This window comes from Allobosea lathyri, from assembly GCF_900108245.1.
GTDB lineage: Bacteria > Pseudomonadota > Alphaproteobacteria > Rhizobiales > Beijerinckiaceae > Allobosea > Allobosea lathyri.
On the sequence record NZ_FNUY01000002.1, the window covers coordinates 623,910 to 666,374 of the forward strand.

General features: G+C 64.0%; 38 protein-coding genes and 3 pseudogenes (1 of these 41 cut by a window edge). 18 read left to right on the forward strand and 23 right to left on the reverse strand.

All coding sequences use genetic code 11. From position 1 onward, the window contains the following. Nucleotides 1–91, reverse strand: the 5' end (the start) of a protein-coding gene (locus C4S73_RS07285) for a winged helix-turn-helix transcriptional regulator (protein WP_244595475.1). The gene continues 173 nt to the left of window position 1, outside the view; 91 of the gene's 264 nt are visible here — the first part of the coding sequence; the start codon lies at nt 89–91; its stop codon lies beyond the left edge, outside the window. A 171-nt stretch (nt 92–262) separates the two neighbouring features. Between C4S73_RS07285 and C4S73_RS07290 the strand changes: the two genes are divergently transcribed. The 8 genes from C4S73_RS07290 to C4S73_RS07325 are packed head-to-tail and all read left to right on the forward strand — an operon-like array spanning nt 263 to nt 7,675. Next, complete coding sequence (locus C4S73_RS07290) at nt 263–916, forward strand: hydrolase (protein WP_103871775.1); 654 nt, start codon at nt 263–265, stop codon at nt 914–916. Between the two features lie 2 nt (nt 917–918). Further along, nucleotides 919–1,755, forward strand: coding sequence for an alpha/beta fold hydrolase (locus tag C4S73_RS07295; RefSeq protein WP_103871776.1), 837 nt, complete (start codon nt 919–921; stop codon nt 1,753–1,755). A gap of 53 nt (nt 1,756–1,808) precedes the next feature. Further along, nucleotides 1,809–2,081 (forward strand): DUF1427 family protein, encoded by a 273-nt coding sequence (locus C4S73_RS07300; RefSeq protein ID WP_103871777.1) that lies wholly within the window; start codon nt 1,809–1,811, stop codon nt 2,079–2,081. Then, complete coding sequence (locus tag C4S73_RS07305) at nt 2,081–4,057, forward strand: amidohydrolase (RefSeq protein WP_103871778.1); 1,977 nt, start codon at nt 2,081–2,083, stop codon at nt 4,055–4,057. The genes C4S73_RS07300 and C4S73_RS07305 overlap by 1 nt, the downstream gene beginning before the upstream one ends. After that, nucleotides 4,054–4,248 carry a hypothetical protein gene (locus tag C4S73_RS07310; protein ID WP_103871779.1) on the forward strand — a complete coding sequence of 65 codons (195 nt, stop codon included), beginning with the start codon at nt 4,054–4,056 and terminating at the stop codon, nt 4,246–4,248. The genes C4S73_RS07305 and C4S73_RS07310 overlap by 4 nt, the downstream gene beginning before the upstream one ends. 9 nt (nt 4,249–4,257) lie before the next feature. Then, nucleotides 4,258–4,674 (forward strand): DoxX family protein, encoded by a 417-nt coding sequence (locus C4S73_RS07315; protein WP_103871780.1) that lies wholly within the window; start codon nt 4,258–4,260, stop codon nt 4,672–4,674. Then, nucleotides 4,671–6,302 (forward strand): MFS transporter, encoded by a 1,632-nt coding sequence (locus C4S73_RS07320; RefSeq protein ID WP_103871781.1) that lies wholly within the window; start codon nt 4,671–4,673, stop codon nt 6,300–6,302. Before C4S73_RS07315 ends, C4S73_RS07320 begins: the two co-directional genes overlap by 4 nt. Continuing rightward, complete coding sequence (locus tag C4S73_RS07325; protein WP_103871782.1) at nt 6,299–7,675, forward strand: alginate export family protein; 1,377 nt, start codon at nt 6,299–6,301, stop codon at nt 7,673–7,675. The genes C4S73_RS07320 and C4S73_RS07325 overlap by 4 nt, the downstream gene beginning before the upstream one ends. Nucleotides 7,676–7,848: 173 nt before the next feature. Here the strand turns inward: C4S73_RS07325 and C4S73_RS07330 are convergent, their stop codons facing one another. The 15 genes and pseudogenes from C4S73_RS07330 to paoA all read right to left on the reverse strand — a co-directional run bounded on the left by C4S73_RS07330 (nt 7,849) and on the right by paoA (nt 21,734). Beyond that, a complete protein-coding gene (locus C4S73_RS07330; protein WP_103871783.1) occupies nt 7,849–8,076 on the reverse strand; it encodes a hypothetical protein in 228 nt (75 codons plus the stop codon). A gap of 11 nt (nt 8,077–8,087) precedes the next feature. Further along, the gene (locus C4S73_RS07335; protein WP_103871888.1) at nt 8,088–8,267 is read right to left on the reverse strand and encodes a hypothetical protein; all 180 of its coding nucleotides are present in this window, start codon (nt 8,265–8,267) and stop codon (nt 8,088–8,090) included. A gap of 64 nt (nt 8,268–8,331) precedes the next feature. After that, nucleotides 8,332–8,503 (reverse strand): annotated as a pseudogene (locus C4S73_RS07340) (DUF3008 family protein). Nucleotides 8,504–8,689: 186 nt separating this feature from the next. After that, nucleotides 8,690–10,234: a SpoVR family protein gene (locus tag C4S73_RS07345; RefSeq protein ID WP_103871784.1), complete on the reverse strand. Its 1,545-nt coding sequence runs from the start codon at nt 10,232–10,234 to the stop codon at nt 8,690–8,692. 11 nt (nt 10,235–10,245) lie between these two features. Beyond that, nucleotides 10,246–11,556, reverse strand: coding sequence for a YeaH/YhbH family protein (locus C4S73_RS07350; protein ID WP_103871785.1), 1,311 nt, complete (start codon nt 11,554–11,556; stop codon nt 10,246–10,248). Between the two features lie 18 nt (nt 11,557–11,574). After that, complete coding sequence (locus tag C4S73_RS07355; protein WP_103871889.1) at nt 11,575–13,524, reverse strand: PrkA family serine protein kinase; 1,950 nt, start codon at nt 13,522–13,524, stop codon at nt 11,575–11,577. Between the two features lie 269 nt (nt 13,525–13,793). Beyond that, entirely contained in the window at nt 13,794–14,006 is a 213-nt protein-coding gene (locus C4S73_RS07365; RefSeq protein ID WP_103871786.1) for a hypothetical protein, read from the reverse strand. Nucleotides 14,007–14,120: 114 nt separating this feature from the next. Continuing rightward, a complete protein-coding gene (locus C4S73_RS28885; RefSeq protein ID WP_280177577.1) occupies nt 14,121–14,255 on the reverse strand; it encodes a hypothetical protein in 135 nt (44 codons plus the stop codon). Next, nucleotides 14,255–14,509 (reverse strand): hypothetical protein, encoded by a 255-nt coding sequence (locus C4S73_RS07370; RefSeq protein ID WP_103871787.1) that lies wholly within the window; start codon nt 14,507–14,509, stop codon nt 14,255–14,257. The genes C4S73_RS28885 and C4S73_RS07370 overlap by 1 nt, the downstream gene beginning before the upstream one ends. Before the next feature lie 336 nt (nt 14,510–14,845). Then, nucleotides 14,846–15,187, reverse strand: coding sequence for a DUF982 domain-containing protein (locus C4S73_RS07375; RefSeq protein WP_342210566.1), 342 nt, complete (start codon nt 15,185–15,187; stop codon nt 14,846–14,848). Nucleotides 15,188–15,250: 63 nt separating this feature from the next. After that, nucleotides 15,251–15,724 (reverse strand): Hsp20 family protein, encoded by a 474-nt coding sequence (locus C4S73_RS07380; RefSeq protein WP_103871789.1) that lies wholly within the window; start codon nt 15,722–15,724, stop codon nt 15,251–15,253. 381 nt (nt 15,725–16,105) lie between these two features. Continuing rightward, a complete protein-coding gene (locus tag C4S73_RS07385; RefSeq protein ID WP_103871790.1) occupies nt 16,106–17,557 on the reverse strand; it encodes a DUF1236 domain-containing protein in 1,452 nt (483 codons plus the stop codon). A gap of 365 nt (nt 17,558–17,922) precedes the next feature. Further along, complete coding sequence (gene paoC / locus C4S73_RS07390; protein ID WP_103871791.1) at nt 17,923–20,130, reverse strand: aldehyde oxidoreductase molybdenum-binding subunit PaoC; 2,208 nt, start codon at nt 20,128–20,130, stop codon at nt 17,923–17,925. A 3-nt stretch (nt 20,131–20,133) separates the two neighbouring features. After that, entirely contained in the window at nt 20,134–21,084 is a 951-nt protein-coding gene (locus C4S73_RS07395; RefSeq protein ID WP_103871792.1) for an FAD binding domain-containing protein, read from the reverse strand. Beyond that, complete coding sequence (gene paoA / locus C4S73_RS07400) at nt 21,081–21,734, reverse strand: aldehyde dehydrogenase iron-sulfur subunit PaoA (protein WP_103871793.1); 654 nt, start codon at nt 21,732–21,734, stop codon at nt 21,081–21,083. Before paoA ends, C4S73_RS07395 begins: the two co-directional genes overlap by 4 nt. A 914-nt stretch (nt 21,735–22,648) precedes the next feature. Here paoA and C4S73_RS07405 point away from each other — a divergent pair. Continuing rightward, complete coding sequence (locus C4S73_RS07405; protein ID WP_103871794.1) at nt 22,649–23,020, forward strand: helix-turn-helix transcriptional regulator; 372 nt, start codon at nt 22,649–22,651, stop codon at nt 23,018–23,020. A gap of 316 nt (nt 23,021–23,336) precedes the next feature. Here C4S73_RS07405 and C4S73_RS07410 read toward each other — a convergent pair whose 3' ends face one another. The 3 genes from C4S73_RS07410 to C4S73_RS07420 all read right to left on the reverse strand — a co-directional run bounded on the left by C4S73_RS07410 (nt 23,337) and on the right by C4S73_RS07420 (nt 26,231). Beyond that, nucleotides 23,337–24,641: a TRAP transporter large permease gene (locus tag C4S73_RS07410; protein WP_103871795.1), complete on the reverse strand. Its 1,305-nt coding sequence runs from the start codon at nt 24,639–24,641 to the stop codon at nt 23,337–23,339. Nucleotides 24,642–24,651: 10 nt separating this feature from the next. Then, nucleotides 24,652–25,173: a TRAP transporter small permease gene (locus C4S73_RS07415; RefSeq protein WP_103871796.1), complete on the reverse strand. Its 522-nt coding sequence runs from the start codon at nt 25,171–25,173 to the stop codon at nt 24,652–24,654. Nucleotides 25,174–25,244: 71 nt separating this feature from the next. Further along, the gene (locus C4S73_RS07420; RefSeq protein WP_103871797.1) at nt 25,245–26,231 is read right to left on the reverse strand and encodes a TRAP transporter substrate-binding protein; all 987 of its coding nucleotides are present in this window, start codon (nt 26,229–26,231) and stop codon (nt 25,245–25,247) included. A gap of 210 nt (nt 26,232–26,441) precedes the next feature. Here C4S73_RS07420 and C4S73_RS07425 point away from each other — a divergent pair, with 210 nt between their 5' ends. The 7 genes and pseudogenes from C4S73_RS07425 (at nt 26,442) to C4S73_RS07455 (ending at nt 36,025) form a co-directional block, all read left to right on the forward strand. Beyond that, nucleotides 26,442–27,359 (forward strand): LysR family transcriptional regulator, encoded by a 918-nt coding sequence (locus tag C4S73_RS07425; RefSeq protein ID WP_103871798.1) that lies wholly within the window; start codon nt 26,442–26,444, stop codon nt 27,357–27,359. A gap of 129 nt (nt 27,360–27,488) precedes the next feature. After that, complete coding sequence (locus C4S73_RS07430; RefSeq protein ID WP_103871799.1) at nt 27,489–29,615, forward strand: hydantoinase/oxoprolinase family protein; 2,127 nt, start codon at nt 27,489–27,491, stop codon at nt 29,613–29,615. Further along, nucleotides 29,608–31,317: a hydantoinase B/oxoprolinase family protein gene (locus C4S73_RS07435; protein ID WP_200827946.1), complete on the forward strand. Its 1,710-nt coding sequence runs from the start codon at nt 29,608–29,610 to the stop codon at nt 31,315–31,317. The genes C4S73_RS07430 and C4S73_RS07435 overlap by 8 nt, the downstream gene beginning before the upstream one ends. Nucleotides 31,318–31,357: 40 nt before the next feature. Then, nucleotides 31,358–32,122 carry an HpcH/HpaI aldolase family protein gene (locus C4S73_RS07440; RefSeq protein ID WP_103871800.1) on the forward strand — a complete coding sequence of 255 codons (765 nt, stop codon included), beginning with the start codon at nt 31,358–31,360 and terminating at the stop codon, nt 32,120–32,122. A 116-nt stretch (nt 32,123–32,238) separates the two neighbouring features. After that, nucleotides 32,239–33,054: an NAD-dependent epimerase/dehydratase family protein gene (locus C4S73_RS07445; protein WP_103871801.1), complete on the forward strand. Its 816-nt coding sequence runs from the start codon at nt 32,239–32,241 to the stop codon at nt 33,052–33,054. A gap of 95 nt (nt 33,055–33,149) precedes the next feature. Then, nucleotides 33,150–33,900: pseudogene (locus C4S73_RS28605) on the forward strand (NAD(P)/FAD-dependent oxidoreductase). Between the two features lie 747 nt (nt 33,901–34,647). After that, nucleotides 34,648–36,025, forward strand: a pseudogene (locus C4S73_RS07455) (transposase). Between the two features lie 323 nt (nt 36,026–36,348). Here C4S73_RS07455 and guaA read toward each other — a convergent pair. Together guaA and C4S73_RS07465 are read right to left on the reverse strand one after the other, a co-directional pair. Then, the gene (guaA, locus tag C4S73_RS07460) at nt 36,349–37,914 is read right to left on the reverse strand and encodes a glutamine-hydrolyzing GMP synthase (protein ID WP_103871802.1); all 1,566 of its coding nucleotides are present in this window, start codon (nt 37,912–37,914) and stop codon (nt 36,349–36,351) included. 50 nt (nt 37,915–37,964) lie between these two features. Then, nucleotides 37,965–39,263: an RsmB/NOP family class I SAM-dependent RNA methyltransferase gene (locus C4S73_RS07465; RefSeq protein ID WP_103871803.1), complete on the reverse strand. Its 1,299-nt coding sequence runs from the start codon at nt 39,261–39,263 to the stop codon at nt 37,965–37,967. Nucleotides 39,264–39,446: 183 nt separating this feature from the next. Between C4S73_RS07465 and C4S73_RS28445 the strand changes: the two genes are divergently transcribed. Beyond that, a complete protein-coding gene (locus C4S73_RS28445; protein ID WP_200827947.1) occupies nt 39,447–39,587 on the forward strand; it encodes a hypothetical protein in 141 nt (46 codons plus the stop codon). 219 nt (nt 39,588–39,806) lie between these two features. After that, complete coding sequence (locus tag C4S73_RS07470; protein ID WP_103871804.1) at nt 39,807–40,979, forward strand: glycerophosphodiester phosphodiesterase; 1,173 nt, start codon at nt 39,807–39,809, stop codon at nt 40,977–40,979. 103 nt (nt 40,980–41,082) lie between these two features. Here C4S73_RS07470 and C4S73_RS07475 read toward each other — a convergent pair whose 3' ends face one another. Continuing rightward, a complete protein-coding gene (locus C4S73_RS07475; protein WP_200827948.1) occupies nt 41,083–41,367 on the reverse strand; it encodes a hypothetical protein in 285 nt (94 codons plus the stop codon). A 212-nt stretch (nt 41,368–41,579) separates the two neighbouring features. Beyond that, nucleotides 41,580–42,296, reverse strand: coding sequence for an amino acid ABC transporter ATP-binding protein (locus C4S73_RS07480; RefSeq protein ID WP_103871891.1), 717 nt, complete (start codon nt 42,294–42,296; stop codon nt 41,580–41,582). Between the last annotated feature and the right edge of the window lie 169 nt (nt 42,297–42,465).

Sequence of the window (42,465 nt, forward strand, 5' to 3'; positions counted from 1 at the left end):
GGCGGGCGGAGATGCCTGGCGGCATATGGCGGCGCAGGGCCCCAAAGCGCAGCGTTCCATGGCGCGCGAGCGTAAAGACGACATGGCTCATCCATTCCTGCGCGAAAAACTTGAGAAGCGGATCTGCAAGACATCGTTCTTCTTGCATTTCTTGACTCTGAACTGTGTCTCTCATGGCTGAGGTAGTATCCCATCGGTAACTAATGGTCATTGCCGCGATGCGGCATTAGCTTCCCGGTGATTCTAACCGGAGACCTCAACCTTGTCCCTCGCCAAAGCAATTCCCGGCAAGCTCCTGCTGACGCCGCAGGACCACACGCTCATCCTGATCGACTTCCAATCACAAATGTCGTTTGCGACGAAGTCCATCGACGCAGTCACGCTCCGCAACAACGCAGCCCTGATCTCGCATGCCGCTGCGGGTTTCGGCGTCTCGACGATCCTGACGACGGTCGCCGAGAAGAGCTTCTCCGGCCCGATGTTCGGCGAGATCACCGAGGCTTTCCCCGACCAGGCACTTCTCGACCGCACTTCGATGAACACCTGGGAAGACGAGGCCGTCATCGCGAAGGTCAACGAGATCGGCAAGGCGCGTATTGTGCTGGCCGGCCTTTGGACCGGCGTTTGCATCGTCGGCCCGGCGCTTTCGGCGCTGGAGCAGGGCTTCGAGGTCTATGTCATCTCCGACGCCTGCGGCGACGTCTCGGACGAGGCGCATGAGCGGGCGATGGAGCGGATGATCCAGGCCGGCGCACGGCCGATGACCGCGCTTCAGTACCTGCTCGAGCTGCAACGCGACTGGGCCCGCACCGAGACCTACGAGCTCACCACCGGCATCGCCAAGAAGTTCGGAGGCGCCTACGGGCTCGGCATCATCTACGCCAAGTCCATGTTCGGCGCGCAGGAAGGTCACTGACCATGCCGACGATCACCACCAAGGACGGTGTCGCGATTTTCTACAAGGACTGGGGTCCCAAGGATGCCCAGCCGATCATGTTCCACCACGGCTGGCCGCTCAGCTCGGACGATTGGGACGCGCAGATGCTGTTCTTCCTGTCGAAGGGCTACCGCGTCGTCGCCCATGACCGCCGCGGCCATGGCCGCTCGGCCCAGCTGAGCGAAGGCCACGACATGGATCATTACGCCGCCGATGCCGCGGCAGTGGTCGAGCAGCTCGACTTGAGGAATGCCGTCCATATCGGCCATTCCACCGGCGGCGGCGAGGTCGCCCGCTATGTCGCCAGGCATGGCGAGCTTCAGGGCCGCGTCGCCAAGGCGATACTGGTCAGCGCTGTGCCGCCGCTGATGCTGAAGACCGAGAGCAATCCTGACGGTCTGCCGATCGAGGTCTTCGACGGCCTGCGCACGGCGCTCGCCGACAACCGCGCCCAGTTCTTCCTCGACCTGCCGAGCGGGCCCTTCTACGGTTTCAACCGGCTGGGAGCGAAGGTCTCTCAGGGCACGGTTCAGAACTGGTGGCGCCAGGGCATGAGCGGCGGATCCAAGGCCCATTACGACGGCATCAAGGCCTTCTCGGAGACCGATCAGACCGAGGACCTCAAAGCGATCACCGTGCCGACTCTGGTGCTGCACGGCGAGGACGACCAGATCGTGCCGATCAAGGCTTCGGCCCGGCTCTCGGTCAAGCTGCTCAAGAACGGCACGCTCAAGACCTATCCGGGCTATCCCCACGGCATGCTGACCACCCATGCCGACGTGATCAACCCCGACCTGCTCGCCTTCATCGAAGGCTGATCTGGCGCGGTGCGGCCCCGCCGCGCCGCCCTCCGCGACCATTGGGAGATCGCATGAAGCTCTACCTTGCTTCGCTCGCCGCCGGTCTTTTGATCGGCGCCATCTATGCCCTGATCAATGTCCGTTCGCCGGCGCCGCCGGTCGTGGCGCTGATCGGACTGCTCGGCATCCTGATCGGCGAGCAGTTACCTCCTTTGGTGCGCGGGCTCTGGAGCCGCGAACCATCCACGCAGTCCTGGGAGCTGCAGGTCAAGCCGCACATGTTCGGCCATCTGCCAAAGGGTGCCCCCCGCTCGCCGGTCCGGGACGACAAGGGAGCCGCGTGATGCCGACGCGCCGCGCTGTTCTCGGTGGCCTGGCTTTACCTGGCCTCGCTTCCTCAGCCCTGGCTGCAGGCCTCAATTCGACGACTGGAGACAAGCCCATGACCGCCGATCTCATCTTTCATAGCGGGCTGATCACCACGCTCGACCGCTCGAACCCAACGGCGAGCGCAGTCGCCATCAAGGACGGCCGATTCCTCGCCGTCGGCGGAGAGGCGGAGGTCATGGCGCATGCCGGGCCGGACACCAAGCTCGTCGACCTCAAGGGCAAGCGGGCCCTGCCCGGCCTGATCGACAACCATCTCCACATCATCCGCGGCGGCCTGAACTTCAACATGGAGCTGCGCTGGGACGGCGTGCGCTCGCTCGCGGACGCGATGAACATGCTCAAGCGCCAGGTCGCGGTGACGCCAGCGCCGCAATGGGTGCGCGTCGTCGGCGGCTTCACCGAGCACCAGTTCACGGAGAAGCGCCTGCCGACGATCGACGAGATCAACGCGGTGGCGCCCGACACGCCGGTCTTCCTGCTGCATCTCTATGACCGCGCCTTGCTCAACGGCGCGGCGCTGCGTGCCGTCGGCTACACGAAGGATACCCCCAATCCGCCGGGCGGCGAGATCACCCGCGATGCCAATGGCAACCCGACAGGGCTGCTGCTCGCCAGGCCCAATGCCGGCATCCTCTACTCCACGCTTTCGAAGGGGCCGAAGCTGCCCTTCGACTATCAGGTCAACTCGACGCGCCATTTCATGCGCGAACTGAATCGGCTCGGGGTCACCGGCGCGATCGATGCCGGCGGCGGCTTCCAGAACTATCCCGACGACTATGCCGTCATCCAGAAGCTCGCCGACGAGAACCAGCTCACCGTCCGCCTCGCCTACAACCTGTTCACGCAGAAGCCGAAGCAGGAGAAGGAGGACTTCCTCAACTGGACCAAGACCTCGAAGTACAAGCAGGGCGACGACTATTTCCGGCATAACGGCGCCGGCGAGATGCTGGTGTTCTCGGCGGCCGATTTCGAGGATTTCCGCGAGCCGCGCCCCGACATGCCGGCCGAGATGGAGGACGATCTCGAAGGTGTGGTTCGGATCCTCGCCGAGAACCGCTGGCCCTGGCGCATGCACGCGACCTATGACGAGACGATCTCGCGCTCACTCGACGTCTTCGAGAAGGTCAATCAAGACATTCCGCTCGAGGGGCTGAACTGGTTCTTCGACCATGCCGAGACGATCTCGGAACGCTCGATCGACCGGATCGCGGCGCTGGGCGGCGGCGTCGCCGTGCAGCACCGCATGGCCTTCCAGGGCGAGTATTTCGTCGAACGCTACGGACTGGGCGCCGCCGAGGCGACGCCGCCGGTCGCGCGCATGCTGGAGAAGGGCATCAAAACCTCCGCCGGCACCGACGCCACCCGCGTCGCCTCCTACAACCCCTGGGTCTCGCTCTCCTGGCTGATCACCGGCCGCACGGTCGGGGGCCTGCGCCTGACGCCCGAGCGCAACTGCCTCGACCGCGAGACGGCGCTGCGGATGTGGACCGAGAACGTCACCTGGTTCTCAAACGAGGAAGGCAAGAAGGGCCGCGTCGCCGTCGGCCAGCTCGCCGACCTGATCGTGCCCGACCGTGACTTCTTCTCCTGCCCGGACGACGAGATCTCCTACATCTCGGCCGATCTGACGGTCGTCGGCGGCAAGATCGTCTATGGCGCCGGCGATTTCGCCAAGCTCGACGAGAGCGCTCCGCCGCCCGCCATGCCCGATTGGTCGCCAGTCAGGACGTTCAAGGGCTACGCTGCCTGGGGCGAGCCGGAAGGCGCCGGCAAGAACTCGCTGCGTCGCACCGCGATGAGCTCCTGCGGCTGCGCCAGTAACTGCGGCGTCCATGGCCACGACCATGCCGGTGCCTGGGCGAGCAAGCTGCCGATCGCCGACCTCAAGAGCTTCTGGGGCGCGCTCGGCTGCGCCTGCTGGGCCGTATGACGATGCAGGATGCAACGCTGCTCATAGGCCGGCTATTGCTGGTGGTGCTCTATGTCGTGCGCGGCCTCGGCAAATGGGGCGATCTGTCCCGCATGAAGAATCTCGGCCTTGCGGGTGGTCTCCTGATCTTGGCAGGCATGGGTGCCGGGCGTTTTGCACTCATGCGCCCATCCTCCCGCCTGTCCGCATAGGAGCGCGCCGTGTCAAATCCCAACCCCGCAGCCGCCCTCACCCGGCCCTCGGTTCGCTGGCTCGCGCTGCTGCTGCTCTGCGCCGCCTATATCCAGGGCCCGGTGACCAAGATCCTGGATTTCAACGGCGCGACTGCCGAGATGACCCATTTCGGCCTTTCGCCCGCGCCCGTTTTCGCGGTCGCAGTGGTCGCCTTCGAACTCGTGGCCTCCGTCATGATCCTCGCCGGTATCCTGCGCTGGCTCGCCGCGCTCGGCCTCGCAGGCTTCACGCTGATGGCGACCTTTGTCGCGCTGCGCTTCTGGGAGATGGCGCCAGGGCACGAGCGGATGATGGCGACGAACGCCTTCTTCGAGCATCTCGGCCTGATCGGCGGCTTCCTCTTGGTCGCCTGGCACGATCTGCGTAGCGAGGCCCGCCCATGAGCGCCGCCGAGACCAAGGCACCACCCGCCTCGAGCTTCGCCCCGCTGCGTCAACGCGTTTTCGCCGTGCTGTGGGCCGCCACGATCATCGGCAATGTCGGCAGCTTCATGCGCGACGTCGCCAGCGCCTGGCTCGTCACCGACCTATCGGGCGCGCCGGCTGCCGTCGCCTTGGTGCAGGCGGCCGCGACACTGCCGATCTTCCTGCTCGCGATTCCCGCAGGCGTGCTGTCCGACATCCTCGACCGGCGCAAATTCCTGATAGCGATCCAGGTCCTCCTCGGACTTGTCAGCCTGTCGCTGATGGCGCTTGCTCAGACGGGGCTGCTGACTGTCAGCAGCCTGGTGGGCCTGACCTTTCTCGGCGGCATCGGTGCGGCGCTGATGGCGCCGACGTGGCAGGCGATCGTGCCTGAGCTCGTGGCGAAGCCGGACCTCAAGAGCGCAGTCGCGCTCAACTCGCTCGGCATCAACATCTCCCGCGCCATCGGTCCGGCGCTCGGCGGTCTGATCCTCGCCGCGCTCGGTGCAGGCTTCACCTATGGCGCCGACGTGCTGAGTTATGTCGTCGTCATCGGCGCGCTTATCTGGTGGAAGCGCGCTCCAAATGCCGATGACGCACTGAGCGAGCGCTTCACCGGCGCCTTCATCGCAGGGCTCCGCTATGCGAGGGCAAGCCGTGAGCTCCATGTCGTGCTGCTGCGCGCTGCGATCTTCTTCGCCTGCGCCAGCGCCGTCTGGGCGCTGCTACCGCTGGTCGCACGCAACCTGCTGGGCGGCGGTGCCGGCTTTTACGGCGTCCTTCTCGGCGCAGTCGGGGCGGGTGCCATCATCGGGGCGTTCCAGTTGCCGCGACTGCGCGCGCGGCTCGATGCCGACGGCCTCCTGCTCCTATCGGGAATCGTCACCGCGGCAGTGATGGCTGCGCTCGCTTTCGGGCCACCTCAGTGGCTGGCAGTCGTGATCCTGCTCCTGCTCGGCGCGGCCTGGATCGTCGCGCTGACGACATTGAACGGCGTGGCGCAGGCGATCTTGCCCAATTGGGTGCGGGGCCGCGCGCTCGCCGTTTACCTGACCGTGTTCAACGGCGCGATGACGGCGGGCAGCCTCGGCTGGGGCGCCGTCGCCGAGGCCGCTGGCATAAGCGGCACCCTCCTCATCGGCGCGGCCGCGCTCGTGGTGGCAGCCTTCATCATGCACCGCGTCAAGCTGCCGGCCGGCGAGGCGGATCTCGCGCCGTCGAACCATTGGCCCGAGCCGCTGGTCGCCAGCGCTGTGGAGAACGACCGCGGCCCCGTCCTGATCCTGATCGAGTACCGGGTGCAGGCGGCCGACCGCGATGCCTTCGTGAAAGCGATCCACGAATTGTCGATCGAGCGCCGTCGCGACGGCGCCTATGGCTGGGGCATCACGGAGGACACAGCTGACCCCGAGAAGCTGGTGGAGTGGTTCATCGTCTCCTCCTGGGCCGAGCATTTGCGCCAGCACCGCCGCGTCTCCAAGGCTGATGCGGATCTGCAGAATGAGGTGAGGCGCTTCCATACCGGCGAGAACGGTCCGGTCGTGCGCCATTTCCTCTACCTGCATCAGCCGGCACATGCGCCCGCGACGGGAGGGCTCCAGCCGTGACCCTGCTCCGGCTGGTCGCAGCCCTCGCCTTCGGCTGCTGGGGGATATCCGGCGCGGCGCTGGCGCAGGCGGTCGCACCTTGCAAGCCGGATGGCGCATCGGCGTCGTGTAAGGCGGCCGACCAGGACCCGTTCACCGCGCTCAAGGACATCCCGCTTTCGCCCGATGGATCGGTCAGCCTGAGTCTCGGCGGACAATTGCGGGTCCGGCCGGAATTCTCGCGCCATCCTGTCTTCGGGCTGGCGGCGCCGGCGCATAATAACGGGCTCCTGATCCGCTCCTTCCTGTCCGCCGACCTGAAACTGGGTCCCTATCTGCGCGGCTTCGTGCAGTTCGTCAGCGGGCAGGCGCCAATCTGGTCGGTCACTCCGCCGGGAACTCAGCTCGACCGGCTCGACCTGCTCCAGGGCTATGGCGAGCTGATGCTTCCGGCCGGGGCCGACAAAGTCATGATCCGGGGCGGGCGGCAGGAGATGAGTTTCGGCTCCTCGCGCCTTGTCTCGGTGCGCGAGAGCCCCAATGTCCGGCGAGCCTTCGACGGTGTCCGCGGGGCCTGGATCAGCGGCCCGGATCAGCGCATCGATGCCTTTCTGGTGCGCCCGGTGCTGCCCCTGAGCGGGATCTTCGACGACAAGTCGGACCCCGGCCAAGCCTTCTGGGGGGCGTACGCGACATCGCCCTTGCCCGGCTTGCCAGCGCTGAAAGCCGATCTCTACTATCTCGGCATCGAGCGCGAGAACGCCCGCTTCGCGCAAGGGGTCGCCCACGAGCGCCGCCACACCATCGGCAGCCGGCTCTTCGGCAAGGCCGCGGGTTTCGACTGGGACGTCGAAGGCGCCTTCCAGTTCGGCAGCTTCGGTCAGGCCGATATCCGCGCCTGGACCGTCTCGGCCGCACTCGGCTACAGCTTTCCGGACCTGCCCTTCTCTCCGCGCATCGGACTCAATGCCGACGCGATCAGCGGCGACGGCAATCTGCGCGACCGCAGGCTCGGCACCTTCAACCCGCTGTTTCCGAAGCTGCCCTATTTCTCCGAGGCGAACCTCGTCGGGCCGGCAAACCTGCTCGATATCCAACCCAACGTAACCCTGGCACTACTGCCCAAGGTCAAGTTCACCCTTAGCTGGAACCCGCTCTGGAAACAGAATGAGGCCGACGCATTCTATGGCCCGGCAATCACCCCCGTCGCCCGGACCGCAGGTGGTGCGGGCCGCTATATGGGACAGCAGATTTCGACCACGCTCGAATGGACTCCGACCGAGCATCTCACCCTCGGCGGAACCTATGTGAGCTACATGCCCGGCGAGCGCATCAGGCAGGCCGGAGGAACCTCCGGCTCCTTCGCCGCCGGCTGGGCGACCCTGTCGTTCTGACAAAAGGCGGCCGGGGGCCTGACGGGGCACCGGAGCCAGCTGACGCACCCTGGGGGTTGGTGTCCCCGGGAGTCGGTATCACATCGTCCGGTTGCCGCCCTTGCTCCCGCCGATCATCGGATTGCCCTTCAGATCGGCATCGGCCGGTTTCGGCGCCTTGAGATGCTCACGGTTCAACTGCCATCGTTCCGATGCGCCGGCCGCGAGCCGCCGCCCTTCCTTTCTGCCTCATGGCTATGGTGGCGGTCGCTTTCGCCGCCGCCGCCCGAGATTTTGCTGCGGCGGGGTCCGTCGGGGCCCGGCGGCGGCTTCTTGATGTCGAGCGGCGCCTTTGCGTTCTCATGCGATGCGCCCGGCCCGCCTTGCCTGATGCTGGCCGGCGTCTTGGTCGATGTGGACATGATCGTCCTCCTCAGCGGTCCTGCTGCAGGCCCTGATGCGTCGTGTTCTGCTTGATGTTCGCGTGACGACCCTTCTGTTCCAAATTCTGCGTCTGCTGATCAGCCGCCTGGGTCACGTGAGCGGTTTTGTCGCCGCCCGGTCCCTTATCGGTGCGGTTCGCCGGTGGGACCGGCAGGGTCTTCTTGCTCATCATATCCTCCTTCGTTGCCGGCCCGAGAGCGGTGTCGCGGGCGGCCGCCTGAGAACTGGGGGCTTCACGATTTGGACGAATGCTCCGCCTTGCCCTTGCGTTTGCTCAATGCCACGTCGTGCAGCTCCCTTTCGCTCGCCATCAAGGCCCCGCTTGAGCTCGCTGATATCGCCGCGCTTGGCGGCGAGCGCCGCGCCGGCCGTCTTCTGCTGAACGTTGGATTCCGCAGGCTGGATTTCGCGAGCACGGTGCACCTCCTCGCTGAGCTGCAGGGAATGGGCCGCTTTGCCAAACAACCTGCGAACTCCACAGACGTTCCCGGTTGGTAAAGAACGTTATTCTTGCTGCGACGTCCGCTCGTTGACACCCCTGTTTCTCGTTGAGACCGCCGTTTGATGAACCGATGGCCGTTCTCTCAGCGCTCACGTCGGCGTGAAGGATCGCTCATAGACCGTAGCCCCCGTCCGTGCATCGATACCTTGCAGGCTGACTTCGTAGCCCCAGAGCGTATGGACATGGCGCAGCGTCGCGTCGCAACTGCCGTGCTCCAACAGGATGCCGTCATTGACCTTGTGCTGCAGGCGCAAATGCCTTTGACCGAGTAGGTCCACGTCCACGACCTGGATGTCTGAATGGCTTGCGCCGATGTCGTATCTCTGGGCCAGAGCGGAACGAATCTGTTCGTAACCGCGCTCGTTATGGATCGAGGCGACATTGTAGAAGTGCTCGTTCGCCGCGTCTGACAGTACGAACATTCGCCATTTCCGGATCAGTGCCGGGCTGAGATACTGGCGAATGAAGGACTCGTCGCGGTGATTGGCCCAAGCCTCGAGCAGAATCCCGCGCCAGTCCCCCTGCCCCGCAATCTCGGGAAACCAGTCGCGGTCCTCTGCCGTGGGCTCGGTCGCGATGCGCCGGATATCCTGCATCATGTCCAGCCCCAGCGCGTAAGGATTGATGCCGGAGAAGCTGGGATCATCGAAACCGGGCTGGAAGATGACATTCGCGTGGTTGCGCAGGATTTCCAGCATGGCGCCTTCGCTGATCCGGCCCTGGTCGAACAGCGCATTCATGATCGTGTAGTGCACGAAGGTCGCGCAGCCCTCGTTCATCACCTGCGACTGTCGCTGGGGATAGAAATACTGCGCGATGACCCGGACGATCCTGAGGATCTCACGCTGCCAGGGCTCGAGGATCAGGCTGTTCTTTTCGAGGAAATAGAGCAGGTTTTCCTCGGGCAGCTTGAGCGCCCTCTTCCGTTCGACGACCGTGTCCTCCGTCTCATCGGCGTTGCTGCCCTCGGCCTGCCGAGGGATCGTGCGCCACAGGTCGTTATAGGAGCGCTCTTCGTATTCCAGCCGCTCGCGCAGTCCTTCGCGCTGCTTGTCCGAGGACAGCCTCGGAGGACGGCGGTATCGGAACACGCCCTGCTCCATCAGCGCATGGGCGGCATCGAGGATGGCTTCTACGGCCGCAACGCCATGTCTTTCCTCGCAGCGAGCGATCAAACCCTTGGCGAAATCCAGATAACCCAGGATCGCGCCGGCATCCGTCCATTGCTGGAACAAGTGGTTGTTCTTGAAGAAGTGGTTGTGCCCGAAGGCGGCATGCGCCGTCACGAGGGCCTGCAGGGCCATGGTATTCTCCTCCATCAGATAGACGATGCAGGGGTTTGAGTTGATCACGAGTTCATAGGCGAGGCCGCGCCCCGCCTTGCGGTAGAGCAGCTCCTGATAGAGGAAATGCTTCCCGAACGACCAGTGCCGGTACATCAGTGGCATGCCGATCGACGAATAGGCGTCGAGCATCTGCTCCGAGGAGATGACCTCCATCTGCACAGGGTAGATATCGAGCCGGAGCTCCTCCTTCGCCACTGCCTCGATGGCGTCGTAAGCATGCGACAATGTCCGGAAATTCCAGTCCGACCCGGAGAACAGCAGGCCACGTCTGGGCGCATGTTTGGGCATCGACGCTCCTTTCAGTCACGCTGCACGGCCGGCTGCTTGGTGAAGAGCTGCCGGAAGACCGGATAAATGTCGGAGGCCTTGGCGATGCGGCTCATGTCGAAATTCGACCACCTGTCCTTGACCGCGAGATAGGCCCGCCAGAGCGAGGTGCCGTTGGCCGTCGAGCCAAAGATCTCGCTTTCGCGTTCGTCGATGATCTCGACATAGGCGAAATACTGGCAGAGCCGCATGATCCCGCCGTCCATCAGGCTGAGGCAACGCTCGGAATCGGTAGCGAGATTGTCGCCGTCCGAGGCTTGGGCGGCATAGATGTTCCATTCACGGCTGGGATAGCGCTGCGCGATGATGCTGCGCATCTCCTCCAGCGCCGTCGAAACAACGGTTCCACCGCTCTGCGTGCTGTAGAAGAAGGTTTCCTCGTCGACCTCCTGCGCCGTGTGGGTATGGCGGATGAAGACGATGTCCGCGCGGTCATAACGCCGCTTCAGGAACAGATGCAGCAGGACGAAGAAGTCCTTGGCCAGGTGCTTCTCGCGCTCGCCCATGGAACCCGAGACGTCCATGAGGCAGAACATCACCGCGTTCGCGTTCGGCTGAGGCTGGGGATCGAAGCGGTTGAAGCGGATGTCGACCGGGTCGACGAAGGCGATCACGCGGCGGCGGCGCTCCAGCCGGTCGAGTTCGGCGCGCAGGACTGCGACGCGCCGGTAGCGCTGCGCGGAGTCTGTCCCGTCGGCTTCGAGACTGGCCAGTTCCCGGAGGATCGCCTCGATTTCCTCGCGCTTGGGCCGCCTGAGCGCAATGCGACGACCATGGCTGTTGCGCATGGTGCGAGCGATGCTGATGTTCGTCGGCGAGCCGCTCACCGAATAGCCGGCCCGCCGCGGCTTGACGGCGAGGACCTCCTTGAGGTTGAGCTTGACCATGTCGGGCAGTTCGAGGTCCTCGAAGAACAGGTCGAGCACCTCTTCGCGAGATAGCACGAAGCGAAAATCATCCTCGGAGGGCTGCAATCCCGGCGATGATCCCAAGCCCCCTCCCCGGCTCGGCTTCGGCAACTGGTCTCCTGGCGTATAATGCCGGTTCCCGGGCAAGACGTGCTGGCGCCGGCCGCTGTCCTTCGCGTCACGGAAACTCGGCTCGCTCGTGCCCGCCACCGGCATCGAAATGGCATGTTCACTGTCGACGTCAGCGATCTTTCCGGCCCGGATCTGCTCCTGGACGCTGCGCTTCAACTCCGTGCGCACGCGGCGCAGGAAGCGCTGGCGATTGCCCAGGCTCTTGTCCTTCGGGTTCAGGCGGCGATCGATGAAGATCGGCATGGCACGCTCGGGCCGGATTCAGCCCGCCTTGTTCACCCGCATGTACCAATCCACCAGGCGTCGGACCTGGCGCTCGGTATAGCCACGCTCGACCATGCGCTGCACGAAGCCCTGGTGCCGCTTCTCGGTCACGCTATCCTGCTTCGAGCCGAAGCTGATGATGGGCAGCAGATCTTCGACCTGCCCGAACATCCGCTTCTCGATGACCTCGCGCAGCTTCTCGTAGCTGGTCCAGGACGGATTGCGGCCGTTGTTCCTGGCCCTGGCGCGCAGGGTGAACTTCACGACCTCGTTGCGGAAGTCCTTGGGATTGGCGATGCCGGCCGGCTTCTCGATCTGCGACAACTCGTTGTCCAGAACCTGTCGGTTGAGGATCTGGCCGGTGTCGGGATCCTTGTAGTCCTGATCCTCGACCCAGGCGTCGGCATAGGCGATATAGCGGTCGAACAGGTTCTGACCGTATTCGCCATAGGACTCCAGATAGGCCTTCTGAATCTCGTGTCCTATGAACTCGGCGTAGCGCGCCGCCAGCTCAGACTTGATGAAGTCGAGATAGGCTGACTCGGTCTCCTTGGGGAACTGCTCGCGCTTGATCGCCCCATTGAGGATGTACATCAGGTGCACCGGATCAGCAGCCAGCTCCTCGGTGTCATAGTTGAAGGTCTGCGACAGGATCTTGAAGGCGAAGCGCGTACTGACGCCGGTCATGCCCTCGTCGACCCCCGCGGCGTCGCGGTACTCCTGGATGGCCTTGGCCCTGGGCTCCTGCTCCTTTAGGTTCTCGCCGTCATAAACGCGCATCTTCGTGTAGAGCGGCGAGTTCTCGAATTCGCTCAGCCGGGTTGAGACCGAGAAGCGGCTGAGGATGTCGAGTACCTCGGGGGCGCAGGGGCTGTCGGCCAGCTCGCTCTCGCGCAGCAGCTTCTCGTAGATCTGGCGCTCTTCGGTGACGCGCAGGCAATAGGGCACCTTGACCACCAGAATGCGGTCAAGGAAGGCCTCGTTGTTCCTGTTGTTCTTAAACTGCAGCCATTCCGACTCGTTGGAATGAGCCAGCACGATCCCCTGATAAGGGAAGCCTCCGAAATTCTCCGTGCCATTGTAGCTGCCCTCCTGGGTCGCGGTCAGCAGCGGATGCAGGACCTTGATCGGCGCCTTGAACATCTCGACGAACTCGAGCAGGCCCTGGGTGGTCCGGTTCAACCCCCCGCTGTAGGAATAGGCGTCCGGGTCCGACTGGCTGAAATTCTCGAGCTGGCGGATATCGACCTTGCCGACGAGGGTCGAGACGTCCTGGTTGTTCTCGTCGCCCGGCTCGGTCTTGGCGATGCCGATCTGGCGCAGGCGCGAGGGCATCAGCTTGACGACGCTGAACTTGGAGATGTCGCCGGAGAGTTCGTCGAGCCGCTTCGCCGCCCAGGGCGAGATCAACCCGGTCAGGCGCCGGCGCGCGATCCCGTACTTGTCCTCGAAGAGATCTCCCATGCGATCCGGCCGGAACAGGCCGAGCGGCGATTCGAAGACGGGACTGATCTGCCCGCCGACCTTGAGCGTGTAGAAGGGACGCTCTTCCATCAGTTTTTTCAGCCGCTCGGCGAGCGACGATTTTCCGCCCCCGACCGGCCCGAGGAGGTAGAGGATCTGCTTGCGCTCCTCCAGGCCCTGCGACGCGTAGCGGAAGTAGCCGGCGATCCGTTCGATGGTATCCTCCATGCCGAAGAAATCGGCGAAGGAGGGATAGATCTTGATCGTCCTGTTGGCGAAGATTCGGCCCAGACGCTCGTCCTGGCTCGTATCGAACAGTTTCGCCGCACCAATCGCATCAAGCATCCGCTCCGCAGCGGAGGCATACATCGATTTGTCTTCGCGGCAGGCCAGCAGGTATTCCTGCAGGCTCATCTCCTCCTGCGAATAGCTGCGGTAATCTTCAGAGAATATGCGGAATAGATCGCTGGCTTTCTCAATCATGGCAGCCATCCGGCTCCGGTTGGAGCTGCCCACCGCAGCCCGAATCTTCAACCGACCATCGCCTCGCAAGTTCCTTCGCGCGACGAGCACGGGCTGCCGTCCAGCAGGGTTTCACCAGCGCCGGCGTCGTGCCGGTGCCGACCGTCTCCATGATGCTGGCGTCGATCGTGAAGTTCGCGGCATGGACAGAGCCAGTGACCACGCGCCGGCATGGATAACTCTTCCGCCGGCATGGATAACTCTTCGCTGAGATGTCCACGCTTAGTGGGTTAATGCACTGGCTGGTGCTTGGCCTGCTCGACACTCGCCTTTGCCAGCATGGCCTCGAGCTTCGCCAGCACGACCGGCGCGAGCCGCAAATCCAAATTGGTACTGCCTTCCAACTCCAGGCCGATTTCAGCTTCCACGAGGCCATCACCGCTGACTGTGATCTGCCTGACGTCCAAAACAGCCACTCTGACTGCCTGCTTCTTACTGGCCATTGTGTCCCCCTAGTCTCCTCGAGGCATCCCGGCGAGCTCCGCGATGCCCTCCACGATGCGCTGGCACCAACTCGGCCTCGATCCTCACCTTCGGCAAGGCCGCCACCTGGCGCTTCAACCCAATCCGCCCGGTTCGGTTCCTGCCTTCTGCCTGCGCCAGCGCCCGAATTGGGCATCCAAAACCGACCAGAATTTGGCGCGATCCCATTCCGGGATCTGCCGGCTGTCCTGACGGCGAAGCGTCAGCATCAGAGCGCCCGAATCTGCTCTTCGAACTCCTCCGGGATTGCGCCATGGCGGGCGAGCACCTCAAGCGCGCTGACCTCGCCGGTCTCGTCGTCCGCCGTAACGTGGATGACCGCGACTCCTTCGGCGGTGCGCCCCAGCCGCTCGCCGTCGCTCAACGCTTGGCGCATTGTCTTCGCCGGCACGCGCTGACCCGGCACCAGCCGCTTGCGATGCGTCTTGAAAGGTTGGAGGAAGAACGTCTCGACGTTCGCCATGGCTTGACTCCCGGGCCGGCTCTATTGTTCTCATTACGTTCTCATTTAATGAAACGCAATCGATGTCCGCCGGGCTGCTCGCACAATTCGATTCTGACGTCGTCGAAGACGTTGCCCCTCGGTTCTAGTCCGGTTTGAAGTTCGTTCTGGCCGATTGGGAGAACCAGAAGATGAAGCGCAGCCGCCTCTCGGGAAGAGCAGATCATCGCGATCTTGAAGTAACAGGACTCCGGGCGTTGCCTGCGGGTCTGAATGACTGTCCGGTCGCCACATCGTAAAGTACTTGGAAGGATGCCGTCGGCCGCCGTTCCTCCCGGAGCGGCGGCCTACTTTAAATTAAAGAGCGCCGTGCGAAGTGCCGCGTCGGCTGTGCACGAAAGTCGCGACCTCGGACGCGAGGATGTCGCGACGCTCTGCCCACGAACAAAAGAGCCCGCGAGCTGTCTCAGTGTCTATCTGACCCCGCATTGCTGCTAAGCAGCCGTTCAGGGCCAAGCTATACGCCGGGTCGCGCTGCGAGACAGGCCAGTCGGTGAGAAACATGTACGCTTCCATTGCCGACGATATGGCGGTCGCAACGCCAAAGCAGCTCATGATAACAACGGGACGTTCGAACTGATCCAAAGATGGGGCCATAGCTATATCCTCCCAAAAAGCACATGGGTTCCAAAGCGACATGGGTTCGGTGCCGCGACCAGCGGCTCGTTTAGGATTTAAAACGAGGTGCAGTCGTCAGGCCGCTCAAGCAGCCGAGGACTTGCCTTCTCCGATCCGCTTGCCGCTATCGGGCGGGGTATCCGAGCTTATCTCAATCATTCGAGGCTTGAGATTTTCGGGAACCTCGCGTTCAAGATCCACCGTCAAAAGGCCGTCGGCGAGATCCGCACGGGTCACTTTCACATGGTCGGCCAGTTCGAATTGCCGCTTGAACTCGCGCATCGAGATGCCGTGATGGAGATACTGGGTGTTGGGCTCTTCCGTCTTCTTCCCGGAAATGACCAGCAAATTCGGCTCATGAACGATTGAAATCTCATCGGCCCCGAAACCTGCCACGGCCATTGTGATGCGATAACTCTCGTCGCCGACGCGAATGATGTCGTAGGGCGGCCAACCCTCCGCTGCATCGATACGGCTGGCGCTTTCCAGCAAATTCAACACGCGGTCAAAGCCCACGCTCGACCGGAAAAGGGGTGAAAAATCAATAGCAGTGCGCATCGCCACATCCTCCAATCATGAGCAACATGGAAGCAGGGGCGCCGAGAGGTCGCCTCCCGCCAAGCCAGCCCCTCAACAGCAGCTGGCGAGAGAAGATTTAGAAACCACCCTTTTGCCCGCAAGCCCCGTCGCATATTTTTTTGAGAGTTTTTTGGGTTTCGTCAGCGGGCAATCGGGACCGGCAAATCTGCTTTTGGTCGGAACAAGCTCCAATTGTTCCGGTTGAAGGGCGGCTCTCCCGGGCGCTGCTTGGACTTGCATGATCCGGGCCCTTCAAAATCGAGCGCGCTTCCGGATCTGCTTGGCCAGTCTCGTCAACGCGCCGACGGGATGCAGCAATCGACCGGACTTCACCGTCAATCGCTGCATCCCTGGCGAGCCTTATTCGATGACGTCGATCACCTGGCGGCTCTGCGGATCGACAATGAGCACGTCGTCGCCGATCAGCGTATAGTGATAGCCGCGAAGCTGCTGGTCCCGCTGCTCCACCTCGGCAGGCAACGGATGCAGCGTGATCTGGCTCGGCAGCACGGCGCCCCGCAAGCCGTCGATCCCCTGGATTTGGCCGGGTCTGGCCTCACCGAGGATGATCCGGGCGATCTCGTGACGGTCTCCGGCCAGGTTCTGCTGCGACGGGCTTGCCACCGAGCCGGTGACGGCTGGGGTCGCGGCGGCCGAACGGGCCGCGCTCTTGTCCACGACCTCGACGATGCGGTGCGTCCTCGGCTCGACAATCGCGATTTCGTCGCTGTCCGTCATGACATACTGATAGCCGCGCCAGTTCGGATGGCGTTCGATCACCTCGACCGGCAGATCGTAGAACGGTGCGCTCGTCGGCAGGATGACGCCCTCCTCGAAGACGACCGTGGATGGCCGGCGCCAACGCCTGACATCGCGCCGATGCTCGAAAGCGGCGTAAATGTCGACGTTGCCGGCCCTTCCGCCGTCGCGATGGATCACCTCGACGATCCGCCGGCTGCGCGGATCCACGATGACGATCTCCCGGTCCGAGACCGTGAAGCGATAGTCGCGATATTGCGGCCTGATCGCGGCAATGTCGCCGGGCAGAGGCTGGAGCTGGACGCGGGAGGGCAACTGCGCACCGACCGAGACGGAGACGCCGAGATTCTGCGCCGGGCGGATCTCGTTGCGCTCCACGCGCTCGCGCACCGTATCGGCGATGCGTTGATTGTCGGCATCAGTGCGTGCCCGGTCGGCGTTCTGGTTGTTTCCTGGCGAGGCGCGGTTTTCGGCAGGCTGAGGACTGGCGGTGCCAGGTGCCGCCCCGGTCGGGCGTTGCGCCGTCGAGCTAGGCCGGTCCTGATCCTGCTGGCCTGGCGCCGGCCGTGCCGTGTTCGGTGTGGCTGGGCGTCCGTCCCGCTGCTGAGGCTGCGCGGTTTCGGGCGAGCCGGGCATGCGGGTGTTCGGCTGAGCCTGATCGGAGCCCCTGCGGTCATTCCGTTCGTCCTGCCGCTGGGCCTGACCGCGCTCTTGAGTTTGCCCCCTCTCCTGCGGAGCGCGCGGCTCCGACGGCTGCGTCAATTGCTCCCGTTGGGGCTGCTGGCCTTCGCGGCGCTGGACCTGGCCTCTCTGGGGTTCGGGACCGCGCGGCTCCTCGGTCTGGACCCCGCGCCGCTCCCGCGGCTCGTCGGGGCGTTGCGGCGCGCCACGCTCGCTACCTGAGGGCGAACGCGGCCCGACATCGCCCTGTGCCGGTCGTTCCGTGCGGCTGCGGGGCATCTCGTCCTGCGGACCGACAATGGCGGGCTGCGCCCATGCCAGTCCTGAATGCGCGGCAAAGGCGATCGCCGCGACTCCTGCAAATCGTTTCATGGGAACTACTCCCTGTTGTTTCGACGGCTAAGTGTTGACCCCCGGCTGCAGCCGTAACCTCCTTGGCCGTGCGGTTGTTCCAATGCCTTGGTGGCGCCAGGCCGACGCGCGGCCCGGCAAAGCACAGACTCCTTGCACCTAGCGCGGAACGCTGACGCAGCCCCTATCGAGACAGCTCCACCTGAGGCATCTCCCGGCCACGATCCGGAGCGGGGCGCACTACTCGCCAGAGGAGCAACCTGAGGCTGTCCGGCGAGAGCTGGACGGTTTTCTAAAAGGCATCGACCCAGGCTGATGCATGTCGGCTCGTCAGCCGATTTTAGCCCAGTCTCTCCCGCATCGATGTCGCCGATGCGTCGACGTGATCACTGCATGTTCGGAAGCCGCTCGATGAGCTTGTCCAGCGTGATCGGGTAGTCGCGCACACGCACACCCGTGGCGTTGTAGATCGCGTTGGCAACCGCGGCCGCGACCCCGCAGATTCCGAGCTCGGCGACACCTTTGGCCTTCATTGGCGAGGAGATCGGGTCTACCTCGTCGAGGAAGACCACATCCTGATGCGGGATGTCGGCATGAACCGGTACCTCGTAGCTGGCGAGGTCGTGATTGACGAAGAAGCCTGTGCGCTTGTCCACCACCAGCTCCTCCGTCAGCGCCGCGCCGACGCCCATGGTCATCGCACCGATTAACTGGCTGCGCGCCGTCTTCGGATTGAGGATGCGGCCGCAGGCGCAGGCCGCGAGCATGCGCCTGACCCGGGTCTCGCCGGTGGCGGCATCGACGCCGACCTCGACGAAATGCGCGCCGAAGGTCGATTGCTGGTACTTCTTGTCGAGGTCGCCATATTCGATGCCGTCCTCGGCAAGAAGCCCCTCGGCACCAGCGGCTTCGGCAAGCGACACGCTGCGATTACCCAGGCGGACCTGACCGTCCGCGAAGACGGCTTCGGCGGAATTGAAGCCGAGCTTCTGGGCAACCGCCTCGCGGAGCTTGACGCAGGCGGCATAGACGCCCGCCGTCGAATTGTTGCCGCCCCATTGCCCGCCCGAGCCGCAAGAGACCGGAAAGGTCGAATCCCCGAGGCGGACCGCCACCTTCTCGATGGGCAAGCCCATCATCTCCGCCGCGGTCTGAGCGATGATGGTGTAGCTGCCGGTGCCGATATCCGTCATGTCGGTCTCGACCGTCACCATGCCGCTGCCGTCGAGCCGGATGCGCGCGGCCGACTTCGTCAGCAGGTTGTTGCGGAAGGCCGCGGCGACGCCCATCCCGACGAGGATGTTTCCATCGAGCATGCGCCCGGGCTGCGCCTGGCGCTTGTTCCAGCCGAAGCGCTCAGCGCCGGTGCGCAGGCATTCGATCAGGCGGCGCTGCGAGAACGGCCGCTCCGGCTGTTCCGGGTCGACCTGCGTGTCGTTGCGGATCCGGAACTCGACCGGATCCAGCCCGAGCTTCTCCGCCATCTCGTCGATGGCGATCTCGAGCGCCATCATCCCTGATGCCTCGCCCGGTGCGCGCATCGCGTTTCCTTCGGCGAGGTCGAGCACGGCGAGCCGCATCGCGGTCATCCGGTTGGCCGCGGCATAGAGCAGGCGCGTCTGATTCACGGCTTCCTCCGGGCCGCCGCCCGGCAAGTCGCCGGACCAGCTCTCATGACCGAGCGCGGTGATCTTGCCGTCGCCTGTGGCACCGATGCGGATGCGCTGGATCGTTGCCGGCCGGTGCGTCGTGTTGTTGGCCATGAGCGGACGCGTCAAGGCGACCTTGACCGGTCGTCCCGCCGCTCGGGCGCCAAGGGCCGCGAGTACGACGTCGGCGCGCAGGAACAACTTGCCGCCGAAGCCACCGCCGATGAAGGGCGACATGACGCGGACCTTGTCCCTGGAGATGCCGAGCGTCTTGGCAAGGTCGCCGGCCGCCCAGGCGATCATCTGGTTGGAGGTCCAGACCGTGAGCCTCTCCCCGTCCCAGGCGGCGATCGTGGCATGCGGCTCCATCATCGCGTGCGATTGATCGGGCGTCGTGTAGGTCTCGTCGAGCTGGACTGGCGCCGCAGCAAAGGCCTTGGCGAAATCACCGACGGACGTATCGGGAGGGCCGCCGAAGCCCGATTTGGGCGTGCCGGCCGAGTTCCTGGCCGCGGCGAGATCGAAGGCACCCTCAGTGCGCGTGTAATCCACGCGGACCAGACTGGCGGCAGCGCGCGCCTGCTCGAAGGTCTCCGCGACGACGAGCGCAACCGCCTGATGATAATGCTCAATAGCCGGGCCGCCGAGCAGGGTCGCGGTGTTCCGGCCACCCTTACCTAGCTTGCCGGCATTCTCCGCCGTGACAATCGCGAGCACGCCGGGCGCGGCCTGCGCTTGCGCGAGGTCGATCGAGGCGATCCGCCCCTTTGCGATTGCTGCGCCCACGACATAGCCATAGGCTTGGTTAGGCACGACATCGTGGCGTTCATAGGCGTATGGCGCCGTGCCCGTCGTCTTGAGCGGGCCGTCGATCCGGCTGATGGGCTGGCCGATGACCCTGAGCTGGTCGATCGGATTGGTGGTCGCAGGGGTGTCGAACCTCATGTTTCATCCCCTCGCCTCTGAGAGAACGGCACTGAGGGTGCGTTCGATCAGCGGCAGCTTGAATGCGTTCTGATGGGTCGGGGTTGCGCTGGCGAGGAGCTGTGCGGCGGCAGCCTTCGCGCCGCGCAGTAACGCGGTGTCCGCCGCCTCGACGCGCCAGGGCTTGTGCGCCACGCCGCCGAGCGCCACGCGCCCGCTGCCGTCGCTCTGGACGATTGCGCCAACCGAAACCAGTGCAAAGGCGTAGGAGGCGCGATCGCGGACCTTCCGATAGATCTGCCTGCCGCCGACCGGCTCCGGCAAGGTGACGGCGGTGATCAGCTCTCCCGGCATAAGCATGGTCTCGATCTGGGGCGTGTCGCCGGGCGGTCGGTAGAACTCGGCGATCGGGATGCTCCGCGTCCCGCCGTCCGCGCGCAGCGTCTCCACCGTCGCGTCGAGCGCGCGCATGGCCACGGCCATGTCGCTCGGATGCGTCGCGATGCAGGCATCGCTGGTGCCAAGAATAGCGTGATTGCGCGTGAATCCGCCGATAGCCGAACAGCCGCTGCCGGGTTGGCGTTTGTTGCACGGCTGGTTGGTGTCGTAGAAATACGGGCAACGCGTGCGCTGGAGGAGGTTGCCCGCGGTCGTTGCCTTGTTGCGCAATTGGCCCGAGGCGCCGGCAAGCAGAGCGCGCGAGAGCAGCGGATAGTCGCGCCGCACGCGCTCATCGGCAGCGAGATCGGTATTGCGCACCAGGGCGCCGATGCGCAAGCCGCCATCGGGCGTGGCTTCGATCTTGTCGAAGGCGAGCCCGTTCACATCGATCAGATGGGTCGGCGCCTCGATCTCGAGCTTCATCAGATCGAGCAGGTTCGTGCCCCCGGCAATGAATTTGGCGCCCTCCGCTCGTGTGGCGGCGGCAACCGCTTCGGCTGGTGAGGCTGCGCGTTCGTAGGCGAAGGACTTCATGTCTTCCTCCCCGCCACCTCGCTTATGGCGTCGATGATGTTGGGATAGGCGGCGCAGCGGCAGATGTTGCCGCTCATGCGCTCCCGGAGCTCCATGGCCGTCAGTTGCGGCTGCGCCATCAGATCCGCGCTGACATGGCTGGGAGTGCCGGCCTTGATCTCGTCGAGCATGGCGACCGCCGAGCAGATCTGGCCCGGCGTGCAATAGCCGCATTGATAGCCATCGTGCTTCACGAAGGCGGCCTGCATCGGATGGAGGTTCTCGGGCGTACCCAACCCCTCGATCGTTGTGACGCTGTCGCCTTCGTGCATCACCGCCAGCGTGAGGCAGGAATTGATCCGGCGGCCCGCGACGATCACCGTGCAGGCGCCGCACTGGCCGTGATCGCAGCCCTTCTTGGTTCCGGTGAGGTGAAGATGCTCTCGGAGTGCGTCGAGCAAGGTGGTACGAACGTCAAGCCTGAGTTTGCGTGTCTCACCGTTCACGAGCATCGAAACGTCCGACATGGTGGGCTGGTCAGGCATCGTCGACCTCCCGGCAGTAGCAGCAGTTTGGGCCTGTGCCAGTTGGGGAACCCCAAGCGCCGCAGAAGCGGCTCCGGCAATGAGGAGGTCCCGCCGTCTTATCTCGTGGTCACCGCGATTTTGCATGTGACGTTCCAATCCCTGGCGCTGACCGCGGTGGCTGGACACTTCGGCAAAGAACTAAGCCATCGAACGATGGTTCCGCCCCCACCTTCAATCGCGGGCGGGGCGCGGCTTTTCATTTGAAAGCCGTTCACGAGTTCGGTTGCTTTGGTCGGAGGCCATCAACGCGGGAAGCGTGGCCGCCGCGGCCGAGCCGAACCCCGCCACTGCCTGAACGCACAGCCCTCACACGCGCGGCCGCTGTCGCTCAGAGCTGGTCCAAGCCGTCACGAGCCTCATTGACCGTGACGGTACTTTCAAAAAATCAGACCGGACAATATCCCGGGGACCCGTCAGACGGGCCAGCAGAGCCAATCTCTGCGCGCCGATAGCTACTGAATGTCTTTGGAATTATTTATTTTTGTTTTCAGTGACTTATGCCGTGTAGTAGCGTGGGTTCGGATACATCAGGATCGGCAAAAATCATTCCCACTCTATTGCTTTTCACCCTGCTAGATGATTGATCTAGCAGGGTTTTTTCTTGTTTTCAGCTTGAAAAGCCGACGCTCGGGCCGCTAAAAAACTACGGTATTGATATTAAAGGGAAAATTCCCGCAAAAAATTTCTGACGTTTCACCAACTATCGGGATCGATCGGGCGATTTATGCCCCTCACGGCGGCTCTGCAACTAACGTGACCGACCTCGAAAAGTACCGTCACCCAGCGCACATCACGCACTCATCCAGGATCTCGGTCGGATCGCCAGCGAGGCTGATGTTCGATATGAAAGCTCGGATTCTCAAGCCTATCGTCCGAGACTTTGTATCATCCCGCCCTGCCCTTGGGAACGATGCCCTACTCCCGCGAAGGCTTCTTTGCGAGCCCGCCAACGCAAGCCCGATATCCGTCCTCCTTCCCACTATAACCGAGGACAGACAATGACTACGAAGAAACCAAGGGGGGTACGCATCCTGATGCTGCCACTCCAAGAGGACGAGGACAGCGATCCCGTGGGCTACTCCGGCCCCGCAACGGTATTGAGCGGTCTGCCGCGAACCATCAGGTGGCATGAACTCAGGCTGATCGTCCCGCTCGCCGACAGCACGATCTATGAGATGGAAAAACGAGGCGAGTTCCCGCGCCGCTTCAATCTTACGCCCCGCTGCGTGGTGTGGGATCTGGAAGAGGTCGAGGTGTGGCTCGAACAGCGCCGACAAGCCAGTCTGGCCGGGCGCGCGAAGATTGCTCCCGGCCCATATGTCGGTCAGCGGAAGACACGACCGGTGAAGGCGCAGGACGCGGACATCTAGCCGGAGTAGCTGAAAGCTGTCGCGCTATTTAAGCGCGGCAGCAGCGCCAACTGGCGTGAGCGCTTCCGCGAAGCCTGAACGCTGCCCCATCCCGGGCCGCGGCCGTCGATTTCTGCTTGAGACAGGACCGCGTTGGCAAACGCCCGCTTTGCGCCAAAACTGCCCTCTCCTTCCCGACTGAAACGCGCCAGCAGCGGACTTAGGCTCATCGCCAAGAAGCGGACCTCTGCACCAAATGCGGCCAGGAGGGTCGCGCCGGGAATCCGACGGTCACAGATGGCACCCGCGGGCGGCCGATCATCGGCTTTGCCCTGACTCAACCGCTCATCATCTTTGGGAGGCCTGTCACGATCTGCGGAAACACCGTGATCAGGACCAGCAGCAGCATCAGCACGAAGAAATAGGGGATCGCGGCCTTCGTGACCGCCAGGATGTCCTTGCCCGTGATGCTCTGCAGCACGAACAGGTTGAACCCGACCGGTGGCGTGATCTGCGCCGCCTCGATCAGGACGACGACGAAGATGCCAAACCAGAGCAGGTCGATGCCGGCCGCCTGCACCATCGGCAGCATCACCGACGACGTCAGGACAATGATCGAGATGCCCTCGAGGAAGCAGCCCAGGATCAGCATGAAGACGGCGAGTACCGCAAGCAGCGCATAGGGAGAGAGCCGCATCGCCGCGACCCAGCCCGCGAGTGAACGCGGAATGTCGACGAAGGCGACCGCGATCGTCAGGCAGGCGGCGCAGGCGATGATGAAGGAGATCATGCAGGAGGTGCGCACGGCAGCCATCAGGCTTTCCATGAAGCTCTCCCGGCCGAAGCCACCGCCGATGACGGCAAGGACCAGCGCGCCGACGACGCCGATGGTCGCGGCTTCAGTCGGGGTGGCGATGCCGCCATAGATCGAGCCGATGACTGAGCCGATCAGCAGTGCGACCGGAATCAGGCGCCGCGACCGATAGATCATTTCGCGGAACGGGATAGGCGGATCGGCCGGGGGCATTTTGTCGGGATTGAGCAGGCTCCAGATCGCCGTATAACCCATGAAAAGCGCCATCAGGAGTAGTCCAGGCACAACGCCGGCGACGAAAAGCCGCGAGATCGAGACCTCGGCCGTCACGCCATAGACGATCATGATGATCGAGGGTGGGATCAGCAGGCCGAGCGTCCCGGAGCCGGCGAGCGTGCCGATCGTCATGTTGAGCGGATATTTGCGGCGCTCCAGCTCCGGCACGCTCATGCGCCCGATCGTTGCGCAGGTGACGGCCGAGGAGCCGGCGACGGCCGCCATGATGCCGCAACCGAGCACATTGACATGCAGCAGCCGGCCCGGAAGTCGCGACACCCAGGGGGCCAGGCCCTGGAACATGTCCGACGACAGTTTCGAGCGAAACAGGATCTCGCCCATCCAGATGAACAGCGGCAGGGAGGTCAAAGCCCAGCCCCAGCTCGAATCCCACAGGGTCGAGGCCACGAGCGAGCCCATCGGGGCAGTCGTGAACAGCCCCATCATGACCATGCCGACGGTGAGAAGCGCCAGCGCCACCCAGACGCCGCTGGCGAGCAGGAACAGCAGTAGCCCTGCGAGAACCAGGGACGAGACGACGATCGGATCCATCGTGATGTCCTCAGGCCACGGGCCGGTCGAGACCGACTTCGTCGGGCGCTTGGTAGCGGGGAGCGCCACCGCGCAGGAGCCAGACCAGTTCGTCGATCAGCGCCACGGCGAAGACAATGATGCCGGCCGCCACGCCAGTCTGAGGAATCCAGAACGGCATGGCGAGCAGTCCGGGGCTGACATCGTTGAATTGGTAGGACTGGATGGAGAGCCCGGCGACGTGCCAGCCGAGAAAGCTGACGACGACGGAGCCCAGCAGGCAGTTGAAGATCTCGACCTTGTGCCGGACCGCCTGTGGCAGGCGGCCGACGATCAGGTCGATCCGGACATGTGAGCCGCGCCGGAAGGTATGGGCCAGCCCAAAGAAGGTCGAAGCGGCGAGGCAGAGCCCCGCAGCCTCGGTGGCGTCCAGCGTGATGCCACGCATCCGGGACAGGATCTGCGCCAGGATGGCGATCGCGATACCGATCATGAAGACTGCGGCGATATAGCCGCAGCAGTCGTAGAGCTTATCCAGAAAGGCCCTGAGCACGACAATCCCACTCCAACTTGCCCACTACAGCACGCCAACGCGGCGCGCCCGGCGTACTTCACGTGGCGCGATCAGTTCAGGCTCTTCCGATAGTTCTCGTAGACAACCTTTTCCTCGGCGCTGGCGCTGCCGAGCCAATCGGTCACCATGCCCTTGCCGGCCGCCTCGATCGCATCGAGCACGTCTTTCGGCGACTGGGCGACGGTCATGCCGTGGCTCTTGAGCACGTCCTCGCGCTCCTGGCTGGCCTTCTTGGCCAATTCCCAGCCGCGCTTCGTGGCCGTTTCGCCGGCAGCAACGACGACCTTCTGCGTGGCATCGTCGAGCGCGCGGAAGGCGCGCTCGTTGACGAGGATAGCATTCTTGTTGTGCATCGTGCCGGTATAGGTGAAGTGCTTGACGTAATCCCAGACCTGAACGTCGGTGCCCGTCTGGGCGCTGGTCCAGAGCGACTGGATCATGCCGGTCGAAAAGGCCTGCGGCACTTCGGCGAAAGGCAGGATCAGCGCTTCCATGCCGAGCTTCTCGCCCATGATCTGCGTCTGCTTGGAATAGATCCGCAGCTTCTGGCTCTTGAGGTCGGCGAGGCTCTTGAGCGGCTGCTTGGTGTAGAAGCCCTGTCCCGGCCAGGCGACATAGGTGATGGCACGCATACCGTTTTTCTTGAACATGGCATCGAAGAATGGAGCCTGCGCCTCGGTCAGCTTGGTGGCCTGGTCGAAGGTCGTGGCGACGCCGGGTATGTTGTCGAGATTGTACATGGCGGCTTCGTTGCCATAGACGCCGAGGCGAATTTCACCGATCTGGATCTGGCCGGACTGCACCGCGCGCTTAACGGCATCGAGCTTGATCAGACTGTCGTTGGAACGCAGGTCAATCTTCAGCTTGCCGCGGCTCTTTTCCTCGATCTCCTTGATCATCTCGCGGATGTTCTGGGTGAAGAAGCTGCTCTCGGGATAGCCGGATGCCATGGTCCAGCTGGTCTGGGCGAGCACGGGCGCGGTCAATGCGACGCTCATCGCGAAGGCGGCGGATGCAATCAGGGCTCTGCGGTTCATCGTTCCCACTTTCTTAGCCTCGAACGGACTGGTCGCTCGGGTTTCGGCTACGGCATCCGAGCTGGGCTCGATTGCCGGCTTTTGACACTCCAACCCGTTCCAGCAATAGCATCCAATTGAATTTTGAAGTTTGTGCGATATATTTTCTTTATTGAGTAGCGACACGGCTCGAAATTTGCATGCCGCATTGCGGCGCTCTGGGAGAGAGCGATGCCAAACTGGACGCTCAAGCAACTCGAGAGCTTCGTTTGGGTCGCCAAACTCGGCAGTTTCAGGGGCACAGCGGAGCGCCTGAACACGACTCAGCCCAATATCTCGGTGCGGATCTCCCAGCTCGAAGCCACGCTCGGCGTCAGGCTGTTCTATCGCGAATCCGGTTCGGTCGCGCTGACCCCAATCGGCCACACACTGCTGAGCCACGCCGAGAAGGTCCTGCAGGCCTCGGAGGAGTTCTCGCAGCAGTCGATCCGCTCGGACCAGCAGATTGGCATCCTGCGGCTGGGCGTGACCGAGTTGATCGCCCAAACTTGGCTGCGTGCCTATCTGCTCGCCATGCGAGCGGTGTTCCCCAATATCGATGTCGAGCTAAAGGTCGACCTGACCGTCAACCTGCGCGAGGAGTTGGTCTCGCGCGCGCTGGACCTGTGCTTGCTGAACGGCCCGATCTCGAACTTCAACATCACCAATGTCGAGCTCGGCTCGGTGCCTTATCTTTGGGTGTCCTCACCGCGTCTGGGACTTACCGGCTCCGATATCGCGACCTTCGCATCGCATACGATCCTCACCCATGCGCGCAATACACGCCATTTCGTCGAACTCTCGGCGCACTTCCGCGACAGCTTCGATAGACCGGTCCGGATCGTGCCATCGAGCAGCCTCGCCGCCAGCCTGCAGATGACCCTCGATGGCCTGGGCATTGCGCCGATGTCACGGACGTTGGTGGACAGGTACCTGGATAGCGGAGAGCTTGTCGAATTCCCTTATGAATGGAAGCCAACCGCCCTGGTTTTCACAGCCTCATACGCTCACACACCAGCCAGCTTTCTGCTGAAGCGAGCGGCCGAACTGGCGGGAGAACAGGCAGCGCACCAGCACCTTGGCAACTTCATCGGGCATAAGAGCCACTAACGCACCGGTCAGAGGCCGATTCCTACGTCGATAAATTTTCTCTATCAAATAATATATATAATAATAATTCGACGGCATCGGAGGGCCTTCCTATCCTTTTGGGGATCAGGCAACAGAGGCGAAGCAACCATGTCCATTCTCGGGGCCCGTCTGGGGGTCGATATCGGAGGGACGTTCACGGACGTCGTCCTCGAACTGGACGGCCAGCGCTTCTCGACGAAAGTCCTGACGACCTATTCCGCGCCGGAAGACGCGATCATCGAGGGCATGCACCGGGTCTGCTCCAAGGCCGGCGTGCCGGTCTCCTCGATCGTGCAGATCATCCACGGCACGACGCTGGCGACGAATGCTCTGATCGAGCGCCGTGGCGCCAAGACCGCGCTGATCACGACGGAAGGCTTCCGCGACGTGATCGAGATGCGGACCGAAAGCCGCTTCGAGCAATACGATCTCAACATGACGCTGCCGCAACCCCTGCTGCCGCGCAACCGCCGCTACACCGTCAAGGAACGGATGGATGCGCGCGGGCAGGTACTGATCCCGCTCGACCGCTCCGAGGTCGAGATGCTCGCCGACGAATTGGGCGAGGCCGCCTATGAGAGCATCGCCATCGGCCTGCTCCACTCCTACGTCAACGACGCGCATGAGCACATGATCCAGGACGTGCTGACGGAGCGGCTGCCCGGCGTCATGATCTCGCTGTCGTCGGAAGTCTCGCCGCAGATGCGCGAATATGAGCGCTTCAACACGACGATCGCCAATTCCTACATCAAGCCGCTGATGAAGAGCTATCTCGTCCGCCTCAAGGGCCGGCTCGAGGCGGAAGGCGCGGCTTGCCCGATCTTCCTGATGCATTCGGGCGGCGGCATCATCTCGCTCGAAAGCGCGTCCGAGTTCCCCGTCCGTCTTGTCGAATCCGGCCCCGCCGGCGGCGCCGTCTTCGCCGCCGACATTGCGGCGCGGCATGGGCTGAAGAAGGTCCTGTCTTTCGACATGGGCGGGACCACCGCCAAGATCTGCCTCATCAAGAACTACACGCCCAAGACGGCGCGGGTCTTCGAGGTGGCCCGGACCTACCGCTTCAAAAAGGGCTCGGGCATGCCGATCTCGATCCCGGTGATCGACATGGTCGAGATCGGCGCCGGCGGCGGCAGCCTCGCCCATGTCGACTCGATGAAACAGATCCGCGTCGGCCCCGAAAGCGCCGGCTCCGAGCCTGGCCCTGCTTGCTACGGCCGCGGCGGCAAGCGCCCGGCCGTCACCGATGCCGACGTCGTCCTCGGGAAGATCGACCCCGATAATTTCGCGGCCGGCACGATCAAGCTCTACGCCGATGAATCGGCCGGCGCGTTGGACGCCGAGATCGGAGGCAAGCTTGGCATGGACGCGCAGGAGAGTGCCTGGGGCGTGGCCGAGGTCGTCGACGAGAACATGGCCAATGCGGCCCGTGTCCATGCGGTCGAGAACGGCGAGGACCTGTCCGGCTACACCATGATCGCCTTCGGCGGCGCCGCCCCCCTGCATGCCGGCAGGCTCTGCGAGAAGCTCGGCATCTCACGCTGCCTCGTGCCGCCCGGCGCCGGCGTCGGCTCGGCGATCGGCTTCCTGCGGGCGCCCTTCAGCTTCGAGGCCAATCGGACCCTGTTCATGCGGCTGTCGCGCTTCGACACGCAGCGCGTGACCAAGCTCTTCGACGAGATGGAGCAGGAGGCCACGCGCGTGGTGCGCTCCTGCGGCTGGAGCGGCGAGATCCTGACCGATTACAAGGTCTATATGCGCTATGCCGGTCAGGGCTGGGAAATTCCGGTGACGCTGACCTCGCAGGAGGCGCGCGCGGCCGATCCGGCCGTCATCCTCCAACGCTTCGAGCGGGAATATATCAACCTATTCGGCCGCACGGTGCGCGGGCTCGAAGCGGAGATCACCGTCTGGTCCGTCAATGCCCATACCCCCGCGACACCGGTCGAGGCCGTTGCCGCACTGGGGAAGACACAGGCCGCGACCGCCGGAGCCGTGCGCAGCTTCTTCGACGCCGGCCTCGGCCAACGCGTCGAGGCGTCTGCCTTTGGCCGTGACGATCTGCCGACTGGCAGCGAAGTCGCTGGTCCCAGCGTGATCACCGAAGACGAAACCACCATCATCCTGCCGTCGAGTCGCCAGGCGGTCACCCTGACCGACGGCTGCATCGACATCCGCCTGAAGCAAGCCACACCCGCCTCTCACGCGGCGAACGCGAAGGAGGTCGCTCATGTCTGAGATTTCGAAAGTCGCCTATCAGGTGATGTGGAACCGCCTGATCTCGGTCGTCGAGGAACAGGCGCAGGCGCTGATCCGGACCTCGTTCTCGACCTCGGTGCGCGAGGCCGGCGATCTCTCGGCCGGCGTCTACAATGAGATGGGCCTGATGCTGGCGCAGGCGGTGACCGGCACGCCGGGCCATGTCAACGCCATGGCCGACGCCGTCGCGCATTTCATCCGCAGGATCGGGCGCGACAACATCTGCGAAGGTGACGTCTACATCACCAACAATCCCTGGGAGGGCACAGGCCACCTGCATGACATCACCGTCGTCAGCCCCTCCTTTCATGGCGGCAAGCATGTCGGCTTTTTCGCCTGCACCGCGCACATAGTCGATATTGGCGGCCGCGGCTTCGGTGCCGATGCCAATTCGGTCTATGAGGAAGGCCTGCATATCCCGATCATGAAGTTCATCGATCGCGGAGCGGTGAACGACACACTGGAAATGATCATTCGCGGTAACGTCCGCGAGCCCGACCAGCTCGTCGGCGACATCTATGCGCTGGCGACCTGCAACGAGATTGGCCATCGCCGCCTGATCGACATGATGGTCGAATTCAAGCTCGCCGATCTCGCCGGCATCTCCGATTTCATCCTGACCAATTCCCGTCAGGCGACGCTGGACAAGATCGCGGCGCTGCCGCGTGCGCAGGCCGAGGGGCATATGCGGATCGACGGCTACAGCCGGCCGATCGACCTGTGCGTCAAGATCACGATCGAAGAGGACGGTGTGCTCTGCGACTGGGCAGGGACCACCGGGGTCGACAAGAACGGCATCAACGTGCCGCTGGTCTACACCAAGGCCTATACCTGCTACGCCCTGAAATGCGCGATCGCGCCCGAGATCCCCAACAATGCCGCATCGCTTGAGCCGTTCCGGATCACGGCGCCAGAGCACACGATTGTCAACGCGGTCTGGCCGGCCCCGGTCGCGCTGCGCCACATCATCGGCCACATGGTGCCCGATACGATCTACGATGCGCTCGACAAGATCCTGCCCGGCGTCGCCCCGGCGGAAGGCGCGGGAAGCCTGTGCAACTTCCAGGTCTCGCTGCGGCCGCGTCACGATGCTCCGGCATCGTCGGACGCCGTTCGCGCCGAGGTCCTGACCTTTAATTCGGGCGGCTCAGGCGCGCGCCCGACGCTCGACGGCATGAGCGCCACGGCCTTCCCATCCGGCGTCATGACGATGCCGGTCGAGGCGACTGAGCAGGTCGGCCCGGTCATCGTCTGGCGCAAGGAGCTGCGGCCGGATTCCGGCGGCAATGGCCGGCAGCGCGGCGGCCTCGGCCAGCACATGGAGGTGGGCGCCTGGGAAGGCTACGAGTTCGACATGCAGGCGATGTTCGACCGCGTCCACCATCCCGCTCGCGGCCGGCGCGGTGGTGGCGCAGGGGCGCCCACGACGATCGAGCTCGATGACGGCACGCCGATGAAGGGCAAGGGCAAGCAGTTCGTGCCGCATGGCCGCAAGGTCGTGATGGCCTTCCCAGGCGGCGCCGGCTACGGCGCGGCGGCAGAACGGGACATCGGCAGCGTCGAGCGTGATTTGGCGCTTGGCTACATCTCCGCCGAGGCCGCTGGCGCTCAATACGGCCTGTCCGATGTGCGCGTTGCCGAAGTGCAGCTCATAGCCCGTCGCGGCGAGCTGCCCCGGTAGGCTCGCGCGCACGATAATCTGCTGAACGGAGAGCAAGGCGATGCAACTGCCCACAAACAGGTTCCTCGCGTCGATACGGGGCGGGCAACCGCAGATCGGGCTCTGGCTCAGCCTTTCCAGCGCCTTCGCTACGGAGTCCGTTGCGAGCTCCGGTTTCGACTGGATGCTGATCGACACCGAGCACTCGCCCAACGACCTGAACTCGGTGATGGCGCAGCTGCAGGTTCTGGCCGCCCATCCGGTCACACCCATCGTGCGGCCGGATTGGAACGATGCAGTCCTGGTCAAGCGGCTGCTTGATCTCGGTGCGCCAGGACTGCTTTTCCCGATGGTCCAGACCCCGGCCGAGGCCGAGGCGGCGGTAGCTGCGACACGCTATCCGCCGCACGGCATTCGTGGCGTCAGCGGCTGCACGCGCGCCAATGCGTTCGGCAGGATGACCGACTATTTCAGTCGGGTCGGAGACGAGACCGCTGTCATCGTTCAGGTCGAAACACGCGCGGCGGTCGAGCAGTCGCTGGAGATCGGTCGTGTCTCCGGCGTGGACGGCGTGTTCTTCGGTCCTGCCGATATCGCGGCTGATATCGGTCTTCTTGGCAAGCCCACGGACCCTGCGGTCTGGGAGCTGATCCGCCCCGCAGCGCAAAAACTGATCAAGTCCGGCGTCGCGGTCGGCACGCTGGTCTTCGATCCGGCCTTCGCAAAAAGCCTTTTGAGCGAAGGATTTTCGTTCGTCGCTTGCGGATCCGACGCCGTTCTTCTTGCGCGTGGAGCCGACAGGCTGGCCGCCACGGTCCGCGGCTGATCCGATGGCGTAGCGATCTGCCCCGAGCGGATGACGATGCGCCGTTGTGCCGTTCGGCCGAGATATCCCAAACGCCGTCGCACAGGTCCGATGTGCCCGCCAAACGCGAGGATTGCATGCCGCACTACAACCGCATCCTGATCACCGGCGCTGCAGGTCGCCTCGGTTCGCAGCTTCGCGCCGGCCTTGGGCCGCTCGCCAGGACCATCCGCCTCGCCGATCGCGAGCCGCTCGGGCCGCTCGCCGCCCATGAAGAAGAGGTGATTTTCGACCTCTCGGACATGGAAGCCACGATGGCTGCGACCGAGGGGTGTGACGCAATCGTCCATTTCGGCGGCGCGCCGACCGAGCGGGAGTGGCAGATCGTCCTCGATTCGAGTATCCGCGGCTCCTACCACATCTACGAGGGCGCCCGGAAACACGGCGTCAAACGCATCGTATACGCCTCGTCGGTCCACGCCATCGGCTTCCATGAGATCGGGGCGCAGATCACAGTCGATGCGCCCGTCCGTCCCGATTGCCTCTACGGTGTCGGCAAGACGTTCGTGGAGAGCCTCAGCCGGCTGTACTGGGACAAGTACGGCATCGAGACGGCGTGCCTGCGGATCTTCTCGTCCTTCCCGGAGCCGGTCGACCGTCGGATGCTGTGGTCCTACCTATCCTTTGCCGATTGCGTACGCCTCGTCACAGCTTCGCTGACGGCCCCCTTCGTCGGCCACTCGATCTCTTTCGGCACCTCGGACAATGCCGTAAAGGCCGTGGACAACGGCGGAGCCAACCATCTCGGCTATCGACCGCAGGACAGTTCGGAGCCGTTTCGCGCCCGCGTCGAGGCGACAATGCCCGCACTCGATCCATTATCAAATGCCGGGCGCTATCTCGGCGGAAAATTCTGCGAAATGGCTCACCCGGACGACGAGCCGAAGAGCTGAAGGCACCAGGTGGCGCTGACCTGCGCCGCGCATTTTTAAGAAATCAGACACGATGGAGCCGCTTCAATGCTGGAGGACAAGCGTTCGCACGGGCTGTGGGAGCTTTCAGCACCTCCGCACCGCCGACAACAGTCCTGAGCGGGAGGGTCTCTGCCGACGTCGTCGTCATCGGTGCGGGGTACACCGGACTTTCAGCCGCTCTACATCTGGCCAGGGCCGGTCGAACGGCCATTGTGGTCGAGGCTGTCGAGATCGGGTTCGGCGCGTCCGGCCGCAATTCAGGCTTCGTCAACGCCGGGCTCTGGGTGATGCCCGATGACCTCATTGCGACGCTCGGGCCGATCTATGGCAACCGCCTGATCCAGTTGCTCGGCAATGCGCCGCGCGAGGTCTTCGCCTTGACGGAGCAGTATGGAATGCAGTGCCAGGCCGACCATCGCGGTACCTATCACTGCGGTCGGTTCCAGCGGTCTGCACCAGCTTCAGGCGCGGCAGGTGCAATGGGCCAGGCTCGGCGCGAAAGTCGAATTGCTGAGCAGCGAGGAAACCCAGGCCAGGACCGGCGCTGTCGGCTATAAGGGGGCGCTGTTTGATCGCCGCGCCGGGACGATCCAGCCGCTTGCCTATGTCCGTGGTCTCGCTGCGGCAGCGATCGGCGAAGGCGCGACGATCCATACGCGCAGCGCGGTGACGTCCTTCGAGCGCAGCGGCGAGGCGTGGCATGTCAGGACCGCCGGCGGCCGCGTCAATGCGAAGTGGCTGATCCTGGCGACGGATGCCTATTCGGCCGGCCCGACAGTCATGATCCGCGAGGAGCAGGTGCGCCTGCCCTATTTCCACATCTAGACGGCGCCGCTCAGCCACAATCTGCGCAATACCATCCTGCCGAACGGCGGAGCGAGCTGGGACACCAAAACCATCCTGAGCGGCTTCCGGCTCGACGCTGAAGGCAGGCTGATCGTCGGAAGTGTCGGTGCTCTCAGATCGACCGGTCTCGGCATCCATCGCGGTTGGGCCAAGCGGCATATCAGGAAGCTGTTTCCGCAGCTCGGTGATGTCGAATTCGAGACCGAATGGTACGGCCAGATCGGCATGACGCCCGATCGTCTGCCGCGGCTTCACACCTATGGCGCAAACGCCATCGGCATCAACGGGCGCGGTATTGCGCCGGGGGACTGTCTTCCGGCGCGAGCTCGCTCGACTTGTTCTTGGCGAAACGAGCCTTGAGGGGATGCCGTTACCGGTATCTGATGTGGGCGCCCCGGCATTCCGCGGACTGAGAGAGGCCTATTACGAGGTCGGTGCTCAGTTGGCGCATCTACCTGTCGTACCGGCATAGGACGCTGCTGAACCAACAGGCGGCGCAACTTGCGCCATCGCATCCGTCGCAGGCTATTTCCGCTCACAGATCGTCGCACAAGCGATCGGTCTGGACGTCAGCCATGGCCAATTTCGGCCTCGACGCCGGTTGTTGTTTTTGATCGCCCGGAAGCGGAAGTTCCGAACGTCGGCAAAGGGCCGATTGTGTTGAAAAAGTCGGTGTTGCTGGGAGCTTGAGGTTCTGATTCAGTCGTCGCTGCGGAGGGCAGCGCGATGATGGGCGAGCGGACGGTTGCGCAGGAGGCACTGTTCTACGAGTTCAGCCTGGAACGGCACGTCCCTGCGGATCATCTGCTGCGCGCCATCGATCGCTTTGTCGATCTGTCCGGCATTCGGGCGCATTTGCGCCCGTTCTACAGCGACACCGGCCGACCTTCGATCGATCCCGAGCTGATGATCCGAATGCTGATCGTCGGCTACTGCTTCGGCATCCGCTCCGAGCGTCGGCTTTGCGACGAGGTCCATCTGAACCTGGCCTATCGCTGGTTTTGCCAGCTCGGCCTGGAGGGGGATGTACCCGACCATTCCACCTTCTCAAAGAAACCGGCACGGTCGCTTCCGCGACAGCGATTTGCTGCGCGAGGTCTTCGAGATCACGGTCAGGCGCTGCATGGCGGAGGGGCTGGTTGGGGGCGAGGGGTTTGCCGTCGATGCCAGCCTGATCAAGGCCGACGCCAATCGCCAGAACGGCGTGCCCGGCAAGGACGGGTTGGCGCCCGAGGCCGCCAACCATGCGGTGCGCGAGTATCTGGCCGTGCTGGACGATGCCGCCTTCGGCGCGGCGACGCCGGTCGTGCCCAAATTCATCTCGCCGGCCGATCCTGCCGCGCGCTGGACGGCCGCCCATGGCGGGCAGGCCTTCTTCGCCTATGCGACAAACTACCTGATCGATCTGAAGCATGCCGTCATCATGGACGTCGAAGCGACCACGGCCGTGCGGCAGGCCGAGGTCGGCGCCGCGCGAACTATGATCGGGCGCACGCAGGACAGGTTCGGCACATGGCCTGAGAAGCTGGTCGCAGACGCCGCTTATGGCTCGGCCGAGAACCTGGCCTGGCTGGTGCATGAGCGCGGTATCGAGCCGCATATTCCGGTGTTCGACAAATCCCGGCGCCGCGACGGCACCTTCAGCCGCTCCGACTTCGCCTATGATCACGATCGCGATCTCTACATCTGTCCGGACGGCAAGGAACTTCGGCAGTTCCGCCGGCCCTTCGCGGTGCCGCGCGACGGTATCGATCCTGAAGGCCTCATGCGCTACCGGGCGATCAAGCGCGACTGCGACGCCTGTTCCCTGAAGCCAAAGTGCTGTCCGAAAGATCCTGCTCGCAAGATCCTCCGCTCCATCCACGAAGGCGCCCGCGACATGGCGCGCGATATCGCCGCCACCGATGCCTACGTAACCTCGCGACGAGAGCGGAAGAAGGTCGAGATGCTGTTTGCGCACCTGAAGCGCATCCTCAAACTCGACCGCTTACGATTGCGAGGACCGTGTGGGGCCCGCGACGAGTTCCTCCTCGCAGCCACCGCCCAGAACCTTAGGAAAATGGCGAAGCTGATGCCCGCGGGAGTGTCGCCTCTGGCGGCATGAGGGAGAAGGCCCCTCTCACAACCCCTCCCGTGCTGCTCACGAACGGCGCCTACACCGACTTCTTCAACAAAATCGGCCACCTTGGGAAGTTCGGCCCTGCGCAGAACGGCCGCGATGGCGCGAAGCGGACCCGCCGATTTGCACGCTATGGCACGCTACAGCCTACACATAGATGAGGGCACTTCACACTGCCCTCATCCCGCGGTTCAGATCGACCAAACGGTTTGGAAGGAACAAAAAGCGGCGAGTGGCGACTGGCGCGTACTGATCAGCGGAGGGCAAACAGCCCGCCGAACCTACGCTATTGCCGCCGTTTGTATCCGTTACTCCCACTCGATCGTGCCGGGCGGCTTGCTGGTGACGTCGTAGACCACGCGGTTGATGCCTTTGACCTCGTTGATGATCCGGGTCGCGGTGCGGCCGAGGAATGCCATGTCGTAAGGATAGAAATCCGCCGTCATGCCGTCGACCGAGGTCACGGCGCGCAGAGCGAGCACGTGATCATAGGTGCGGTGGTCGCCCATCACGCCGACGGTTCGCACCGGGAGCAGCACCGCGAAGGCCTGCCAGATCACATCGTACAGGCCCGCCTTGCGGATCTCGTCGAGATAGATCGCATCGGCCTTGCGCAGGATGTCGAGCTTTTCCTTGGTGATCTCGCCGGGGCAGCGAATGGCGAGGCCCGGCCCCGGGAAGGGGTGGCGGCCGACGAAGGCCTCGGGCAGGCCGAGTTCGCGGCCGAGCACGCGGACCTCGTCCTTGAACAGCTCGCGCAGCGGCTCGACAAGCTTCATCTTCATGCGCTCGGGCAGGCCGCCGACATTGTGGTGCGACTTGATCGTTACCGAGGGGCCGCCCGAGAAGGAGACGCTTTCGATCACGTCGGGATAGAGCGTGCCCTGCGCCAGGAAGTCGGCGCCGCCCAGCTTCCGGGCCTCCTCGTCGAAGACCTCGATGAAGAGGCGACCGATGGTCTTGCGCTTGGCCTCGGGATCGGCGCCGCATTTGGCGAGCTCCGAGAGGAAAAGCTCTTCGGCTTCGACATGTACGAGTGGGATATTATAGCTGTCGCGGAACAGCGCTACGACCTGCTCGGCCTCGGCTTCGCGCATCAGCCCATGATCGACGAAGACGCAAGTGAGCTGGTCGCCGATCGCCTCATGGATCAGCACGGCAGCAACGGCGGAATCGACACCGCCCGATAGTCCGCAGATGACGCGGCCCTTGCCGACCTGCGCCTGAATCTTGGCGATGGTCTCGGCACGATAGGCCGACATGCTCCAGTCCGGCGTGCAGCCGCTGATGTCGACGACGAAGTTGCGCAGCAGCTTCGCGCCATCGGGCGTGTGCACCACCTCGGGGTGGAACATGGTGGAGTAGAAGCGCCGGCCCTCGTCGCTTGCCACCGCATAAGGCGCGTTCTCGGAGGTCGCCTTGACGGAGAAACCTGCCGGCAACTGCGTGACGCGGTCGCCATGGCTCATCCAGACGGGGTAGCGGCCGCCCTCCTCCCAGATCCCTGCGAACAGCGCCGAGGGCATGACGATCTCGACATCCGCGCGGCCGAACTCTGCCGCATGCCCACTCTCGACCTTGCCGCCGAGCTGGTCCGCCATGGTCTGCTGGCCATAGCAGATGCCCAGGATGGGCAATCCGGCGGAGAACACTTCCTGGGGCGCGCGCGGGCTGTCGGCGTCGGGAACCGAAGCGGGACCGCCCGAGAAGATCACGCCCTTGGGCTTCAGGCGCGCGAACGCCTCCGAAGCCAACTGGAACGGCGCGATCTCGCAGTAGACGCCGATCTCGCGAACCCGTCGCGCGATCAGCTGCGTGACCTGGCTGCCGAAATCGATGATGAGGATGGAGTCGTGGCTTTTTTCGATCGTCATCGCGTCCGGTTAAGCCATTGCGCGCGGGCGTGCAACGGTCTGATCGCGCCTCAGCCGCTGCGTGTGAGGCAGGTCAGGTAGAACCCATCCGTACCCGTGCGGCGCGGCGACAATTGCAAGCCGTATTGGGTCGCGAAGCGGCCGAGCAACGAGAAATCTCCCTCCTGCGAAACCAGCACGTCGCCCAGTTCGACCGCAGCGAAGCCGGAATGCCGGCCCAGGAACGCCCGCACGGCTTCGTCGTTCTCATCGGGCAGGACGGAACAGGTGATGTAGGCGATGCGCCCGCCGGGTTTCACCAGCCTGGCGGCCCGCGCCAGCACCTCGGCCTGATCCTTGATCCGCTCGGCCAGCGCGCCCGGCCGCACGCGCCATTTGGCGTCGGGATTGCGCCGCCAGGTGCCGGAGCCGGTGCAGGGCGCGTCGACCAGCACGAGGTCGACCTCGCCGGCGATATCGGCGAGCGGCTCGTGGCCGCGGCTGCGGGGGATGCGGATCTCGACCTGCGTCGCCCCCGAACGCGCCAGCCGCTCGTGCAGTGGCGCTAGACGGCGGCTGTCGAGATCGGTCGCGAAGAGGCGGCCGCTGTTCTTCATCAAGGCCGCCAGCGCCAGCGTCTTGCCGCCAGCTCCGGCGCAGAGATCGACGACCGTGTCGCCCGGCCGCGCTCCGGCGAGCAGCGTCACGAGCTGCGAGCCCTCGTCCTGAATTTCGAACTCGCCGGCGAAAAAACCGGGCTCCGTCTGCAGCGAGGGCCCGCGCCCGTCATGGCCGGGCTGAAAGCGCAGAGCGTCGGGCGACCAGGCTCCCGCCTCCGGCGCGAGATGTTCCAGGCTTGCCAGAAGACCGTCGCGATTTGTCTTCAGGCGGTTCGCGCGCAGATCAATCGGCGCGCGGGCCGCCAGAGCCTGCCCCTCCTCCACCGCGGCGGCCCCGAAGGCCTGCTCGAACGCCGGCCAGAGCCATTCCGGCACATCGGCGCGCATCCAGTCCGGCGCGCCCTGGGTGGAAAAGGCCGTCAGCAACGCCAGCTCGTCGGAATCGAGCGGCGCCGGCGCGTGATTCTCGCCCGAGCACAGACCGGCAATCTCGGCTGCATTCATCCCGCGCAAGCCCGCCAGCATGCCCAGAACCAGCGCGCGCGGGGTCTCGGAGGCCATGGCGAAGGACGAGGAGGCCTTGCGGCGCAGCGCGTCATAGACCAGCGAGGCGACCGCGGCGCGGTCCTTCGATCCGGCAAAGCGGCGCGACAGGCCCCAGTCCTTGAGCGCGTCCGAAGCCGGCCGGCGCCGCTGGATGATATCGTCCAGCACTTCGATGGCAGCGCTGATGCGGGCGGCTGGGGTCATGTCCGGTGGTCCTGGCGCCGGACACATCGTGTCGAACGCCGCAATGAGAGAAACACGTTATCTTTCGACGATCTCAAGCATGAGGCAACGGCATAGCACGCCGATCGTCACGCTCTTGACGCGGTCGTTTCATAAGCGGAAAGACGTGGCAACCGCCATGTCGCGACAAAGGGGTTTTCGTTCATGCAACGCGCCAGCCGTCTCGCCCTTGCCAGCCTGCTCGCCATGGCTCTCGCCGCCTGCGCCACGACGCCCCCGCCGGACCTGACCCCGCCGCCCGCCAAGCGCCTCGACGCCAAGTCGACGCTCGAAGGCCGCCGCTGATACCCGGTTAAAGCAGCGCCGCTCGGGCATGGCCCGACGGCTCTTATGGCTACGTCTCTTATGGCTACCTCGCCTCTCACATGACGATGCTCGCGGCGATATGGATTGTCGGCGCGAGCGATCAGATGCAGATCACGACTTGATGGCCGGTTTCATGGCCATGTCACATCGGCCGACCTAGAGTTCACCCGCATTTGCTGCGGAGCAGGGATCGGACCCATGAAAAAAATACTTTTGCTGTCGGCCACGATGCTGGCATCGCTCGCTGCCGGGCTTGCTGCCACGACGCCTTCGCTCGCGCAGAGCGCGGCCCCCACCCTGTCGGGACAGAAGCCTTTGATCGTCGCGCATCGCGGCGCCAGCGGCTATCGGCCGGAGCACACGCTGGAAGGCTACAAGCTCGCGATCGAACAGGGCGCGGATTTCATCGAGCCCGATCTGGTCGCGACCAAGGACGGCGTTCTGGTGGTCAGGCACGAGCCGATGCTGAGCGGCACGACCGATGTCGCGAGCCGCCCGGAATTCGCCAGCCGCAAACGGGTTCGCAAGATCGACGGCATCGATACCGATGACTGGTTCGCCGGGGACTTCACGCTGGCCGAGATCAAGACGCTGCGCGCCAAGCAGGCTTTCGCGGATCGCGACCAGTCCCATAACGGCCAGTATCTGATCCCGACCTTTCAGGAGGTGATCGACCTCGCAAAGGCCGAGAGCACGCGGACCGGCCGCGTCATCGGCATCTATCCTGAGACCAAGCATCCGATCTTCCATGCCGCGATCGGGCTTGCGCTCGAGGACCGGCTGCTCGACGTGCTCAAGGCCGCTGGCTGGACCGAAAAATCCTCGCCCGTCTTCATCCAGAGCTTCGAGACGGCGAACCTGAAATACCTGCGCGGCAAGACCCAGCTGCGTCTCGTCCAGCTCGTCGATGGCGATGGCGTCGACAAGGACGGCAAGGTCACGCTCGCCGCCCCCTTCGACAAGCCCTATGATTTTGCCGTTACCGGCGACAAGCGGACTTTTCAGGATCTGGTCTCGGCCGAAGGGCTGAAGGAGATCGCGACCTATGCCGACGGCGTCGGCCCCTGGAAGCCCTACATCCTTGCCGGCAAGCAGACCATCGGAGCGGATGGCAAGCCGCAGGATCTCAACAAGGACGGCGTGATCGACGAGCGCGACCGCGTGCTGATCGCGCCGACGAATGTGGTCAAGGACGCGCACGCCGCCGGCCTCTTCGTCCACAGCTGGACCTTCCGAAGCGAGGCGAAGCGGCTTGCTTCCGACTTCAAGAACGACCCCGCAGCCGAGTACAAGGCGTTCTTCGCGCTCGGCATCGACGGGCTGTTCTCGGACTTCCCCGATCAGGCGGTCAAGGCGCGCGACAGCAAGTAAGCGCTGGCACGATACGAAGAAGCCCGCCGCGCTTGAGCGCGGCGGGCTTCTTAGCCGATATCAATCGCAATCAATCGCAGACCGCAATCAATCGCAGACGCGATCAGTCGCAGACACGGGTCTCGCGGCGCACGACGCCATGACGCGTCTCCTCGCGCGTGGTGATCGTGCGGCAGTCGCGGCCGCGGCGGTCGCCGCGATAGTCGGTGCGCTCGTAGCGATCGCGCTCACGAGCCCGCTCTTCCCGGCGGATGTCACGCTCGATGGCACGGTCGCGCGGGCTGCGGGTATCGATCCCGACGCCGCCGGGACCGATATTGATCGACTGGGCATAAGCACCGCCGCTGACGAGAAGCGCCGCGACGATGGCGGGAATGATCCGTTTCATGTGCTTCCTCCAATTCCCCGAGGAAACGGGTGGAGGCCGTCTTTGTTCCCTACCCCAAGATCAGGACGTCAGCTGAGGCGGCGGGCCGCTTAAACGAATACGGCGCGCAGAGTGTCTGCGCGCCGCTTCCGATGGACTGTGGAAACCTTAGAGCATCGCCCCGAAAAAGTGGAACGCGGTTTTAGGAAGAAGCCGATGCAAAATCAAAGACCTCAGTGCAGGATCTGGCTGAGGAAGAGCTTCGTGCGCTCGTGCTGCGGGTTCTTGAAGAACTCGTTGGGCTCGTTCATCTCGACGACCTGGCCGGCATCCATGAAGATGACGCGGTCGGCGACCTGACGGGCAAAGCCCATCTCGTGCGTGACGCAGAGCATGGTCATGCCCTCATCGGCGAGCGAGACCATGGTGTCGAGCACCTCCTTGACCATCTCGGGATCGAGCGCCGAGGTCGGCTCGTCGAACAGCATGATCTTCGGGCTCATGCAGAGCGAGCGGGCGATCGCCACGCGCTGCTGCTGGCCGCCCGAGAGCTGGCCTGGATATTTCAGCGCCTGCTCGGGAATCTTGACGCGCTTGAGATAGTGCATCCCGATTTCCTCGGCATCCTTCTTGGGCATCTTGCGGACCCAGATCGGCGCCAGCGTCAGGTTCTCCAGGATCGTCAGATGCGGGAACAGGTTGAAGTGCTGGAAGACCATGCCGACATCGCGGCGGATCTCGTCGATCTTCTTGAGATCGTTGGTCAGCTCCGTGCCATCGACGATGATCTGGCCCTTCTGGTGTTCCTCCAGCCGGTTGATGCAGCGGATCATCGTCGACTTGCCCGAGCCTGACGGGCCGCAGATCACCAGCTTCTCGCCGCGCTCGACCTTCAGGTTGATGTCGCGCAGGACATGGAACTCGCCATACCACTTGTTCACGCCGATCATCTCGACGGCGATGGCCGTATTCAGCGAGGTCTGCTTCAGCGCAGCGGGACGCGAGTCGGTGGTCTTCAAATCTGCCATTGCCATGATCGTGGTCCCTCTCAACGTTTTTGGCCGGCGGCGAGGCGCTTCTCGACTGCTATCGAGTAGCGCGACATGCCCCAGCAACACA

Excerpts from the sequence above, each read along its gene's own strand:
- C4S73_RS07295 (WP_103871776.1), top strand. The coding sequence starts at position 919 with ATGCCGACGATCACCACCAAGGACGGTGTCGCGATTTTCTACAAGGAC.
- C4S73_RS07300 (WP_103871777.1), top strand. The coding sequence starts at position 1,809 with ATGAAGCTCTACCTTGCTTCGCTCGCCGCCGGTCTTTTGATCGGCGCC.
- C4S73_RS07305 (WP_103871778.1), top strand. The coding sequence starts at position 2,081 with ATGCCGACGCGCCGCGCTGTTCTCGGTGGCCTGGCTTTACCTGGCCTC.
- C4S73_RS07310 (WP_103871779.1), top strand. The coding sequence starts at position 4,054 with ATGACGATGCAGGATGCAACGCTGCTCATAGGCCGGCTATTGCTGGTG.
- C4S73_RS07320 (WP_103871781.1), top strand. The coding sequence starts at position 4,671 with ATGAGCGCCGCCGAGACCAAGGCACCACCCGCCTCGAGCTTCGCCCCG.
- C4S73_RS07330 (WP_103871783.1), bottom strand. The coding sequence starts at position 8,076 with ATGTCCACATCGACCAAGACGCCGGCCAGCATCAGGCAAGGCGGGCCG.
- C4S73_RS07335 (WP_103871888.1), bottom strand. The coding sequence starts at position 8,267 with ATGAGCAAGAAGACCCTGCCGGTCCCACCGGCGAACCGCACCGATAAG.
- C4S73_RS07345 (WP_103871784.1), bottom strand. The coding sequence starts at position 10,234 with ATGCCCAAACATGCGCCCAGACGTGGCCTGCTGTTCTCCGGGTCGGAC.
- C4S73_RS07350 (WP_103871785.1), bottom strand. The coding sequence starts at position 11,556 with ATGCCGATCTTCATCGATCGCCGCCTGAACCCGAAGGACAAGAGCCTG.
- C4S73_RS07355 (WP_103871889.1), bottom strand. The coding sequence starts at position 13,524 with ATGATTGAGAAAGCCAGCGATCTATTCCGCATATTCTCTGAAGATTAC.
- C4S73_RS07365 (WP_103871786.1), bottom strand. The coding sequence starts at position 14,006 with ATGGCCAGTAAGAAGCAGGCAGTCAGAGTGGCTGTTTTGGACGTCAGG.
- C4S73_RS28885 (WP_280177577.1), bottom strand. The coding sequence starts at position 14,255 with ATGCTGACGCTTCGCCGTCAGGACAGCCGGCAGATCCCGGAATGGGAT.
- C4S73_RS07370 (WP_103871787.1), bottom strand. The coding sequence starts at position 14,509 with ATGGCGAACGTCGAGACGTTCTTCCTCCAACCTTTCAAGACGCATCGC.
- C4S73_RS07375 (WP_342210566.1), bottom strand. The coding sequence starts at position 15,187 with ATGTCGCTTTGGAACCCATGTGCTTTTTGGGAGGATATAGCTATGGCC.
- C4S73_RS07380 (WP_103871789.1), bottom strand. The coding sequence starts at position 15,724 with ATGCGCACTGCTATTGATTTTTCACCCCTTTTCCGGTCGAGCGTGGGC.
- C4S73_RS07385 (WP_103871790.1), bottom strand. The coding sequence starts at position 17,557 with ATGAAACGATTTGCAGGAGTCGCGGCGATCGCCTTTGCCGCGCATTCA.
- paoC (WP_103871791.1), bottom strand. The coding sequence starts at position 20,130 with ATGAGGTTCGACACCCCTGCGACCACCAATCCGATCGACCAGCTCAGG.
- C4S73_RS07395 (WP_103871792.1), bottom strand. The coding sequence starts at position 21,084 with ATGAAGTCCTTCGCCTACGAACGCGCAGCCTCACCAGCCGAAGCGGTT.
- paoA (WP_103871793.1), bottom strand. The coding sequence starts at position 21,734 with ATGCAAAATCGCGGTGACCACGAGATAAGACGGCGGGACCTCCTCATT.
- C4S73_RS07405 (WP_103871794.1), top strand. The coding sequence starts at position 22,649 with ATGACTACGAAGAAACCAAGGGGGGTACGCATCCTGATGCTGCCACTC.
- C4S73_RS07410 (WP_103871795.1), bottom strand. The coding sequence starts at position 24,641 with ATGGATCCGATCGTCGTCTCGTCCCTGGTTCTCGCAGGGCTACTGCTG.
- C4S73_RS07420 (WP_103871797.1), bottom strand. The coding sequence starts at position 26,231 with ATGAACCGCAGAGCCCTGATTGCATCCGCCGCCTTCGCGATGAGCGTC.
- C4S73_RS07425 (WP_103871798.1), top strand. The coding sequence starts at position 26,442 with ATGCCAAACTGGACGCTCAAGCAACTCGAGAGCTTCGTTTGGGTCGCC.
- C4S73_RS07430 (WP_103871799.1), top strand. The coding sequence starts at position 27,489 with ATGTCCATTCTCGGGGCCCGTCTGGGGGTCGATATCGGAGGGACGTTC.
- C4S73_RS07435 (WP_200827946.1), top strand. The coding sequence starts at position 29,608 with ATGTCTGAGATTTCGAAAGTCGCCTATCAGGTGATGTGGAACCGCCTG.
- C4S73_RS07440 (WP_103871800.1), top strand. The coding sequence starts at position 31,358 with ATGCAACTGCCCACAAACAGGTTCCTCGCGTCGATACGGGGCGGGCAA.
- C4S73_RS07445 (WP_103871801.1), top strand. The coding sequence starts at position 32,239 with ATGCCGCACTACAACCGCATCCTGATCACCGGCGCTGCAGGTCGCCTC.
- guaA (WP_103871802.1), bottom strand. The coding sequence starts at position 37,914 with ATGACGATCGAAAAAAGCCACGACTCCATCCTCATCATCGATTTCGGC.
- C4S73_RS07465 (WP_103871803.1), bottom strand. The coding sequence starts at position 39,263 with ATGACCCCAGCCGCCCGCATCAGCGCTGCCATCGAAGTGCTGGACGAT.
- C4S73_RS28445 (WP_200827947.1), top strand. The coding sequence starts at position 39,447 with ATGCAACGCGCCAGCCGTCTCGCCCTTGCCAGCCTGCTCGCCATGGCT.
- C4S73_RS07470 (WP_103871804.1), top strand. The coding sequence starts at position 39,807 with ATGAAAAAAATACTTTTGCTGTCGGCCACGATGCTGGCATCGCTCGCT.
- C4S73_RS07475 (WP_200827948.1), bottom strand. The coding sequence starts at position 41,367 with ATGAAACGGATCATTCCCGCCATCGTCGCGGCGCTTCTCGTCAGCGGC.
- C4S73_RS07480 (WP_103871891.1), bottom strand. The coding sequence starts at position 42,296 with ATGATCGGCGTGAACAAGTGGTATGGCGAGTTCCATGTCCTGCGCGAC.